Origin of the sequence: Faecalispora jeddahensis, assembly GCF_000577335.1 — a bacterium.
GTDB classification, from domain to species: domain Bacteria; phylum Bacillota; class Clostridia; order Oscillospirales; family Acutalibacteraceae; genus Faecalispora; species Faecalispora jeddahensis.
Genome location: NZ_CBYL010000008.1, coordinates 1 through 55,478 on the forward strand (window position 1 = coordinate 1; position 55,478 = coordinate 55,478).

The 55,478-nt window shown below is 54.9% G+C and carries 69 protein-coding genes (1 of these 69 running past the window's edge); 12 read left to right on the top strand and 57 right to left on the bottom strand.

Annotated elements, in window-relative coordinates; translation table 11 throughout:
* Positions 1-629: 629 nt before the first annotated feature.
* On the top strand, positions 630-929 hold the full coding sequence (locus TY09_RS04675; protein WP_009065554.1) for a DUF6809 family protein: 300 nt from the start codon (positions 630-632) through the stop codon (positions 927-929).
* A gap of 69 nt (positions 930-998) precedes the next feature.
* Here the strand turns inward: TY09_RS04675 and TY09_RS04680 are convergent, their stop codons facing one another.
* The 13 genes from TY09_RS04680 to TY09_RS04745 form a co-directional block, all read right to left on the bottom strand.
* Positions 999-1,253 carry a pro-sigmaK processing inhibitor BofA family protein gene (locus TY09_RS04680; RefSeq protein WP_035317188.1) on the bottom strand — a complete coding sequence of 85 codons (255 nt, stop codon included), beginning with the start codon at positions 1,251-1,253 and terminating at the stop codon, positions 999-1,001.
* 99 nt (positions 1,254-1,352) lie between these two features.
* Positions 1,353-1,613: a hypothetical protein gene (locus TY09_RS04685; RefSeq protein ID WP_009065585.1), complete on the bottom strand. Its 261-nt coding sequence runs from the start codon at positions 1,611-1,613 to the stop codon at positions 1,353-1,355.
* 56 nt (positions 1,614-1,669) lie between these two features.
* Positions 1,670-3,808: a ribonuclease R gene (gene rnr, locus TY09_RS04690; RefSeq protein WP_042431600.1), complete on the bottom strand. Its 2,139-nt coding sequence runs from the start codon at positions 3,806-3,808 to the stop codon at positions 1,670-1,672.
* Between the two features lie 63 nt (positions 3,809-3,871).
* Positions 3,872-4,123 (bottom strand): preprotein translocase subunit SecG, encoded by a 252-nt coding sequence (gene secG / locus TY09_RS04695; protein WP_009065576.1) that lies wholly within the window; start codon positions 4,121-4,123, stop codon positions 3,872-3,874.
* A gap of 403 nt (positions 4,124-4,526) precedes the next feature.
* Complete coding sequence (locus tag TY09_RS04705; RefSeq protein WP_042431604.1) at positions 4,527-6,764, bottom strand: DNA gyrase/topoisomerase IV subunit A; 2,238 nt, start codon at positions 6,762-6,764, stop codon at positions 4,527-4,529.
* A 13-nt stretch (positions 6,765-6,777) separates the two neighbouring features.
* Positions 6,778-8,757 (bottom strand): DNA gyrase/topoisomerase IV subunit B, encoded by a 1,980-nt coding sequence (locus TY09_RS04710; protein ID WP_009065673.1) that lies wholly within the window; start codon positions 8,755-8,757, stop codon positions 6,778-6,780.
* 710 nt (positions 8,758-9,467) lie between these two features.
* Positions 9,468-11,405, bottom strand: coding sequence for an ATP-dependent zinc metalloprotease FtsH (ftsH, locus tag TY09_RS04715; RefSeq protein ID WP_042431606.1), 1,938 nt, complete (start codon positions 11,403-11,405; stop codon positions 9,468-9,470).
* A gap of 42 nt (positions 11,406-11,447) precedes the next feature.
* Positions 11,448-11,987, bottom strand: a complete 540-nt coding sequence (gene hpt / locus TY09_RS04720) for a hypoxanthine phosphoribosyltransferase (protein WP_009065644.1) — start codon at positions 11,985-11,987, stop codon at positions 11,448-11,450.
* Positions 11,984-13,354, bottom strand: a complete 1,371-nt coding sequence (tilS, locus tag TY09_RS04725; protein WP_242841437.1) for a tRNA lysidine(34) synthetase TilS — start codon at positions 13,352-13,354, stop codon at positions 11,984-11,986. The genes hpt and tilS overlap by 4 nt, the downstream gene beginning before the upstream one ends.
* Positions 13,347-14,714: a replicative DNA helicase gene (gene dnaB / locus TY09_RS04730; RefSeq protein ID WP_020073823.1), complete on the bottom strand. Its 1,368-nt coding sequence runs from the start codon at positions 14,712-14,714 to the stop codon at positions 13,347-13,349. Before dnaB ends, tilS begins: the two co-directional genes overlap by 8 nt.
* 36 nt (positions 14,715-14,750) lie before the next feature.
* Positions 14,751-15,203: a 50S ribosomal protein L9 gene (rplI, locus tag TY09_RS04735; protein ID WP_042431608.1), complete on the bottom strand. Its 453-nt coding sequence runs from the start codon at positions 15,201-15,203 to the stop codon at positions 14,751-14,753.
* A 97-nt stretch (positions 15,204-15,300) separates the two neighbouring features.
* Complete coding sequence (locus tag TY09_RS04740) at positions 15,301-17,292, bottom strand: DHH family phosphoesterase (RefSeq protein WP_020073825.1); 1,992 nt, start codon at positions 17,290-17,292, stop codon at positions 15,301-15,303.
* A gap of 105 nt (positions 17,293-17,397) precedes the next feature.
* Positions 17,398-19,440, bottom strand: coding sequence for a ribonuclease J (locus TY09_RS04745; RefSeq protein ID WP_020073826.1), 2,043 nt, complete (start codon positions 19,438-19,440; stop codon positions 17,398-17,400).
* Between the two features lie 556 nt (positions 19,441-19,996).
* Between TY09_RS04745 and rnhA the strand changes: the two genes are divergently transcribed.
* From rnhA to abc-f, 3 genes are all read left to right on the top strand, one after another.
* Entirely contained in the window at positions 19,997-20,443 is a 447-nt protein-coding gene (gene rnhA / locus TY09_RS04750; protein WP_020073827.1) for a ribonuclease HI, read from the top strand.
* 69 nt (positions 20,444-20,512) lie between these two features.
* Positions 20,513-21,658 (top strand): cysteine desulfurase NifS, encoded by a 1,146-nt coding sequence (gene nifS, locus TY09_RS04755; protein ID WP_042431610.1) that lies wholly within the window; start codon positions 20,513-20,515, stop codon positions 21,656-21,658.
* Positions 21,659-22,123: 465 nt separating this feature from the next.
* Entirely contained in the window at positions 22,124-23,740 is a 1,617-nt protein-coding gene (gene abc-f, locus TY09_RS04760; protein ID WP_042431613.1) for a ribosomal protection-like ABC-F family protein, read from the top strand.
* A gap of 182 nt (positions 23,741-23,922) precedes the next feature.
* Here the strand turns inward: abc-f and TY09_RS04765 are convergent, their stop codons facing one another.
* From TY09_RS04765 to acpP, 40 genes are all read right to left on the bottom strand, one after another.
* Complete coding sequence (locus TY09_RS04765) at positions 23,923-24,216, bottom strand: hypothetical protein (RefSeq protein ID WP_042431615.1); 294 nt, start codon at positions 24,214-24,216, stop codon at positions 23,923-23,925.
* A gap of 62 nt (positions 24,217-24,278) precedes the next feature.
* Positions 24,279-24,620: a 50S ribosomal protein L17 gene (gene rplQ, locus TY09_RS04770; protein WP_027103984.1), complete on the bottom strand. Its 342-nt coding sequence runs from the start codon at positions 24,618-24,620 to the stop codon at positions 24,279-24,281.
* A gap of 48 nt (positions 24,621-24,668) precedes the next feature.
* Positions 24,669-25,634, bottom strand: a complete 966-nt coding sequence (locus tag TY09_RS04775) for a DNA-directed RNA polymerase subunit alpha (RefSeq protein ID WP_009065658.1) — start codon at positions 25,632-25,634, stop codon at positions 24,669-24,671.
* A gap of 67 nt (positions 25,635-25,701) precedes the next feature.
* Entirely contained in the window at positions 25,702-26,328 is a 627-nt protein-coding gene (gene rpsD, locus TY09_RS04780; RefSeq protein ID WP_009065549.1) for a 30S ribosomal protein S4, read from the bottom strand.
* A gap of 36 nt (positions 26,329-26,364) precedes the next feature.
* Positions 26,365-26,772: a 30S ribosomal protein S11 gene (gene rpsK, locus TY09_RS04785; protein WP_009065718.1), complete on the bottom strand. Its 408-nt coding sequence runs from the start codon at positions 26,770-26,772 to the stop codon at positions 26,365-26,367.
* A gap of 24 nt (positions 26,773-26,796) precedes the next feature.
* Positions 26,797-27,165: a 30S ribosomal protein S13 gene (rpsM, locus tag TY09_RS04790; protein WP_009065609.1), complete on the bottom strand. Its 369-nt coding sequence runs from the start codon at positions 27,163-27,165 to the stop codon at positions 26,797-26,799.
* A gap of 34 nt (positions 27,166-27,199) precedes the next feature.
* On the bottom strand, positions 27,200-27,313 hold the full coding sequence (gene rpmJ, locus TY09_RS04795; protein ID WP_009065749.1) for a 50S ribosomal protein L36: 114 nt from the start codon (positions 27,311-27,313) through the stop codon (positions 27,200-27,202).
* 50 nt (positions 27,314-27,363) lie between these two features.
* A complete protein-coding gene (gene infA, locus TY09_RS04800; RefSeq protein ID WP_009065662.1) occupies positions 27,364-27,582 on the bottom strand; it encodes a translation initiation factor IF-1 in 219 nt (72 codons plus the stop codon).
* 28 nt (positions 27,583-27,610) lie between these two features.
* Entirely contained in the window at positions 27,611-27,850 is a 240-nt protein-coding gene (locus TY09_RS18255; RefSeq protein ID WP_147584612.1) for a KOW domain-containing RNA-binding protein, read from the bottom strand.
* 11 nt (positions 27,851-27,861) lie between these two features.
* Positions 27,862-28,614: a type I methionyl aminopeptidase gene (gene map, locus TY09_RS04805; RefSeq protein WP_009065594.1), complete on the bottom strand. Its 753-nt coding sequence runs from the start codon at positions 28,612-28,614 to the stop codon at positions 27,862-27,864.
* Positions 28,611-29,252 (bottom strand): adenylate kinase, encoded by a 642-nt coding sequence (locus TY09_RS04810; protein ID WP_009065695.1) that lies wholly within the window; start codon positions 29,250-29,252, stop codon positions 28,611-28,613. Before TY09_RS04810 ends, map begins: the two co-directional genes overlap by 4 nt.
* A 45-nt stretch (positions 29,253-29,297) precedes the next feature.
* On the bottom strand, positions 29,298-30,626 hold the full coding sequence (secY, locus tag TY09_RS04815) for a preprotein translocase subunit SecY (RefSeq protein WP_009065626.1): 1,329 nt from the start codon (positions 30,624-30,626) through the stop codon (positions 29,298-29,300).
* 1 nt (position 30,627) lies between these two features.
* Positions 30,628-31,068 (bottom strand): 50S ribosomal protein L15, encoded by a 441-nt coding sequence (gene rplO, locus TY09_RS04820; protein WP_009065690.1) that lies wholly within the window; start codon positions 31,066-31,068, stop codon positions 30,628-30,630.
* Positions 31,069-31,086: 18 nt separating this feature from the next.
* Positions 31,087-31,266 carry a 50S ribosomal protein L30 gene (gene rpmD, locus TY09_RS04825; RefSeq protein ID WP_009065558.1) on the bottom strand — a complete coding sequence of 60 codons (180 nt, stop codon included), beginning with the start codon at positions 31,264-31,266 and terminating at the stop codon, positions 31,087-31,089.
* Between the two features lie 16 nt (positions 31,267-31,282).
* Positions 31,283-31,780, bottom strand: coding sequence for a 30S ribosomal protein S5 (gene rpsE, locus TY09_RS04830; RefSeq protein WP_009065707.1), 498 nt, complete (start codon positions 31,778-31,780; stop codon positions 31,283-31,285).
* A 17-nt stretch (positions 31,781-31,797) separates the two neighbouring features.
* Positions 31,798-32,157 (bottom strand): 50S ribosomal protein L18, encoded by a 360-nt coding sequence (rplR, locus tag TY09_RS04835; RefSeq protein WP_009065573.1) that lies wholly within the window; start codon positions 32,155-32,157, stop codon positions 31,798-31,800.
* Between the two features lie 20 nt (positions 32,158-32,177).
* Positions 32,178-32,726 (bottom strand): 50S ribosomal protein L6, encoded by a 549-nt coding sequence (gene rplF, locus TY09_RS04840; RefSeq protein ID WP_009065734.1) that lies wholly within the window; start codon positions 32,724-32,726, stop codon positions 32,178-32,180.
* Positions 32,727-32,742: 16 nt separating this feature from the next.
* Positions 32,743-33,141, bottom strand: a complete 399-nt coding sequence (gene rpsH / locus TY09_RS04845) for a 30S ribosomal protein S8 (RefSeq protein ID WP_009065517.1) — start codon at positions 33,139-33,141, stop codon at positions 32,743-32,745.
* Between the two features lie 18 nt (positions 33,142-33,159).
* A complete protein-coding gene (locus tag TY09_RS04850) occupies positions 33,160-33,345 on the bottom strand; it encodes a type Z 30S ribosomal protein S14 (RefSeq protein WP_009065714.1) in 186 nt (61 codons plus the stop codon).
* A gap of 12 nt (positions 33,346-33,357) precedes the next feature.
* Positions 33,358-33,897, bottom strand: a complete 540-nt coding sequence (rplE, locus tag TY09_RS04855) for a 50S ribosomal protein L5 (protein ID WP_009065758.1) — start codon at positions 33,895-33,897, stop codon at positions 33,358-33,360.
* 17 nt (positions 33,898-33,914) lie between these two features.
* On the bottom strand, positions 33,915-34,235 hold the full coding sequence (gene rplX / locus TY09_RS04860) for a 50S ribosomal protein L24 (protein ID WP_009065525.1): 321 nt from the start codon (positions 34,233-34,235) through the stop codon (positions 33,915-33,917).
* A gap of 15 nt (positions 34,236-34,250) precedes the next feature.
* On the bottom strand, positions 34,251-34,619 hold the full coding sequence (rplN, locus tag TY09_RS04865) for a 50S ribosomal protein L14 (RefSeq protein WP_009065641.1): 369 nt from the start codon (positions 34,617-34,619) through the stop codon (positions 34,251-34,253).
* 28 nt (positions 34,620-34,647) lie between these two features.
* Entirely contained in the window at positions 34,648-34,905 is a 258-nt protein-coding gene (gene rpsQ / locus TY09_RS04870; protein ID WP_009065601.1) for a 30S ribosomal protein S17, read from the bottom strand.
* Between the two features lie 20 nt (positions 34,906-34,925).
* Positions 34,926-35,132: a 50S ribosomal protein L29 gene (rpmC, locus tag TY09_RS04875; RefSeq protein WP_009065675.1), complete on the bottom strand. Its 207-nt coding sequence runs from the start codon at positions 35,130-35,132 to the stop codon at positions 34,926-34,928.
* Complete coding sequence (gene rplP / locus TY09_RS04880) at positions 35,129-35,557, bottom strand: 50S ribosomal protein L16 (protein ID WP_009065611.1); 429 nt, start codon at positions 35,555-35,557, stop codon at positions 35,129-35,131. The genes rpmC and rplP overlap by 4 nt, the downstream gene beginning before the upstream one ends.
* On the bottom strand, positions 35,557-36,222 hold the full coding sequence (rpsC, locus tag TY09_RS04885) for a 30S ribosomal protein S3 (protein ID WP_009065761.1): 666 nt from the start codon (positions 36,220-36,222) through the stop codon (positions 35,557-35,559). The genes rplP and rpsC overlap by 1 nt, the downstream gene beginning before the upstream one ends.
* Positions 36,223-36,237: 15 nt before the next feature.
* A complete protein-coding gene (rplV, locus tag TY09_RS04890; protein WP_009065523.1) occupies positions 36,238-36,573 on the bottom strand; it encodes a 50S ribosomal protein L22 in 336 nt (111 codons plus the stop codon).
* 21 nt (positions 36,574-36,594) lie between these two features.
* On the bottom strand, positions 36,595-36,867 hold the full coding sequence (gene rpsS / locus TY09_RS04895) for a 30S ribosomal protein S19 (protein WP_009065752.1): 273 nt from the start codon (positions 36,865-36,867) through the stop codon (positions 36,595-36,597).
* Between the two features lie 24 nt (positions 36,868-36,891).
* Positions 36,892-37,725 carry a 50S ribosomal protein L2 gene (gene rplB, locus TY09_RS04900; protein WP_009065625.1) on the bottom strand — a complete coding sequence of 278 codons (834 nt, stop codon included), beginning with the start codon at positions 37,723-37,725 and terminating at the stop codon, positions 36,892-36,894.
* A 114-nt stretch (positions 37,726-37,839) separates the two neighbouring features.
* The gene (gene rplW / locus TY09_RS04905; RefSeq protein WP_009065538.1) at positions 37,840-38,130 is read right to left on the bottom strand and encodes a 50S ribosomal protein L23; all 291 of its coding nucleotides are present in this window, start codon (positions 38,128-38,130) and stop codon (positions 37,840-37,842) included.
* Positions 38,130-38,753 carry a 50S ribosomal protein L4 gene (gene rplD, locus TY09_RS04910; RefSeq protein ID WP_009065618.1) on the bottom strand — a complete coding sequence of 208 codons (624 nt, stop codon included), beginning with the start codon at positions 38,751-38,753 and terminating at the stop codon, positions 38,130-38,132. Before rplD ends, rplW begins: the two co-directional genes overlap by 1 nt.
* 17 nt (positions 38,754-38,770) lie before the next feature.
* Complete coding sequence (rplC, locus tag TY09_RS04915) at positions 38,771-39,403, bottom strand: 50S ribosomal protein L3 (protein ID WP_009065765.1); 633 nt, start codon at positions 39,401-39,403, stop codon at positions 38,771-38,773.
* Positions 39,404-39,473: 70 nt separating this feature from the next.
* Positions 39,474-39,785, bottom strand: coding sequence for a 30S ribosomal protein S10 (gene rpsJ, locus TY09_RS04920; protein ID WP_009065628.1), 312 nt, complete (start codon positions 39,783-39,785; stop codon positions 39,474-39,476).
* Between the two features lie 372 nt (positions 39,786-40,157).
* The gene (locus TY09_RS04925; protein ID WP_042431621.1) at positions 40,158-41,006 is read right to left on the bottom strand and encodes a DUF3298 and DUF4163 domain-containing protein; all 849 of its coding nucleotides are present in this window, start codon (positions 41,004-41,006) and stop codon (positions 40,158-40,160) included.
* A gap of 1 nt (position 41,007) precedes the next feature.
* A complete protein-coding gene (locus TY09_RS04930) occupies positions 41,008-41,304 on the bottom strand; it encodes a hypothetical protein (RefSeq protein WP_042431622.1) in 297 nt (98 codons plus the stop codon).
* Positions 41,301-41,597 (bottom strand): hypothetical protein, encoded by a 297-nt coding sequence (locus TY09_RS04935; protein WP_042431624.1) that lies wholly within the window; start codon positions 41,595-41,597, stop codon positions 41,301-41,303. Before TY09_RS04935 ends, TY09_RS04930 begins: the two co-directional genes overlap by 4 nt.
* Positions 41,598-41,722: 125 nt before the next feature.
* Positions 41,723-43,159, bottom strand: a complete 1,437-nt coding sequence (proS, locus tag TY09_RS04940; RefSeq protein ID WP_042431626.1) for a proline--tRNA ligase — start codon at positions 43,157-43,159, stop codon at positions 41,723-41,725.
* A gap of 19 nt (positions 43,160-43,178) precedes the next feature.
* The gene (locus TY09_RS04945) at positions 43,179-43,364 is read right to left on the bottom strand and encodes an OadG-related small transporter subunit (protein WP_042431628.1); all 186 of its coding nucleotides are present in this window, start codon (positions 43,362-43,364) and stop codon (positions 43,179-43,181) included.
* A gap of 15 nt (positions 43,365-43,379) precedes the next feature.
* Positions 43,380-44,501, bottom strand: coding sequence for a sodium ion-translocating decarboxylase subunit beta (locus TY09_RS04950; RefSeq protein WP_081759605.1), 1,122 nt, complete (start codon positions 44,499-44,501; stop codon positions 43,380-43,382).
* A 245-nt stretch (positions 44,502-44,746) separates the two neighbouring features.
* Positions 44,747-44,974 carry an acyl carrier protein gene (gene acpP / locus TY09_RS04955; RefSeq protein WP_009065587.1) on the bottom strand — a complete coding sequence of 76 codons (228 nt, stop codon included), beginning with the start codon at positions 44,972-44,974 and terminating at the stop codon, positions 44,747-44,749.
* A 163-nt stretch (positions 44,975-45,137) separates the two neighbouring features.
* Between acpP and TY09_RS04960 the strand changes: the two genes are divergently transcribed.
* From TY09_RS04960 to TY09_RS04995, 8 genes are all read left to right on the top strand, one after another.
* Positions 45,138-46,028, top strand: coding sequence for a shikimate dehydrogenase family protein (locus tag TY09_RS04960; RefSeq protein ID WP_042431630.1), 891 nt, complete (start codon positions 45,138-45,140; stop codon positions 46,026-46,028).
* A gap of 5 nt (positions 46,029-46,033) precedes the next feature.
* Entirely contained in the window at positions 46,034-46,558 is a 525-nt protein-coding gene (locus tag TY09_RS04965; protein WP_042431633.1) for a shikimate kinase, read from the top strand.
* A gap of 306 nt (positions 46,559-46,864) precedes the next feature.
* Positions 46,865-47,881: a 3-deoxy-7-phosphoheptulonate synthase gene (gene aroF / locus TY09_RS04970; protein ID WP_009065505.1), complete on the top strand. Its 1,017-nt coding sequence runs from the start codon at positions 46,865-46,867 to the stop codon at positions 47,879-47,881.
* A gap of 51 nt (positions 47,882-47,932) precedes the next feature.
* The gene (locus TY09_RS04975; protein ID WP_052335556.1) at positions 47,933-48,814 is read left to right on the top strand and encodes a prephenate dehydrogenase; all 882 of its coding nucleotides are present in this window, start codon (positions 47,933-47,935) and stop codon (positions 48,812-48,814) included.
* Entirely contained in the window at positions 48,815-49,891 is a 1,077-nt protein-coding gene (aroB, locus tag TY09_RS04980; RefSeq protein WP_042431635.1) for a 3-dehydroquinate synthase, read from the top strand. It begins immediately after the preceding gene.
* Entirely contained in the window at positions 49,888-51,147 is a 1,260-nt protein-coding gene (aroA, locus tag TY09_RS04985; RefSeq protein ID WP_042431637.1) for a 3-phosphoshikimate 1-carboxyvinyltransferase, read from the top strand. The genes aroB and aroA overlap by 4 nt, the downstream gene beginning before the upstream one ends.
* On the top strand, positions 51,137-52,225 hold the full coding sequence (gene aroC, locus TY09_RS04990; RefSeq protein ID WP_042431639.1) for a chorismate synthase: 1,089 nt from the start codon (positions 51,137-51,139) through the stop codon (positions 52,223-52,225). Before aroA ends, aroC begins: the two co-directional genes overlap by 11 nt.
* Positions 52,225-53,355, top strand: a complete 1,131-nt coding sequence (locus tag TY09_RS04995; protein ID WP_042431641.1) for a bifunctional chorismate mutase/prephenate dehydratase — start codon at positions 52,225-52,227, stop codon at positions 53,353-53,355. Before aroC ends, TY09_RS04995 begins: the two co-directional genes overlap by 1 nt.
* A gap of 160 nt (positions 53,356-53,515) precedes the next feature.
* Here TY09_RS04995 and TY09_RS05000 read toward each other — a convergent pair whose 3' ends face one another.
* The 4 genes from TY09_RS05000 to TY09_RS05015 all read right to left on the bottom strand — a co-directional run.
* A complete protein-coding gene (locus TY09_RS05000) occupies positions 53,516-54,028 on the bottom strand; it encodes a hypothetical protein (RefSeq protein ID WP_042431643.1) in 513 nt (170 codons plus the stop codon).
* Entirely contained in the window at positions 54,015-54,539 is a 525-nt protein-coding gene (locus TY09_RS05005; protein ID WP_042431645.1) for a hypothetical protein, read from the bottom strand. The genes TY09_RS05000 and TY09_RS05005 overlap by 14 nt, the downstream gene beginning before the upstream one ends.
* Before the next feature lie 254 nt (positions 54,540-54,793).
* On the bottom strand, positions 54,794-55,276 hold the full coding sequence (locus TY09_RS05010) for a RidA family protein (RefSeq protein ID WP_042431647.1): 483 nt from the start codon (positions 55,274-55,276) through the stop codon (positions 54,794-54,796).
* Positions 55,277-55,433: 157 nt separating this feature from the next.
* Positions 55,434-55,478, bottom strand: partial view of a threonine ammonia-lyase gene (locus TY09_RS05015; RefSeq protein ID WP_042431649.1) — the 3' end only. 897 nt of this gene lie beyond the right edge of the window; the window shows 45 of its 942 coding nt (coding positions 898-942); its start codon lies off the right edge, out of view — the gene reads right to left on this strand; it ends in the stop codon at positions 55,434-55,436.

A 55,478-nucleotide genomic window follows, 5' to 3' on the forward strand; every position in this document is an offset into this window, starting at 1 on the left:
TCGTAAAGAAAGTAAATGCCCGCCCCGGCACGAGGGGCATGCCCGCGCAAGCGGAATCCCACGCGGGGGTACCCGCAGGCAAACTGCGCTTTCACGCACATTACAAAGAACCCCACAGAAAAAGAAGCCTCGTCTGCCCACCTTACTAAAGAACAAGCAACTCCCCTCCTCGGCATAAGGGCTTCCCTGCGCCAGCAGACAGACTGCGTTTGCATGCACATCATGAAAACAAAAAATTATCATTGACTTTTGTTCCCCATTAGTCTATATTATATTTGGGGCACATAAGTAAGGAGGTGTTTTCGCTGCCACCAAAGAAAAAGATGGGACGGCCGACCGACAACCCGAAACGCCATGAAATCAAAGCCCGCATCGATGACGAGACCTATAGAATCCTCAACGATTATTGTGAAGAAAAAGGCACGTCAAAGGCGGAAGGAATTCGTGACGGTATCCGGAGGTTGGAGCCCGACATCACAAAAAAATGACAGGGACGGTGTCACCACAGCAAGCAGCACACCGTCCCCACAAAACCAACAGATGCCCGAAAGCACATGCGGCGTAAATATTATAGCATGCGCTCTCAGTCCTTTCAAGGCATCGTTGGAAACAAAGAAAGGATGAATTGTATGACCAGCATTTTAGAAGAATTCGCCTACGGCAACCTATCGCCACAGGTATGCACTTTCCGGCACAATTCCGAATACGGAGAAGTTCTGCGGATACTATCCCAAAATGAAGAGTGCCTTCTTGCAAGACTGAACGAAGAGGATAAAAACATATTTGAAAACTACGTGGGGGCCCAAGGGGAGCTGAACAGACTCACCGCAGTCGGCAACCTGATTTACGGCTACCGGCTGGGGCTTACCATGACAGCCGAAGCCTTTGTCGGCATAGACGATTTGATTTTCGGCGAATCAAACGGCTAAAAATAAAATCATTTTCAGCAAAGAACAGAAAAAACCGGCGGTCAAAGGAAACTCTTTGACCGCCGATCCTCATTGAAAAATCAGATTCAGCAAAAGCAGCAGCGTTACCCCCGGTACCCCGCCTGCGGCGGAAACGCCGAGGCTGAGCAGACTGACCGGGATACTGACCCCGGTAAAAAATCCAGTCAGGTTGACTGCGGCCAGCGCGCCGACCCCGATAATAATACCGCCCGCCGCGCGCTGCATCGGGCGCTTTGAGCCCAGCAGCGCATGCAGCGCCGCGAGAAGCAAAAAGATCCCTATCGCAACCAGAATCGTCGTCATGCTTGGCACCGGACCGCCTCCTTTTTCTTTGCATTCCTGCTCCCCGCCGGGCCAATGCCCCGCGAGAACAGCAAAACCGGGCGGCGGATTGCCGCCGGATTACACCAGGTTTGAAAAAGGAGAAGCTGAAATTCCCTGCCGCTTTGCTTCCTGCAACAGATGGCGGTACCGTGCCATAAGCTCGATTCGCTGATGGACGCAGGCGTCGATCAGATCTTCGTTGCACTCCATCTGAAACCATCTTTCATTGCAGGCCATCAGCCTTGAAACTTCCCTCAACTCTTGCAAAATTCCAGAATCCTGCTTTACCTCCTCCGCAGGCCTTACCGTCTGCTGGATCATCTTGAGTACAGTTTCCATATTAGCTCCGCCTTTCGGTTTATCATATGCTAATATGTTGGACTTTTATACCCAATTTATACCGTTTCTCTGGAATTTATTTCTTGTCCCGCGGGCAGAAAATCGATGCGCCCGGTTGGGATGTCTGCCGCAGCCACAAGAATTCTCATCGGAGTACCGATGGTGATGCGGCTGCCGGTGCGTTCATCCACCTGCGTGACGACGCCGTCAAACCGGTAATCGGCGTTCGGGAATGCGCCGATCGGCACAAAGCCCTCCACGCTGTTTTGAAGCTGAACGAAAACGCCGCGCTGTGTCACGCCGCTGACAACGCCGTCGAATTCTTCGCCAACATGCGATTTCATAAATTCCGCCTTGTAGCAATCCTCCGCGCTGCGCTCGGCCGTCATGGCGCGCACCTCGGACTTGGAGGATTCCGATGCAGCCGCTGCGGCGAACGACGCAAAGCGCAGCGCCAGCTCGATTTGCCCCAGGCTCTGCGACTGCGACAGTATGCGGTGGATCGCAAGGTCGGGATATCGCCGAATCGGCGAGGTAAAGTGGCAATAATCCGCGAGGGCCAGGCCGAAATGACCGACCGGCTCGGTGGAATACTTCGCCTTTTCCATCGTGCGCAGCACCTGATGCGAGATCACCTGCTCAGCCGGCGTTCCTCTCACCTGCCCCAGCAGCTCTGAAAAATCGGCCGGAGACGGCTTTTCGGAACGAAGACGCTGAGTGGAAAAGCCCAGGGCCGCCGCCAAACTGACGAGCGCCTTGATGCGTTCGGGGTCCGGATTTTCGTGAATGCGGTACACAAACGGCAGCTGTTCCTCTTTCGCGAGCTTGGCTGCCGCCTGATTCGCGGTGATCATCAGCTGCTCGATCATTTTCTCGGCTTCTCCCTGCACACGGGGCCGCACATCAATACATACGCCGTTTTCATCGAGCGTAAACATGGATTCTCCGCTTTCAAAATCCACAGCTCCTTTGTCACGGGAGCGCTGCTCAAGAATCTTTGCCAGCTCGCGGCCGGTTTTTAAAGATTCGAGCACAGGGGCATATTTCTCCAGCAAAGCCTCATCCGCTTCGCCGCTGAAAATGCGGTTGACCTCGGAATACACGCCGCGCACCTTGGAATGGATCACCGTTTTTTGAAAACGATAGCTGACAATTTCGCCCTTATCGTCCAGACGGATCAGAGCGGAAAAGGTGAGCTTATCCTCCCCTGCGTTCAGTGAACAGGCTCCGTTCGAAAGCTCCTTCGGCAGCATGGGGATGACCCTGTCCGCAAAATAGACCGAGGTACCGCGCAGAAACGCTTCTTCATCAACGGCGCTGTCCTCACGCACATAGTGCGATACATCCGCGATATGCACGCCCAGATCAAAGCCGCGCTCTGTGCGCCGCACGCTGATCGCGTCGTCCAAATCCTTCGCGTCGGCACCGTCGATCGTGCAGATCATTTCCTCGCGCAGATCAAGCCGTGTGCCGAGCTCCTCCTGCGTGATCGGCTCCTGTGCCGCGCGGGCCGCTTCGGCCATCACCGCTTCAGAAAATACCGTGGGAATGCCGTTCTGGTCGATGATCGCATCGGCACAGATTTTGGCGCTTTCGGCGGTGCCATAAATCTTTACCACACGGGCAGAAAGCTTTTCGCGGCGCGGCACCCGCACCAGCTCTGCCTGTACCTTGTCGCCCGGGCGGGCGCCCATCAGGTCGCTTTTGGGAATCGGCAGATTGTAGCGAATGGCGATATCCGGCACGATCTCAAAACCGCTGTACGATTTGCGCACGGTACCGGTGGTCACCCACTGCCGGCGCTTCGTGATCGAGGCAACCTCCGCCTTCTTTCCGCGGGGTGTTTCCGTAATATTTTTCAGCAGAACCGTGTCGCCCACAATCGCACCCTTCAGGCGGTCGCTCGAAACATACAGGTCGTCGCCGCCGTTTTCAGGGCGCACAAACGCAAACCCCTCCGACAGCGAATAAACCGTCGCAGTCACACGGGTCTGGCCGGCCTTGCCGAACACCTGGTGGCGTTTATTCACATACACGTCGCCGCGTACCTGCATCTGGTGCAGCGTATCATAAAAGACGGATTTGTCTTTGATTCCTGATTTTTTGAGCAGCTCTTTCGAAGAAATTGCGTGGCGCAGCTTGGAAAGCGCCTTTAAAATGGCTTCTGCCGGTGTTTTTTCTATCTTTTTAATCATTAATTCACCCTTTTCCTTTCGAAAAAAAGCTCCGCTTTTCAGCGGAGCTTTTCGGCTGCATTCTTATTTCCCGGTGAAAAACATAACGGCGTTAATGGCAATCACCATTACGAAAAAGCCTACCGCTATCACTTTTGTCCAACGCGACAGAAACGCGTCGATGGAACGTGCTTTGTTCTTAGACAAAAATGTATCTGCGCCGCCGGTAATTGCGCCTAAATTCTGCTGCTGGCCTTCCTGAAGAAGAATAATCACCACAATCGCGATGGAGAATAGCAGCAAAACTACTCCAAAGAAAATCTCAAGTCCACTCATAATGTACCTCCGAACGTACAATAAACACTTGTGATTATGATACCACAAAGCCTGTATTTTAGCAATCTTTTTTCAAAAAATTATTGGACAGCCCTCTTCCAAAAAAATCCGCACATATCCGGCAGCAAAACCGGACATAGTAAGATCAGCAATTGAAAGTTTCGCGTGCGTTTGCATTTTCAATTGCCGGAACCGCCGCCGGATTGCTATTGGCTTTCCGTGCGGCGGTTTGTTTTTGATGAAAAGAACAAGGCTATCTTTTTCAAGTAGTGGGGTGCACATAACAAAATCGAAAGAGGATTTCATCCCCCTTCGATTTTGATCAAAACAATGGAAAATACATCGTTTTCTTTTACTTGAAAAATTGGCGATGTACAAAAACAATTTTGCCGGCTCAATGGATTCAAGTGAGCGATAGCTGGCCGCGCATGGCATCGGCCTGGCTGGGCACTGCGCCGGGTGAGGGCACGTTCTTGCGGTAACGGTCCGGCGTTTCGAGCATCCCCTCTTCGTACGGCTCGGCGTTTTGCAGGTGGTGCTTTGCCGCGGTGAATGTCATGACGAAAACGCCCTGCGTGGTACGGGTGGCTTTATCGGGAATCGCACCTGTGTTGACCAGCAGCAAACGCCCATTGGTTCCCGTCAGCAGAAGATCGCGGTCCTCTTTGAGGTACATCACCGCCACAAGCGGGGATTTATCGCTGTATGCCCCAACCAGCTTGCGCCGGTTCGTCTTGGTGGCATAGGCCGAAAGCTCCACCTTGGCCGCCTTTCCGTTTTCAAACAGGAACAGCATGTAGCCCTGGTAATCTGTAGTAGGCACCATGTAAATGGCGTTCTCTCCCTCGTCCATGCCCGCCTTGGCGGGAATATACTCGCCCAGCACGCTGGCCTTGCCGTCGCTTAAGTCGGATGCCCGCATCTTATACACCTGACAGCGGTCGGTAAAGAACAACAGGTCGCAGGCGTTCGTCGCTTCTTCCGTCTGCGTGACAGCGTCGCCTTCTTTGAGCTTTTGTTCGCCGCTCATGCGCAGCGACTGCGGGGTGATCTTCTTGAAATACCCCTCGCGGGTAAAGAAGAGATGTACCGGGTAATCGTCGATTTCCTGCTCCGGCTCAGCCACCTCAAGATCAGACGCATATACCAGCTGCGTGCGGCGCGGCTGACCGTACTTTTTTTCCACCTCTTTCAGCTCGGCGATAATCACCGACTGAATCTTCGCGCGGCTTTCCATCAGCTCCTGCAAACGGGCAATCTCCTGCTCCAGCTCGCTGGTTTCCTGCGTGCGCTTTAAAATATATTCTCGGTTGAGATGGCGCAGCTTGATTTCTGCTACATATTCCGCCTGAATCTCGTCGATGCCGAAGCCGATCATCAGGTTCGGCACAACCTCGGCTTCCTCCTCGGTTTCGCGCACGATCTTGATGGCTTTATCAATATCGAGAAGAATCGCCTGCAGACCGCGCAGCAGGTGCAGCTTTTCTTTCTTTTTGCGCAGATCAAAATGCGTGCGGCGGCGCACACATTCCACACGGAACGCCACCCACTCGAGCAGCAGGTCGCGCACACCCAACACCTGAGGCACACCGGAAATCAGCACGTTGAAGTTACAGGAGAAGCTGTCTTCCAACGGCGTCATTTTGAACAGGCGTTGCATCAGCCTCTCGGGGTCAACGCCGCGCTTTAAATCGATGGTGATTTTCAGGCCGCCCAGGCCGGTTTCGTCACGGATGTCCGAAATCTCTTTCAGCTTGCCCTGACGCACCAGGTCGACCACCTTTTCCACAATCGCTTCGATCGTAGTGGTGGGCGGAATCTGCGTGACGTCGATGCAGTTGGCCGTTTTGTCATACGAATAGCGGCAGCGGATCTTCACGCCGCCCCGGCCGGTGCGGTAGATCTCCTCCATCGCGGCGCGGTCGTACACCGCCTGTCCTCCGCCGGGGAAATCCGGCGCCTGCAGGGTGGAGGCCACATCGAACTCCGGATCGCGGATGAGGGCGATCGTCGTCTGGCAGACCTCCGCCAGATTGAACGGGCAGATGTTGCTCGCCATGCCGACCGCGATGCCCGTGTTGGCGTTGACGAGAATCGACGGAAACGCCGCCGGCAGCAGAGTCGGCTCTTTCATGCTATTGTCATAGTTGTCGACAAAATCGACCGTATCCCGGTCAATATCGCGAAAAAGCTCCTGGCAGATATCGTCGAGCTTGGCCTCGGTATAACGGGAGGCCGCCCATGCCATATCGCGCGAATAAAATTTGCCGAAGTTTCCCTTGGAATCGACATAAGGGTGCAAAAGCGCCTCATATCCGCGGCTGAGGCGCACCATGGTTTCGTAAATCGCGGCGTCGCCGTGGGGATTCAGCTTCATCGTCTGCCCCACAATATTGGCGCTTTTTGTCCTTGAGCCAGTGAGCAGGCCCATTTTATACATTGTGTATAATATCTTGCGGTGCGACGGCTTAAAGCCGTCGATCTCCGGAATCGCACGCGACATGATGACGCTCATGGCATAGGGCATGTAGTTCTGCTCTAGCGTCGCGGTGATGGGCTGTGTTACCACCAGCCCCGCGCCTTCGATCACGCCCTTTCCTTTGGGGGGCGCGGTATTCGGTTCTTTTTTTCTGTGTGCCAATCGTGTTTCCCCCTCAGCTTACGTCAGCGGCGGCGATATATTCATGGCCGCTGCGGGCGATAAAATCCTTTCGCCCGGAAAGGTTGTCGCCCAGAAGCAGATCAAACATGTCCGCCGTTTTGGCCGCGTCCTCGGGCAGAACCTGAATCAGCCGCCGAGTGGCGGGGTTCATGGTGGTCAGATTCATCATATCGGGTTCGTTTTCGCCAAGACCTTTCGAGCGCTGGATGGTGTATCTGGTTCCCTCCAGACGCTGTAGGATTTTCGCCTTTTCCTGCTCGGTGTAGGCGAAATACGTCTGATCCTTTGCCGTAATTTCAAACAGCGGCGATTCCGCAATGAACACCTTGCCCTGCTCGATCAGCGTAGGGGTCAGGCGGTACAGCATCGTCAGCAGCAGCGTGCGGATCTGGAAGCCGTCCACATCGGCATCGGTGCACAGGATGACCTTGTTCCAGCGCAGCAGCGACAGATCAAACGACGACAAATCCTTGTTTGCCTTCGATTTCACTTCTACGCCGCAGCCGAGCACCTTAATCAGGTCGGTAATGATATCGCTTTTGAAAATGCGGTCATAGTCCGCTTTCAGGCAGTTCAGGATTTTGCCGCGGATGGGCATGATCGCCTGAAAATCCGGGTCGCGGGCCTGCTTGCACGCGCCCAAAGCCGAGTCGCCCTCTACGATGAAGATTTCTCGCTCCTCTGCCTTGCGGCTGCGGCAGTCCACGAATTTCGCAACGCGGTTCGTCACGTCCATATTGGTGGTGAGCTTCTTTTTCAGGTTCAGACGCGTTTTTTCCGCGTCCTCGCGGCTGCGCTTGTTGATAAGCACCTGCGCGGCCACTTTTTCAGCCTCTACGGGATTTTCGAGGAAGAACACCTCCAGGTGATGCCGCAAAAGCTCGGTCATGGCCTCCTGAATTCCCTTGTTCGTGATCGCCTTTTTCGTCTGGTTCTCGTAGGATGTGCGGTTTGAGAACGACGAAATGACAAGAATCAGGCAATCCTCCACGTCGGTGTAGGTGATCTTGCTCTCATTCTTGTTGTATTTCCCCGTCTGCTTTAAATATGCGTCGATCTGCGAAACGAACGCGCTGCGCACAGCCTTGTCCGGCGCGCCGCCATGCTCGAGCCAGCTGGAGTTATGATAATATTCCGTCACGTGCACTCGATTCGAAAACGCGAGCGCCGCATTGATTTTCGTTTTATATTCGGGCTTGTCCGCACGATCGCGCACACGGCGCTCCGCCTGCCAGCTCTGCACCGAGGTAAGGGCATCTTCCCCCGCGAGCTCCCGCACGTGGTCGAGGATTCCCTCCTGATAGCAGAACTCCGTCGTTTCAAAACCGGCTTCCGTCTCAAAGCGAAGCAGAAAACGGATACCCTCATTGACGATCGCCTGCCGGCGGATCATGTCAAGATAATACTCCTGCGGCACGGCAATATCCGTAAACACCTGCAGGTCGGGCCGCCAGCGGATTTTGGTGCCCGTATCCTTCTTGGTATAAGGCTCCTGCTGCAAACCGCCCACGTTTTCCCCGTGCTCAAAATGCAGCGTATAGCGCGTGCCGTCGCGGCGGATATCAACATCCATATATTCCGAGGCGTACTGGGTCGAGCAAAGGCCAAGGCCGTTCAGTCCCAGCGAATACTCGTAGCTTTCATCGGAATCGTTGTTGTATTTGCCGCCCGCGTACAGCTCGCAGAATACCAGCTCCCAGTTGAAGCGTTCTTCCGTCGGGTTATAGTCCACGGGAATGCCGCGCCCGTGATCCTCCACCTCTACCGAATGGTCACGGAAGCAGGTGATCGTGATTTCCCGTCCGAAGCCTTCTCTGGCCTCATCGATGGAGTTGGATAATATTTCAAAAATGGAATGCTCGCAGCCCTCGATGCCGTCCGAGCCGAAAATAACCGCCGGGCGTCGGCGCACACGGTCTGCGCCCTTGAGCGACGAGATACTGTCGTTTCCATATGCCGTCTTTTTTGCCATAGCTTCCCTCCTGCCACTCGCCCCATCACCGGGGCTTTGGCATTTCGAATTCTGCCCGGGCCATTCCCGGGGTGATACCATTCCTGTTTTGTTTGGTCAAACCACCAAACGCGCCGAACTCCTATCAGGTGCGAAACGTATTTCAATCCACGCCTCCCGCGCGGGGAGCAGCCTCCAGATCGATCGGCTCGTTCTGAATTTCCGAGTTATTTCAATCCACACTTGCCGTACGGAAAGCGACTCGAAATGACTCTGCACAACGATCGACTTGCCTTAGCAATTCCAATCCACGCTCTCCGTGCAGAGAGCGACATTGCCCGAGGGCTCAAGCCAAGCCTTCCAACAGTGATTTCAATCCACGCTCCCTGTTTCTGGGAGCACCCCTGCTCAGAACCAAGACGATAACGCTGATTTCAGCGCACGCTTCACACAGGAAACAAATTGCTTCCCGCTTTTGATGATAAGCAAACACGCCGCTGTTTTCTGTCGAAACAGGGCGTACCCCCGAAGAAACCGTATCGAAAACAGATTGCCGCCGAAAATCGCGCCAAGGCGGCAACCACCGCAGTACAAGCGCATCCCTAAGCCTTGCGGGCCGCCCCCCTGCTGGTATACAGCAACACAGTAAGAGTAAAACCGCGTGCCATTTTTCGATGGTCCGCCGAGACAAGGAAAGGGGGAAATGCAACATTTCCCCTTTTCCAAACTCATCATTCAGCTGTTTCGTCCGCCGATGGAAGCTCCACTTGCGGAAGCTCCGTATCCAGCTTCGGCAGAGGCGGTATCTGCCCTGCAGCTGCCGGCAAAGCGGCGCCGCTCATCAGTTTCTGAAAATCCTCACCGCTCATCTTTTCGTTCTGATACAGATACTTTGCAACCTCGTGCAGCTTATCCATATGATCGGAAAGAATCTTGGCCGCGCCGTCATACGCGTTTGTCAGGATATCTTTGATCTCTTGATCGATCGCGGCCGCTGTGCTTTCAGAATAGTTGCGCACATGGCCCATATCGCGGCCCAGGAACGGCTCGCTGTTGTCTGAACCATAGGTGACGGTGCCGAGCATTTCGCTCATACCGTACTTGGTTACCATCGCGCGGGCTGTCTTGGTGGCGCGCTCAATATCGTTCGAAGCGCCGGTGGAAATGTCGTCCAGCACCAGGGCCTCCGCCACACGACCACCCATAAGCACGATCAGATCCTCGAGCATTTCTTTCTTGCATTTATACGAACGGTCCTCCGCAGGCAGCTGCATCGTATAGCCGCCGGCCATACCTCGGGGAATGATCGAAATCTGGTGTACCGGATCCTGCGTGGGGCAGAAGTAGGTGACGACCGCATGGCCGCCCTCGTGGTAGGCGGTGAGGGTCTTTTCCTTTTCCGTCATCACACGGCTCTTTTTCTCGGTGCCGACCACAACCTTGATCGTGGCCTCTTCGATCTCTTCCATCGTGATCGCCCGCAGGTTCTTGCGGGCTGAAAGCAGCGCCGCTTCATTGAGCAGGTTCTCGAGATCCGCGCCGGTAAAGCCGGCGGTGGATTTCGCAATGGTCTTCAGGCTCACGTCCGGCGCAATCGGCTTGCCGCGGGCGTGTACCTTCAGAATCTCTTCGCGGCCCTTGATGTCCGGGTAGCCGACCATGACCTGGCGGTCAAAACGGCCGGGACGCATCAGCGCCGGATCGAGGATGTCGGGGCGGTTCGTCGCGGCGATCATGATGACGCCTTCGTTCGCGCCGAAACCGTCCATCTCAACCAGCAGCTGGTTCAAAGTTTGTTCGCGCTCGTCGTGGCCGCCGCCAAGACCGGCGCCGCGCTGACGGCCCACCGCATCGATTTCATCGATGAAGATGATGCAGGGGGAATTTTTCTTCGCCTGGTCGAACAGGTCGCGCACGCGCGACGCGCCGACGCCGACAAACATTTCCACAAAATCGGAACCGGAGATGGAGAAGAACGGAACCCCCGCTTCACCCGCAACCGCGCGGGCCAAAAGCGTTTTACCGGTACCGGGAGGGCCGACGAGCAGTACGCCCTTCGGAATGCGCGCCCCCAGCTCGTTATACTTTTTCGGATTTTTGAGGAACTCGACAATCTCGCGCAGTTCTTCCTTTTCCTCATCGGCTCCCGCCACGTCGGCAAAGGTGGTTTTGCGCTTTTCGTCGGCCATCTGCTTAACCTTCGCCTTGCCGAAGTTCATCTGCTTGCCCGCGTCGCCCATGCTGGTGTTCAGGCGCTTCATCATGAACCACCAGAAAACGAGCATGCCTGCCAGGAGCAGAATCGTCGGGATCAGACTCGCGAGCCAAGAGGTCTCTGCCGGACGTTTGAGATCGTACTCCATGTTCTTGTCCGGATGATCCTCGTTGTACTGTTCAATATAGGGGTGGATCTCGTCGTACATAATCGCCACATTCGGCGCGGTATACGTTACGTTCGTACCGTCCTTGAGGGAAATCTGCATTTCACCGCTGCCAAGATCCATGGTATAATCGATGACCTGCTGTGATTTAAAGTAGCCGACTATTTCGGAATATTTATGAGCCTTCTGCGGCTTCACGTTGCCATAGATGCTGGCCATGATAATAATAATCAGGATCGGGGCGCCTAAATAAATGAGCAGATTCCGCAGATTTTTTTTATTATCCAAAATGAGTTCACTCCTCTCCTTTAATTGCGATGACCGGAAAACTTACCCGCCATACACGTGGGGCTTCAGGATGCCCACATACGGGAGATTCCGGTAGGTTTCATTATAATCAAGGCCGTAGCCGACAATAAATTCATCCGGAACACGCGTGCCGACATAGTCCGCCGTAATCTGTGCGGTGCGGCGCTCGGGCTTGTCAAACAGAGTGCAAATTTTAATGCTCTTCGGGCCGCGCGGCTGCAGAAGCTCCAGTATGTAGCTGAGCGTCACGCCGCTGTCGAGAATATCCTCCACTACCAGCAGGTCGTAACCCGCGAGCGGCAGGTCCAGGTCTTTTGTGATCTTTACCACGCCGGAGGATCTTGTCCCGGCGCCGTAGCTCGAAACTGACATAAAGTCGATGCGGCAGGGGATGTCGATGGCGCGGGTCAAATCCGCCATAAAGATAAAGGAACCCTTCAGCACGCTGACCATCAGCAAATTTTTCCCCTTGTAATCCTCGCTGATGCGCTTGCCCAGATTGCGGACGATTTCCGCCAGGTGTTCCTCGCTAAATAGAACCTCTTTGATATCGTTGGTCATGAACTGCACTCCTTAACGCTAATGTATGCGATTTGCCCGGTATCCGGGCGGATGCGGGCCTGCTCGGCCACGCCGATGGATTCGATCCACAAAATCTGTCCGCTGTTTTCCAGCAGCAAAAGCCCGCCTCGGCCCGAAACAGGGATTTTCTCCTCGTTCATCAGCTTTTTCAGACTTTTGGTAACGCCCCGGCCCGCCGGTGAAAAGGAATCACCCGGCCGTCGGCCTCTTATAATGGAATTATTCTTTATTGTATCATAATCCAGCGCGTTATGAAATAACAAATTGCGAATTTTTGCGGGTAACTTTTCATATTCCGCGCGGGTCAGTGTTCTTATTATGACCTCTCTGCCCTCCGGTGTCAAGGTTTTCGGCACCCGTAATGGCACACTCCAGTCATTTTTGCGTTTTGGAGGCAAAACGACCCGCAAAACACCGCTTTCCGCTGCCAAAAATCGCCCCCCGCCGGCGTCGATTTTACCGGAGCCTGCCCCCAGCAGCCGCATGGCCGCCTCGGTGCGTTCGCGGGTGAGAGCGGGCAGGCCGGCTTCCTCTGCGATCTGCCGCAGCGCACGCGACAAAATGGGGCGCGGCAAACCCGAAAGCGGGGCAATCCGCCAGCCGTCCGGCGTGCGGGCTTCCCGCGCCGCCTGCGCGGCCAAAGAAAAAAGGCAATCTTCATCCTCCACGAGCAGATGCGTCATGCGCCCCACCGCCTGCTCAAAGGAGGGGTTCAGCTCTTTGAGCGCGGGGACGACGTCGAGCCGCACACGGTTGCGCGCGTATTCCCGGCTGAAATTGCTCGCATCGGTCACAAAGGGCAGCTCATAGTGAGCGCAGTATTCCTCTACCTGCTCCCGCGTCATGCCGAGCAGCGGCCGGATCACGCGCCCGCGCACCGGCGGGATGCCGCACAGGCCCTTCGTGCCGGAGCCCCGCACCAGGTGCAGCAGCACCGTTTCCGCCTGATCGGAGAGCGTGTGCGCCGTCGCGATTTTATCGCCCGGCCCGCACAGCGACTCAAAAAAGCCGTACCGGATGCGCCGCCCGGCCGCTTCGACCCCTTCGCGGCGTTCGGCGGCCGCCCTGGCCGCGTCTGCGCGCAGCACCCGCAGGGGAATCTGCCGCTCGGCGCAGAACCGGCGCACACATTCCTCGTCCGCGTCGGACGCTTTGCCCCGCAGGCCGTGGTTCACATGGGCCGCGAGCAGCGGAATCCCTGCCCGCCATAAAAAATGAACCAGCGCCATGGAATCCGCGCCGCCGGAAAATCCGGCCACCACGCGCTCCGCGCCGGTCAGCATCGAATAGCGCCTGACCGTTTGCCAGATCAGTTCCTCTGCCGGTGCGCTATTCTCTCTATTCACTGCGGACAACCTCCTGAGAAGTAAATCTCATAAACTCACCCTGCCAGTGCAGGGGAACGGTCTTGAGCTCGCCGTGACGGTTTTTCGCGACGATGCACTCGCCGCTGTTGCGGTCCGCGTCCTCGTCCGGCGCGCCGGGGCCCTGATAGTAATCCTCGCGGTACAAAAACAGAACGACGTCGGCGTCCTGCTCAATTGAACCGGAGTCGCGCAGGTCACTGAGCACCGGGCGGTGCTCGGTGCGCTTTTCACTGGCACGCGCCAGCTGCGACAGCGTTAAAACCGGCACATTCAGCTCTTTTGCCATGATTTTCAGATTTCGCGTGATTTCCGAAATCTCCTGCACGCGGTTGTCGATGCGGCGGGAGCTGGACATGAGCTGCAAATAGTCGATTACGATCAGGTCCACGTCCTTCAGGCGGCGCACCTTGGCCTTCATTTCCGGCACGGTGATGCCGGAGCTGTCGTCAAAATACAGCTGCGCGCGGGAGAGAATGTCCCCCGCTTCGATCAGGCGCATCCATTCGCCCTCGCTGAGCTGGCCGGTGCGCAGCTTGGTGCCGCCGACAAGCGCTTCTGTGGAAAGCAGACGCGACGCAAGCTGCTCCTTGCTCATTTCGAGCGAGAAGAACGCAACGCGTTTATTGGCCACCACCGCCGCATGGCGCGCGATGTTCAGCGCGAAGCTCGTTTTGCCCATACCGGGGCGGGCTGCCAGAATCAGCAGGTCGGAGCGATTGAGGCCCGTGATCGTATCGTCCAGCGCCTTGATGCCGGTCGGGATGCCCTGATACAGATCCCTTTCCGGGCCGTTGAGCAAATCGAGCCGGTCGAACGTTTCGAGAATGATCTCGTTGACCCGCTGGAGTCCCTGCATATTTTTACCGCGACGAATGTCAAATATGCGCTGCTCCGCCGAATCCAGCAGGGTGGATGCGTCCGCGCCGTTTTCGCGCGCGTCGTCCAGAATCCCGCGCGCCGTCTGAATCAGCGAGCGCACATCGTATTTGTCGCGCACGATCTTCGCGTAGGTTTCCACGTTAGAAATCGAGGGCACGATCTGTGCCAGCTGCATCAGGTACGTTTTGCCTGCGGATTCGTCAAAGCGCGGCGTTTCCTTGAGTCGCTCCAGAACCGTCACAAAGTCGACGGGCTGGCCGAGCGTGAACATTTCGAGCATCGCGCCATAAATCAGCACGTGATTGACCTGATGAAAATAATCGGGACGCGGAAGAATTTCCGCGACCCGGTCCAGACAGGTGGAATCCAGCAGAACCGCGCCCAAAACGGACTGCTCCGCCTCGGGGCTGAACGGTAGGTCCATCCCGTCGTATCCAATTGTCAGATTTTCGTGATCCATCCCGAATCCTCCCGACAGGCTGTGGGCAAACGCAATTTATTCGGCCTTTTCGCCCACAACGGCGTATACCTTGGCGGTAACGCTCTGGTGCAGCCGCACCTCGCACTCGTAGGTGCCGAACGCCTTGATGTCGCCAGGCAGCTCGATCTTGCGCTTGTCCACATCCACGCCGAACTGCTTTTTAATCGCTTCGGCGATTTCTTTTGCGGTAACGGAGCCGAACAGCTTGCCGCCCTGGCCCGCCGTTGCGGTGAGCTTCACACTCTTGCCCTCGATGATCTGCGCGGTTTTCCGCGCGGTTTCCAGCTCGGCTTTCCGGCGGAATTCCTTGGCCTCTTCGGCGTTCTTCAGCTCATTCATCGCCTGTGCGTTCGCCTCTTTGGCCAGCTTTCTGGGCAAAAGGAAGTTTCTGGCGTAGCCGTCGGAAACATCCACAAGCTCGCCCTTTTTTCCGCTTCCCTTTACGTCCTGCAGCAAAATTACTTTCATGAAACATTCCTCCGTTTGATCAATAGTAATGCAACCTTCAAAAGCACCGTTGAATTCTTCCCCCACATACAGCGGAGAAAGACTTGCTGATTTTCTCTTATTTGGCACCGCCCTGCGCGGGCAGACTGGGCTTGCTCGCCTTTGCAAGGTTGTTGTTGATGACCGAAATCAGGGTGTCGCGAGCCTGCTGAAGCGTGGTGTTTTTCAGCTGCACGGCCGCCATCGTCAGGTGGCCGCCGCCGCCCATCACCTCCATAATCACCTGCACGTTCACATCGCCCAGGGAGCGGGCGGAAATCTGCACCCCGCCGGGTGTGGGGTAGATGACGAACGACGCGTTGACCCCCTGAATCGAGAGCAGCTCGTCGGCAGCCTGCGCCGCGGCGACCCGGATATCCGGCGTCTCCTCGTCCGCGCTGACAATCGCGCAGTTGTTGTAAATCTCGGCGGAGGAAACCATCTGGTATTTCGCCTTGTACGTGTCGATGGTGTTGGAGAACAGGCGCTTGACCTCTACGGTATCGGCCCCCCTGCGCCGCAGGTAAGCCGCGGCCTCAAAGGTGCGCACACCGGTTTTCAGCACAAAATTCTTGGTGTCGAGCATTATCCCGGCCAGAAGAGCCTCCGCCTCCACGCGGGAAAGAGCCTTTTCGCTGATATACTGCACCAGCTCGGTCACCAGCTCCGCCGCGGAGCTGGCGTACGGCTCGTGATAAAATACAATCGCGTTGCTGATGTGCTTTACCATCATGCGGTGATGGTCGATGACGACGACCTTCGGCGCCTGCCGCAGCAGCTCCTCGCTCTCCACAAAATCCTGCGAATGGGTGTCCACTACAATCAGCAGGCTCTTCTGCGTGACAAGATCGAGCGCCTCGTCGGGCGTGATGAATATTTTTTCGTCCGGCAGGGACTGCTCCATGCTTTCTATAATGGGAACCGCCATGCTCTGCGCGCGGTTGACGACGATATACGCCTCTTTGCCAAGGCCCTTGTGCACCGCGCTCCACATGCCCACCGCCGCGCCGATCGCGTCGAGGTCGGAATACTTGTGACCCATGATGAACACTATGTCGCATACCTTGACATGGTCGCTCAAGGTCGCCGCAATCACGCGGGTGCGCACCTTGTCGCGCTTTTCCACGCCCTTCGACAGACCGCCGAAAAACTCGTAGGTGCCGTCCTCCTGCTTGACGGCAACCTGATCGCCGCCGCGCCCGAGCGCCATATCCAGCGCCTGGCGTGCCCACAGCTCGCCCTCCGCAAAGGTGGGGGCGCCGCGCCCCACGCCGATGGAGATGGTGGCGCTGCGGTTGTCCGCGCTCTTTACGGTGCGCACCGCGTCGATCACCTCAAAGCGCTTTTTCACATCCTCGCGGATGTGCGCCTCGTCCGTCATAATCAGGTACCGCCCGCCGCCCAGGCGCTCCAGAAAGCTGCCGGTACCCTTCGTCCAGTTCCGCAGCACCTCTTCCACCGCGGCGGAAATGCGGGCGTCTTCGCTGCTGGCGCTGTCGCGGATCAGCTCCTCGCGGTTGTCGAACAGCACGAGGGCCACCACCGGGCGCTGGTCGCTGTAGCGGCGGCTGATCTCTTTGTAATATGTATTGTCCACAAAGTACAGCACATAGCCGTTCCTTGTAGACATGGAATATACCGTATACTGCCGCTGGCCCACCTGGGTATCGATTCCGTCGCCGCCCACTGCCTGCTCCAGAGTATGGGGGGTCAAAAACCGCGCGACATTCTCGCCCCGGCAGTCAAACCCGGGGCTTACCTCACTGGAAAAACGGCTGTTATACCAGATGACATCACCCATTTTTCCCACCAGCACAGCCGGTATGGAAAACTCGTGCAGGGCGCGGTAGTCCGACGCGGAAAGAATTTTTTCCGCACTCTTGACCGCCGTACCTACATACAGCTTAAAATGATGGTTTGCCATGGCCACTGCGGCAAAGGCCAGCACAGCCAGAACCACTTCCGCATAGAAGATTCTGGCATCCCAGAATCTGCTGAGCAGCGCCATGAGCAGCATCACCGCCGCGATGCCATAAAACACGGGTGAGGTAGCCCATATTTTCCGCTTCAAATAAATTTCTCCTTTATCGCAGTTTCACTTTTGAAAAACCGCTGCATTCTCCCCCGCCAGAGGCGCAGGGAGAATGCCTGCTTTCAAGTAAATCGACTCTACAAATCAAACTTCCATGATGATCGGTAAAATCATCGGGCTGCGTCTGGTTTTATCATACAGCATGCGCGACAAATCGTCTTTGATTCGGGTCTTTAGCATGCCCCAGTCGGGCACCTTCCCCTGCGCGTTGCTTTCCAGAACATTATATACCAATTTTCTGGCATCGTCCATCAAACTTTCCGATTCCCGCACATAAACAAACCCGCGGGAGACAACGTCCGGACCGGAAACAACGTGGCCGTCCGCCGCGTCAATGGTGCAGACGACAACGATCAGGCCGTCCTCGCCCAAATGCTTTCTGTCGCGCAGCACAATGCTGCCGACGTCACCCACGCCGAGGCCGTCCACCAGAATGCGGCCGGCGGGCACGCTGGGCAGCTGGCGCATGTAATTCTCGTTGATTTCGAGCACGTCGCCGATGCTGCCGATATAGATGTTCGAGCGGCTCATGCCCATGGCCTGCGCCAGCTGGGCGTGCTTTTGCAGATGCTTCTGCTCGCCGTGAACGGGAATAAAATATTTGGGGCGCGTGATGCCCTGCATAATCTTCAGCTCTTCCTGGCAGGCGTGGCCGGACACATGCACCTCGTACATGGATTCGTACACGACCTCGCAGCCGCGCTTCATCAGCTCGTCGATCACGGTGCCGACCGTCTTTTCGTTGCCGGGGATCGGGCGGGCGGAAATGATGATGAAGTCGCCGGGGCCCACCTCCACCTTGCGGTGGTCGGCAAAAGCCATGCGCGTCAGAGCGGACATCGGCTCGCCCTGGCTGCCGGTGGTGATCAGCACGATCTGCTCTTTGGGGTAGCGGCGGATCATATCGATGTCGATGAGAACGCCGTCGGGAATATCGAGGTAGCCGAGCTCCTGCGCAATGCCCATCACATTGAGCATGCTGCGGCCGGACAAAGCCACCTTGCGCCCGTATTTTACGGCGCAGTTGATGATCTGCTGCACGCGGCTGATATTCGACGCGAACGTCGCGATGATAATGCGGCTTTTTTCCGCGCGCAGGAACAGGTTTTCAAAGGACCGGCTGACCGTGCGCTCCGTCATGGTAAAGCCGGGGCGCTCCGCGTTGGTGGAGTCGGCCAACAGGGCCAGAACGCCCTCCTTGCCCAACTGGGCAAACCGACCGAGGTCGATCATTTCGCCCTGTGTGGGAGTGCAGTCGATTTTAAAGTCGCCGGTGTGCACCAAAGTGCCCGCGGGCGAATGGATCGCGATGCTGACGGCATCGGAAATCGAGTGGTTCACGTGGATGAACTCGCAGGTCATGCAGCCCAGCTTGACCGTATCGCCGGGGCGAATCACGTTCATCTTTACTTTGCCGGCCAGGCCGTGCTCCTTGAGCTTGCCGCCCACCAGCCCCAGAGTAAGGGCCGTTCCGTACAGCGGCAGATTGACCCGTTTGAGCAGGAACGGCAGAGAACCGATGTGATCCTCATGCCCGTGGGTGAGCACGATGCCGCGAATTTTATCAATGTTGCGCTCGACAAAGGTAAAATCGGGAATAACCAGGTCTACGCCGAGCATGTCCCCATCCGGGAATGCCATGCCGCAGTCGATGATCATCATATCGCCCTCGCACTCAAACAGGGTGAAGTTCTTGCCGATTTCATTCAGGCCGCCGAGGAAATAGACCTTAATGGAGGGCTTTTCCTTCTGCGGTTCCTTTCTCGGCTTTTTGCGCGCCTGTTTTTTTGCCTGCTTTTGTACCTGGGCAAGCACCTCCGGCAAGAGGGCGCTCTTTTCCGGCTTGCGGGGAGCGCTCTTTGGCGCGTTCTTCGGTGCTTCCTTCGCGCGCGGCTGCCTGCCGCCGCCTTGGCCGCCCTTCTTTTGCGATCTGGGCGCGCTTTTGGGCGCAGCCTTAACGGCGGCTGCTTTTTCCGTTTTCTCCGCCGTCTTCTCCGCTTTCGCCAGCCTGCTCTCTTCCGCTTCCGCGGCCTTCTCCGGCTGCTTGCGGGCCACCACTTTTCCGTACAAGGTGCCCGGCTTCTTTTCAGCGCCGGCAGGCGAATGATTATTCATTTTTTCTGTCACAAAATAACCTCCATTTTAATTTGGGGACACAACCACCACAGCCTGCGCACAAACGGTGCCGCAGACCTACTATGCAGACGCATACAGGGGAATATCCGATTGTCTATATCCATCGCGGGGCTGCCGCGAAAATGAACGATTCACTGCGGATTTTATGAATTCTTCGTGGGGAGAATATCCTCTTATCCGCTTTATATGATTGGTTTTATTGTAACCTGATTGCCGCATGATGTCAAGCACGGCACAAAGCGAAGCCAACCGACGCCCGGCGGTTGCGGTGCGCGGAAAAGGTTGGTATAATAAGACCATACGCCGCACCATACAGGCGGAATCCCCGCTTTGGGCGCGCGGCAAATTCCACCCTGCCGCCGGATGCAAGGCGTCATTTCATCATTTTTATATTGAATTTAATATGATTTGTGTTTGCGGCTTGTGCTGTGATAACTGCGGAATTCCGCTCCTGGGCCGCGGCGGCAGAATACAACATTTCTTGCTTTTATTAAAATATAGTATGCCAACATCTCACAGAAAAAAACAAAGAACGGAGACAGCGGACGTGAAACAAGTAGAAATTTTTACAGACGGAGCCTGTCAGGGGAATCCCGGCCCGGGCGGATGGGGCGCGGTGCTGCGGTACCAGGGCCGCGAAAAAGAGATCAGCGGCGGCGAGGCGCACACCACCAACAACCGTATGGAGCTGAGCGCCGTGATCGAGGCGCTTTCTCTGTTGAAGGAGCCCTGCGACATCACGCTCTGGAGCGACTCCAAATACGTCTGCGACGCAATTGAAAAAGGATGGGCCAAGGCCTGGCGAAAAAACGGCTGGAAAAAGGCTGATAAAAAACCGGCTCTCAACAGCGATTTATGGGAGCGCCTGCTGAATCTGCTGGAGCAGCACCGCGTGACGATCCGCTGGGTAAAGGGCCACGCGGGGCACCCGGAAAACGAGCGCTGCGACCGGCTGGCGGTGGCGGCGGCAGAACAATTCAAAAAGAAACCATAATGTGCCCGATATAAGAACCAACTTGCAGCACACGGAACCGCGCCGGGCACGGCGCACGGAGGAATTCTCATGAACCGATTTGTATATGCAGATAATGCGGCCACCACGCCGATATCCGAGCCCGTACTGCGGGCTATGATGCCGTATCTCACCGAGAGCTACGGAAACCCCTCGAGTCTCTATTCCAAGGGGCGCGAGGCCAAACGCGCGCTCGAGCTGGCGCGCGAGGACATCGCGGAGTGCATCGGCGCGAGGCCCTGCGAACTTTATTTTACGGCTGGCGGCAGCGAATCGGACAACTGGGCAGTTAAGGGGATTGCCCGTGAGCTCGCGCCGCAGGGCAAGCGCCACCTGATCACCACCCGCTTTGAGCACCACGCCGTGCTGCATACCGCTGGAGCTCTGGAACGCGAGGGCTTTTCTGTCACGTACCTCGACGTCCATGAAAACGGTCTGGTGCGCCCCGAAGAGGTAGCGGCAGCCATCCGGCCCGACACCGCGCTCGTATCCGTGATGTACGCCAACAATGAGATCGGCACGATTCAGCCAATTGCACAGATCGGGGCAATCTGCCGGGAACACGGCGTACTGTTCCACACGGACGCGGTACAGGCGGTGGGAATCCTGCCGATCAATGTAGCCGAGCAGAACATTGGCCTGCTTTCGCTTTCCGGCCACAAGCTGCATGCGCCCAAGGGCATTGGGGCATTGTATGTGCGCCGGGGAATCCTGATTCAGAACCTGATCGACGGTGGCGCGCAGGAGCGCGGGCGGCGGGCGGGAACGGAAAACCTCGCATCGATTGTGGGGCTGGCCGCGGCGCTGCGCGAGGCCTGCATCTCAATGGAGGAACGTGCCGAACGCCTGCGTACTCTGCGTGACTGCCTGATCGACGGCGCGCTGAAAATTCCCGGCAGCTCATTGAATGGCGACCGCGAACATCGTTTGCCCGGCAACGTAAGTCTTTGCTTTGAGGGAGTTGACGGTGAAGCGATGCTTCTGCTTCTCGACCGCCAGGGCATCTGCGCTTCTTCCGGTTCGGCCTGCACCGCCGGCTCCTTAGATGCCAGCCACGTGCTGCTGGCGCTTGGGATTCCTGCGCAGCTCGCCAAGGGCTCCCTGCGTCTGACGCTGGGCGAGCAGAACACCGAGGAAGATATCGAGTATATTCTGAGCGTACTCCCGGCGGTGGTGGAGCGCCTGAGGGCAAGTTAAACCTGCCTATCCGTTACGGGACAGCCTGGAAAGGGCTTTTACTCCGCCCGCTGCTCCCTCACGCGTACTCTGGCTGTTTTCTCATGAAAACAGCCTTTTTGGGAATTGATACGATTAACAAACAGTAAAATCGATTGTGTTTTCAACATACAGTTAACTAATTGTCGAAAACACAATCAGTTTTAACAGGAGCAAAACAAATTTCACCATTGACAAAGCCGGTGAAATCCGTTATTCTGAAAGCATTCCGAAGAAAGGTACGGTATTTAAAAGCCATGCGCAATTGCTGATCTGACTAAAACCATCATAAAAGAATGGTAAAACGGGTGAAGTGCGCCCGTTGGTGTCGGATTGGCGTATCAAAAAGAATCAGCGCAGGGGCTTGTTCCGCTCGGGGCAGGCTGTTACTGTGTATTTTTGTTATGATCTTTCCGACACATCCAGAGGATGCAAGGAGAGATTTTTTTGATATTACTGGAAGTTTTTGATTTAAAAAAATATTACGGCGATCGGCTGATTCTCGATCTCCCTCGCCTGACGGTTTATACCGGTGACAAAATCGGTATTGTCGGCGAAAACGGCGCCGGAAAAACAACGTTAATGGAGCTGCTGGCCGGGGAGACCGAACCGGAAGAAGGTTCCGTGCGGCGCATGTGCCCTGTTTCATATCTACGCCAGTTCTCACAGGAGAAGCCCGACCCCGAGGCAATCCGTCGGTTCCTGCCGGGCGATCGCCTTTCGCATGAGCGCCTGAGTGGAGGTGAGCAGACGCGCCTGAAAATCGACAATGCACTGTCGCGCTCCGGCTGCCTGCTGATGGCTGACGAGCCGACCAGCAACCTGGATTATGCGGGAATTCAGATGCTGACAAAACGGCTGAAATCTGCCGAAACGCTGATCCTGATCAGCCATGACCGCGCTTTGCTGGACGCTGTCTGCAATCGGATTCTCGAAATCCGCGACGGCAGCGTGACCGAATACACGGGCAATTACAGCGCGTATGCCCGGCAAAATCAGGAAGCCCTTGAGCGCGCAGAATTTGAATACCAGCAGTATGCAGACGAGCGGGCGCGGCTTCAAAAAGCGATCGTCGGTACCCGGGAGCGCGCGAAAGGCATCCGCAAGGCACCAAAGCGCATGGGCAATTCCGAAGCTCGTTTGCACAGGCGGGAGTCCACAGAAATCGCCAAAAAGCTGCATAAAAGCACCCAGGCGATGGAATCGCGGCTGGAACGGCTGGAAGAGCGGAAAAAACCGCGCGAGCTGACGCGCATTCAGCTCGATTTTTCGCTGACAGACCCGCCGCAGAACAAAATTGTTTTTTCCTGCCGGGGCCTGACTTTCGGCTACGGAGAAAATCTTCTGTTTCAGAATGCCGGCTTTGAGATAAAAAACCACACGCGTACAGCCGTAATTGGAGAAAACGGCGCGGGAAAGACAACATTGTTTCGCCTGATTACAGAGGAAAACAGCGCTATTTCGTGCGTACCCAAGGCCCGTATTGGTTATTTTCGCCAGGAATTTGAGAATCTGGATGAAAATCAGACTGTACTGGAAAATGCGCTGGCACACAGCGTGCAGCCCGAAAATACGGTGCGCACCATACTGGCTCGTCTGCTTTTCCGCGGGGACACGGTGCAGAAAAAAGCCGCCGTTCTCAGCGGCGGAGAAAAAATCAAACTGTCGCTGGCACAACTGCTGGTATCGGATACGAATGTTCTGCTGCTGGATGAGCCAACAAACTACTTGGATCTGCCATCGATTGAAGCGGTCCAGCAAATCCTTTCGGATTACCCCGGCGTTCTGCTGTTCATTTCTCATGACCAGTCGTTTGTGGATGCGGTGGCAAATCGCCTGCTGCTGATCGAAAACAAGCACATCCGCGCGTTCGACGGCAACCTCTCCGATTACCAGCGCCAGATGCAAACCCCACGGCAAAAACCGGACGCTGCACAGCGGATGGTGCTGGAAACACGTCTGGCCCGCATTGTATCGGAGCTGTCGATGCCCGGCGCGAAGCGCGAAACGCTGGACGAAGAGTACCGCTCTGTTCTGGAAGAGCTGAAAAGCCTCGCGGACTAAGGCAGCCTGAGCCTGAAAAGGCGATTTTTTGAAAAAACTTTGCTGTACGGGCTTCGCTCCCTCCTCAAGCTGGGGCGAACCCGCCTTTTGGTGCTTTACACTTCAGTTATAAAAATGAGTTTTTTGTTCGCGAATCGCCGCAGAGTTTCCGCTTATTCCCAGGCCAAGTTGACTTTTTGTCTTTATTTTATAAGAGTATCCACGAAAGATTTTGTCTTTCTTTTGATGGTTTCTTTGCAGCCTATCTGCCGGCGCAGAACTTGCCCCTCATGCCCTGCACCAGCAGAAATGAAATGCGGGAACACCCGCTTAAAATGACCCATTAAAAATTTGATTAATAGACAAAAGTAAGCGTCCACTCCAACACAAAGGGCAAGCTTGTGTAGCAGAAACCTCGCGCGGGAAAAACTGCTAAAACTTCTTCCGTTGTCGCAAACAATCAATCCTTCTGACTTGAAGGGTTTTGAAAAAAGCAAAAGAAAGCCCTCCCAAATCGGGAGGGCTTTCTCTATTCATAAAACCGATCGAAACAGTTCGATCAGATCAGCTCAATGATCGCCATTTCGGCTGCGTCGCCGCGGCGCGGCCCGATCTTTGTGATGCGGGTATATCCGCCCTTACGGTCGGCATATTTGGGGGCAATCTCAGAAAACAGCTTGTGGGTCACATCTTCCTTTGTAATAAAGGAAAGTGCCATGCGCTGGTTATGCAGATTGTTCTCCTGCGCCAGGGTAATCAGCTTCTCCGTCAGGGAGCGAACCTCTTTGGCGCGGGTTACTGTGGTCTCGATTTTGCCGTTTTCAAGCAAAAAGGTAACCATGCCTCTCAGCATCGCAGTTCTATGAGCAGTATCTCTTCCGAGCTTTCTGGTTCCAGGCATCGAAATATCACTCCTTTTACCTTAGGTTGCAAGTTATTTGCTAATCCATTATTCGTCGTCCTTGCGCAGGCTAAAGCCGAGGGAAGCCATCTTCCACACAACTTCCTCCAAAGACTTGCGGCCCAGGTTGCGAACCTTCATCATGTCTTCCTCAGACTTGTTGATCAGGTCCTCTACCGTATTGATGCCGGCGCGCTTGAGGCAGTTAAAGGAGCGTACGGAAAGATCCAGCTCTTCGATGGTCATCTCCAGTACCTTTTCCTTGCCCTTCTCGTCCTTTTCCACCATGATCTCGGTGCTGCTGCCCTTATCAGACAGATCCACAAACAGATTCAGGTGTTCGGTCAGCACCTTGGCGGCCAAAGAAACGGCCTCCTGTGCGCTGATCACGCCGTTCGTCCACACATCCATGGTCAGCTTGTCGTAATCGATGCTCTGACCTACGCGGGTATTCTCGACATTGTAATTCACTTTTAAAACCGGGGTATAAATAGAATCGACCGGAAGTTCACCAATCACGCTGCTGTTGCTGCCGCCGCGCATGTTCGCCTTGTTTTTATCGGCAGGAACATAGCCGCGGCCCTTATCCAGAGTCAGCTCCATATACAGCTTGGCGCCATCGGACAGAGTGGCGATATGCATATCGGGATTCAGGATCTCCACTTCACTGTCGCATTTGATGGAATTCGCTGTCACTTCGCCGGGGCCCTCCGCGCTGATCTCAACGGTTTTGGGGCCGTCGCAGTGCAGCTTGGCAGTCAATCCCTTGATATTCAGTACGATCTCGGTGACATCCTCTTTCACGCCGGGAATTGTGGAAAACTCGTGCAGAACACCGTCTATCTTAATCGAGGTAACAGCTACGCCCGGCAGGCTGGAAAGCAGCACGCGCCGCAGGCTGTTGCCCAGGGTGGTGCCAAAGCCCCTTTCGAGCGGTTCCACAACAAATATGCCGTGGGTTCCGTCACTGGATAACTCTTCTGTTTCGATTTTTGGCTTTTCGATCTCAATCATCAGCGAACCTCCTTCACACATAAGCAAATTGCTTTGCCGTCATGTACACTGGCCTTGCGCAAAGGCATTACTTGGAGTACAACTCAACGATGAGAGTTTCGTCAACTGCCAGCTCAATGTCTTCACGCTCGGGGAATGCCAGAACCTTGGCTTCGAGAGTGTTACGGTTGAGTTCCACCCATTTCGGTACAGGGCGGGAAGCGTTCGCCTCCAGCACAGCCTTGATCTTGTCGCTGCTGCGGCTAGATTCCTTGATTGAAATAACCTCACCCGGTTTTGTCAGGTAAGAGGGGATATCTACACGCTTGCCATTGATGGTGAAGTGACCGTGAACGACCAGCTGGCGAGCTTCCGCACGGGAACTGCCCCAGCCCAAACGGTACACAACGTTGTCCAGGCGGCTCTCGAGAATTCCGAGCAGCAAATCGCCGGTCTTGCCTTCCATGCGGGTAGCCATGTCATAGTAGCCTCTGAACTGGCTCTCCAGAACGCCGTAAAAGCGCTTGGTCATCTGCTTTGCACGCAGCTGCAGACCGTATTCAGAAGTCTTCTTGCGTCCCTGGCCGTGCTGGCCCGGGGCATATGCTCTGCGGCCAACTCCGCACTTGTCTGTGTAGCAGCGCTCGCCCTTTAAAAAGAGCTTCTGGCCTTCGCGGCGGCACAGCTTGCACACAGCCTCTGTATATCTTGCCATAATAAGGTTGCACCTCCTAAAAAATCGGTTTTGGTACTAAACGCGTCTTCTCTTGGGCGGGCGGCATCCGTTGTGGGGGATGGGGGTCACATCTTTAATCATGCTGACCTCAAGCCCGGCGCCCTGCAGCGCGCGAATCGCGGCTTCACGGCCGGCGCCCGGTCCCTTAACGAAAACCTCTACCGATTTCATACCATGCTCCATCGCGATCTTGGCGGCTGTTTCCGCTGCAGACTGCGCGGCAAAGGGAGTGGACTTTCTGGAGCCTCTGAAGCCCAGCTCACCGGAGCTGGCCCAGGAAATTGCATTGCCCTGCACATCGGTAATGGTAACAATTGTATTGTTGAAAGTAGACTGAATGTGAGCAGCACCGCGTTCGATGTTCTTGCGTTCGCGGCGTCTGCGGACTGCGGTAGTTTTCTTACCGCCTTTTTGTGCTGCCATCTGAGTAATCCCTCCTGACTTCGCTTATTTCTTCTTGTTTGCCATGGTTTTTCTGGGGCCCTTGCGAGTGCGGGCATTCGTCTTGGAACGCTGGCCGCGAACGGGCAGACCCTTGCGATGACGGATTCCGCGGTAGCAGCCGATTTCGATCAATCGTTTGATGTCGAACGCCACGTCGCGACGCAGATCGCCTTCCACGCGGCAGTTGTGGTCGATATACTCTCTCAGCTTTGCAGTGTCGTCTTCAGACAGATCGCGAACGCGGGTGTCCGGACTGACACCGGTTGCCTTCAGAATATCATTGGCAGTCTTGCGGCCAATTCCAAAAATATAGGTAAGCCCAATTTCAATGCGTTTGTCTCTGGGCAAATCGATACCTGATATACGCGCCATACTGGTTGCACCTCCATAAGATCAAATTACGCCATCAGCCCTGGCGCTGTTTATGCTTGGGATTCTCACAAATAACCATGATCTTTCCCTTGCGCTTAATGATTTTGCACTTCTCGCAAATTTTCTTTACAGAAGGTCTGACTTTCATTCTGTGCGCCCTCCTTGATGAAGTCGTTAAACAAATCGGATTTCACGGTTTTATTTCGAACGCCAGGTGATACGTCCGCGTGTAAGGTCATAGGGCGAAAGCTCTACGGTAACCTTATCGCCAGGCAGAATGCGGATGAAATTCATACGCAGCTTGCCGGAGATATGCGCCAGTATCGTGTGGCCGTTCGGCAGCTCTACGTTAAACATCGCGTTCGGCAGAGCTTCTGTTACGGTACCTTCTATTTCGATCACATCTTGTTTTGACATAAATCAGCATAACCTCCTCTTGCAGAAATCAGCTGTCCTGCGAAAAGCGCCGCAGGGCACAGCGGATTTCACGGTTGGTGTTCATCGAGCTAAGCAAGGTGTTTGTCGCGGCAAGGTGAACCGGGTTCTTGCGTTTGGGTCTTTCGAGCGGGCGGTGTTTTCCGTCGCAGACAACAACCTCGCGGCCGGAAGCCTCCAGCACCACTAAAAATTCACCTTTGTCGCGCCCTCTTAGTGACCGGACAACAAGCCCTCTAACAAAATCCATCCTGATTCCCCTTAATCCGGTAAGGTCAAAATGACAGGACCATCCGCGGTGATGGCAATCGAATGCTCGTAATGAGCGGCCAGCTTGCCGTCTGTTGTAACGGTGGTCCAGCCGTCAGATAATGTTTTGACGGTATGCACTCCGGCATTCACCATTGGCTCAATGGCTATCGTCATGCCAGGTAACAATCGCACGCCCCGGCCGGGCGCGCCAAAATTCGGTACACTAGGATCTTCGTGCAGCTTCGCGCCTACTCCGTGGCCGACAAAATCGCGTACCACCGAGTAACCGCGTGCTTCGACATACGTTTGCACCGCATGGCCGATATCGCCAACCCTATTGCCGGCCTTTGCGGCGCGGATGCCCTCGTAAAGGCTCTCTCGGGTCGTATCCATCAGGCGCTGTGCTTCGGGGGAAACATCGCCGCACGCGAACGTGTAGGCGTTGTCGCCTGTAAAGCCCTCATAAAACGCGCCGATGTCGATGCTGACAATATCACCGTGCCCCAGGATCAAATCCTTGCTGGGTATGCCGTGGATAACCACATTATTCACCGAAATGCAGGCGCTGGCCGGAAACCCGCCGTATCCCAGAAAGGAAGGCTTTGCACCCTCGCTTTCGATATAGCGGCGGGCAATGCGGTCGATCTCCCAGGTAGAAACACCGGGTTCGACCGCCTGGCCTGCCAGTTTTAATGCATTGGCTGAAATTCTTCCCGCTACCCGCATCGCTGCAAGCTCGCGGCTTGTTTTAAGCACAATCATGACTGCGCCTCTTCCAATATAGCAAGAGTCTTGCGGGTCGTATCCGCAATATGCTCTTCCCCTTCCACAATGAACAGTTTGCCCTGCTTCTGGTAATATTCCTTCAGCGGCTCAGTCTGCTCATGGTAAACTTTCAGCCGTTCCTTCACTGTTTCGGGCTGGTCATCCTTACGCTGAGAAAGGGTGCCGCCGCACTTGTCGCAAACGCCCTCCACCTTGCTGGGTTTATACCGCACATGGTAGATTGCGCCGCAGTTGTCGCAGACACGGCGTCCGGATATTCTGGCGACGATGTCCTCGTCGGTCACCTCGATATCGATGACCTTATCGATCGGAAATCCCATTTTATCCAGAGCCTCGGCCTGAACAATGGTTCTCGGGAAACCGTCCAGGATAAATCCATTTTCACAGTCGCCCTTTGCCAGTCTTTCCTCGATGATACCGATCACGATCTCATCGGGGACCAGCTGGCCGGCTTCCATATAGGACTTTGCTTTCCGGCCCATTTCAGTACCGCTTTTCAGCGCTTCTCGAATTATCGTTCCCGTAGAAATGGCGGGAATAGACAAACGCTCGCAGATTACTTCAGCCTGCGTGCCTTTGCCGGCGCCCGGAGCGCCAAGAAGTATGATTTTCATAATCCTTTTCCCTCTCTCCCCATGTTGTTTTCAAAAGCCTACCTGTCAATCAAGAAAGCCCTTGTAATGGCGCATCATCATCTGAGACTCCATCTGTTTGACTGTATCCAGAGCGACGCCTACCAAAATGATAAGAGAGGTACCGCCCAGAGACATGTTGTGCATTCCTGTTGCCGCACCGAAAATAATGGGCAGCAGGGCAACTACAGCCAGGAACAAAGCGCCAATCAGGGTAAGCTTGGAAAGGATTCTAGAAATAAAATCGGAGGTCGGCTTGCCGGGGCGAACACCCGGAATCGTACCGTTGCTTTGACGAAGATTATTGGCCATTTCAATCGGATTATACTGAATGGTAACATAGAAATACGCAAACATAACAATCAGAAGGAAATACACCAGCGAGTACATCCAGCCGGTAGAGGAGAAGGCATCCAGGAAACCTTTCCAGAAACCGCTCTTCGGGTTGGTGAACAGCTGAATGGTGCTGGGAATGGCCAGGATCGAGCTTGCGAAGATGATCGGCATAACGCCGGACATCGCAATCTTGATCGGAATATGGCTGGCCTGACCGCCATACATTTTGCGTCCCACCATGCGCTTGGCATACTGGATCGGAATCCGGCGCTCGGAGTTGTTCATCAGAACGATGAACCAGATGACCGCCAGGAACAAAACGACGAAGATCGGAACAAACGCATAATACTTGCCATAGGTGGAAGGATCCTGATTGGCAATCTGCAGGTATTTGCCCAGCGTGTTCATGATATGCGGCATACGCGCCACAATACCAGAGAACAGCAGGATCGAAATACCGTTGCCGATACCGTACTTGTTGACCTGCTCGCCCATCCACATCATCAGCGCCGTACCGGCGGTGAAGGTGAAGATGATAACCACAGCCGAGAAGGCCTGCTCCCAACCACTGTTGAACATGGTGATGGGGGTTCCCTCATAAGAGCTGTTGTGCAGATAGAAGTAGTAAGCGGTACCCTGAATCAGGCCCAGCACAACGGTGACGTAACGGGTAATGGCGGCAATCTTCTTGCGGCCCTCTTCGCCCTCTTTGGCCAAGCGCTCCAGAGGAGGCAGGGCCACAGTCAGCAGCTGCAGAATAATGGAGCTGTTGATGTAGGGTGTAACGCTCATGGCAAACAGGGTAGCGTTTGCGAACGCACCGCCGGAGAGCATATCTAAATACCCCAGCGCGTTGCCCGACTCGCCAACCTGGCCCATTAAACCCTGCAGGGCTTCCACGTTCAGGAAGGGCACCGTAATCACGGCGCCAAACCGGAACACAACGATTATGAACAGTGTAAACAGAATTTTTTTACGCAGATCGGGAATTGCCCAGGCATTCTTCATTGTAGAAAACAACTCAGATCACCTCTGCCTTCCCACCGGCAGCCTCAATCTTCTGCTTTGCCGCTTCAGAGAAGGACGTTGCCTTTACTGTCAAGCTTTTGGTCAGCTTGCCGTTTGAAAGAATCTTCACTCCGTCAAAGGAATTTCTCACGATGCCGGCATCCAGCAGAGCCTGAATATCGACCACCGCGCCGTTCTCAAAGGATTCCAGTGTACCAACGTTGATCGCAACGATGTCCTTCGCAAAAATATTGACAAAGCCCCTTTTGGGAAGTCTTCTCTGCAGAGGCATCTGGCCGCCTTCGAAACCTGCACGGAACCCACGGCCAGCTCTGGCCTTCTGGCCCTTATGACCCTTGCCGGAGGTTTTGCCCCAGCCGGAGCCGTGTCCTCTGCCGATTCTACGGGCCGTTTGGGTGGACCCGGGTACTGCAGATAAGTCATGCAACTTCATTTACTCGCACCTCCTTGCTTACGCTTTGCTTACCTCGATGAGGTGGATAATCTTTGCCACCTTGCCTTTGGTCTGAGGATTATCGGGCTGCGTAGTGCAGTCGCCGATCTTATGCAAACCAAGGGACTGAGCGGTCGCAATCTGGTCCTTGTGGCTGCCGATCAGGCTTTTTACCAACTTGATGTGAATCTGTGCCATATTGCTGCCCCCCTTGTTACAGAATCTCTTTTGCCGATTTACCGCGGATCGCAGCAACCTCTTCGGCAGTGCGCAGCTGAGCGAGACCTTCAATGGTCGCGCGAACCACGTTGCACGGGTTGTTGGAGCGCAGTGCCTTGGTACGGATGTCTTTAATACCAGCAGATTCTACTACCGCACGAACCGCACCGCCGGCGATAACACCGGTACCGGGAGCGGCGGGCTTCATCAGCACGCGGCCTGCGCCGTATGCGCCGATGACTTCGTGAGGAATTGTGCTGCCGCGCAGAGAAACCTTGATCAGGTTCTTCTTGGCGTCCTCAATTCCCTTGCGGATGGAATCCGGAACTTCTCCTGCCTTACCAATACCGAAACCGACTGTTCCGTTGCCGTCACCGACAACTACCAGAGCGGCAAACTTGAAGATACGTCCGCCCTTTACGGTTTTGGATACGCGGTTGATGGCAACCACGCGCTCTTTCAGATCCAAAGTAGATGCGTCAATTCTAGCCAAAAGTATTCCTCCTTCTCTCAGAACTTGAGGCCGCCCTCGCGGGCGCCTTCGGCCAGCTCTTTGACGCGGCCGTGGAAAATATAACCGCCGCGGTCGAACACGACCTCGGTGATCCCCTTCTCAGCCGCGCGCTTAGCGATCAGTTCGCCAACCTGCTTTGCGGCTTCCTTGTTTCCGCCATTGCCAGTAAACTCTTTGTCCAGCGTGGAAGCTGCCGCGAGAGTAACTCCCGCAACATCGTCGATAATCTGGGCGTAGATGTTCTTGGCGGAGCGGAATACATTCAGGCGCGGGCGCTCTGCAGTGCCCGTAACCTTGCCGCGCACACGACGGTGGCGGTTCAGTCTGGCTTTATTTGTATCAGCCTTGTTCACCATATTGATTCACTCTCCTTCAGTTACTTCTTCGAGCCCTTACCGGCCTTGCCTTCCTTACGGCGGACAAATTCACCAGCATAACGAATTCCCTTGCCCTTATACGGCTCCGGCGGACGTTTCTCGCGGACTTCCGCGGCAAACTGGCCAACCTTCTGCTTGTCGATCCCATGAATGATGATCTTGTTGGGCGTGGGAGCTTCGATCTGGATCTCGTCTGTCTCAGACACGATCACCTGATGGGAATAACCCAGGTTCATGACCAGGTCCTTGCCCTGCTTCTGCACACGGTAACCAACACCCAGAACGTCGAGCTCCTTCTTGAAGCCCTCTGTCACACCGACCACCATGTTGTGCACCAGCGTGCGGGTCAGGCCGTGCAGCGCACGGTTTTCCTTCTCGTCGTTCGGGCGGGTCACGATAAGCTCGCTGCCCTCCTGAGAGATCGTCATGTTCGGGTGGAACTGCTGTGTCAGAGTTCCCTTTGCTCCCTTAACAGTAACAACGTTGCCGTCGATTTTCACTTCGACGCCAGCGGGAATATTTATGGGTTTTCTTCCAATTCGCGACATAATAGCACCCCCTTGTTTACCAAATAAACGCCAGAACTTCGCCGCCTACATTCTCTTTGCGCGCCTGACGGTCCGTCATGACGCCCTTGGAGGTAGAAATGACCGCGATGCCGAGGCCCTTGAGAACCTTGGGCAGATCTTCTGCGTTGGAATAAATGCGCAGGCCGGGTTTCGACACTCTGCGCAGGCCTTTGATGACGGGGGTCTTGCCCTCGCCGTACTTCAGATTCACTTTCAGAATCCCCTGTTTGCCGTCCTCGATCACCGTGTAGTTCTTTACATATCCCTCTTCAACCAGAATCTTGATGATAGACTCTTTCATGTTGCTCTTGGGGATCTCAACGGAATCGTGCTTGGCAGCATTCGCGTTGCGAATACGGGTGAGCAAATCAGCGATTGTATCTGTAATCTGCATACCGTTCCCTCCTTTGCTTTACCAGCTGGCTTTTTTCACGCCCGGGATCTCACCCTTATGGGCAAGCTCGCGGAAGCATATGCGGCAAATCCCGAACTTGCGGAGATAAGCATGCGGCCGGCCGCAGATTTTGCAGCGGTTATGCTCTCTGGAGGAAAATTTCGCCGTCCTCAGCTGTTTGATTTTCATTGATGTTTTGGCCACAATAATCCCTCCTTATCTCGCAAACGGAGCGCCCATCAGCGTCAGCAGCTCGCGGGCCTCTTCGTCGGTTTTTGCGGTGGTTACGAAGCAGATATCCATTCCGCGCACCTTGTCGATCTTATCGTACTCGATCTCGGGGAAAATCAGCTGCTCCTTGATGCCCATGTTGTAGTTGCCGCGTCCGTCAAAGGAATTCGGATTGATCCCTCTAAAGTCTCTGACGCGGGGCAGCGCGACGTTGAAGAAACGGTCGATAAACTCATACATGTTCTCGCCTCTGAGCGTAACCTTCACGCCGATGTTCATGCCTTCACGCAGCTTAAAGTTCGCAACGGATTTCTTCGCCTTGCAAACCTGGGGCTTCTGGCCGGTAATCGCTGCAATGTCAGTCATGATGGCGTCGATTACCTTAGAATTGTCACGGGCTTCGCCGGCGCCTACATTGATGACGATTTTTTCGAGCTTGGGGATCTCCATCACGCTCTTGTAGCTGAATTTCTTCATGAGCGCGGGCGAGACCTCCTGCTTGTAAAACTCCTTCAGTCTGGCCATGTCGTATTCTTCCTCCCTTACAGCGACTCGCCGCATTTTACGCAAACGCGGTCTTTGGTGCCGTCCTCATAGAGCTTATGCGCAACACGAGTGGGCTTTCCGCAGCGAGGGCAAACGATCTGAACCTTGCAGGCGTACAGAGCGCCCTCGGCCTTTACGAGTCCGCCCGGGGCACCCATTTTACGGGGCTTTACATGCTTTGTTACCATGTTGCGGCCCTCGACGATCACTTTGCCCTCTTTGGGGCTGACCGCCAGAACCTTCCCCTGCTTGCCGCGCTCTTTGCCGCTCAAAATGATGACGGTGTCACCAGTTTTTACATGAACTTTGTTATTCATTAGTGAACACCTCCATTACAGTACTTCCGGGGCAAGGCTTAAGATTTTCAGGTAATCCTTATCGCGCAGTTCTCTGGCAACGGGCCCAAAGATACGCGTGCCCCTGGGGTTTTTGTCGTCCTTAATAATAACAGCCGCGTTCTCGTCGAAGCGGATATACGTTCCGTCGTGGCGGCGAACGCCAAAAGCGGTACGAACAATAACCGCTTTAACAACGTCGCCTTTTTTAACAACGCCGCCGGGTGCTGCTTTTTTGACCGAAGCTACCACAACGTCGCCAATATTGGCATACCTTCTGCCGGTGCCGCCCAGCACGCGAATGCACATAAGCTCTTTCGCGCCGGTGTTGTCGGCAACCTTGAGGTAAGTCTGCTGTTGTATCACAGTGCGTTCCTCCTTCGCTGAAAGCTACTTATTTTGCTTTCTCAATAATCTCGACAAGACGCCATCTTTTTTCTTTGGAAAGGGGACGGGTCTCCATCACACGCACGCGGTCACCGATGTTGCACTCGTTGTTTTCGTCATGAACCTTCAGTTTCACAGTACGCTTGATAATCTTGTTGTAAAGCGGATGCTTCACGCTGTCCTGGATAGCGACAACGGCGGTTTTGTCCATCTTATTGCTGACGACCTTGCCGACGTTGGTTTTTCTCATATTTCTGTCACTCACAGCTTAATCCTCCCTTCCCATTACGCTTTCGCGCTGTCCTTCAGCTCATTGTCACGCAGCACGGTCTTAATGCGGGCAATGTCTTTCTTGACAGCGGAAATTCGCATCGGGTTGTCAAGCTGATTAATGGCAAGCTGAAAACGCAGGTTGAAAAGCTCTTCTTTCAGATCCTTCAGCTTGCTCTGCAGCTCTTCGGTTGTCAACTCTCTAATCTCTGCGGCCTTCATGATTGCTCACCACCCGTTTCTTCCTTCTTGACAAACTTGCATTTGATCGGCAGCTTGTTTGCAGCAAGGCGCATTGCCTCTCTGGCGGTTGCCTCGGCAACGCCGCCGATTTCGAACATCACTCTGCCGGGCTTTACAACGGCCACCCAGTACTCGGGCGCGCCCTTACCGGAACCCATGCGGGTTTCTGCCGGCTTCTTAGTGACAGGCTTATCGGGGAAAATCTTAATCCAGACTTTACCGAATCTCTTTGTGTAACGAGTCATGGCAATACGGGCGGCCTCAATCTGGTTCGAGGTGATCCAGGCGGGCTCAAGGGCCTGAAGGCCGAAATCGCCGTATGCGACCTGACTGCCGCGATATGCCTTACCGGTCATACGACCGCGGTGCACTCTGCGGTATTTCACGCGTTTAGGCAGCAACATTATTTATTGCCTCCTTCCCTCTTGGGCTTGCGGTTATCGTGGAGAACCTCGCCTCTATAGATCCACACCTTCACGCCAATGCGGCCGTAGGTGGTAGCAGCCTCGGCAAAACCGTAGTCGATGTCTGCACGGATGGTCTGCAGCGGGATAGTACCCTCATGGTAGTGCTCGGTACGGGCAATTTCAGCACCGCCCAAACGGCCGGAAACCTGAGTCTTGATGCCCTTCGCGCCGAGCTTCATGGCGCGGCCCATGCACTGTTTCATTGCACGGCGGAACGAAATTCTCTTTTCGAGCTGCTGGGCAATGTTCTCCGCAACGAGCTGTGCGTTCAAATCGGGGGATTTCACCTCGACGATATTGATGGATACCGGCTTGCCCAGCATCGCTTCGCACTGCACGCGGAGCTTCTCGATCTCTGCGCCGCCCTTGCCGATGACCATGCCGGGCTTTGCGCAGTGAATGTGAACGCGAACCTTGGAAGCGTCGCGCTCGATCTCAATTTTCGGAACACCCGCGGAAGCGAGCTGCTTCTTGAGTGTTTTACGCAGCTTGTAATCCTCGACCAGGGTGTCGCCAAAGACATTGTCCTTCGCGAACCAGCGGGAATCCCAATCTTTAATTACGCCCACACGAAAGCCGTGGGGATTGATTTTCTGGCCCATAGTTTACCTCCTCCGCTATTCTTTTTCCTTGAGCACGAGGGTAACGTGCGAAGTTCTTTTCAAAATTCTGAACGCGCGACCCTGCGCTCTGGGGCGAATGCGCTTGAGGATCGGGCCAGGGCTGACGAAGCACTCGGCGACGTACAGTCTGGTAACGTCCATGTTATGGTTATTCTCAGCATTTGCAATGGCCGACTTCAGCAGTTTCTGAAGGTCTTCACATGCGGCCTTTGGGGTATGCTTCAGGATAGCCATAGCAAGGTCTGTCTCCTTGCCCCGGATCAAATCCAGCACAATCGATACCTTGCGGGGAGAAATACGGGCGTATTTCAAATAAGCCCTTGCTTCCATTGTATACACTCCTTTCGGCCTTTATCGGGTAGTTTTGGATCCGGCGTGACCTTTAAAGGTTCTGGTGGGGGCAAACTCACCGAGCTTGTGCCCAACCATATCTTCGGTAACATAAACCGGAACATGCTTGCGGCCGTCATGGACGGCAATCGTATGACCGACGAAATCCGGGAAAATAATCGAAGCTCTGCTCCAGGTCTTGACGATTTTCTTTTCGCCGGCGGCGTTCATCTCTTGAATCCTTTTCAGCAGAACGGGCTGAACATAAGGACCCTTTTTCACACTTCTGCTCATCAGTTAAGCTCCTTTCTGTCCGCCTTACTTACTGTTTCTGCGCTTCACGATAAATTTATCGGAGCGGTTCTTCTTAGAACGGGTCTTGTAGCCCAGTGCGGGTTTACCCCAGGGGGTTACAGGGCCGGGACGGCCGACGGGAGACTTACCTTCACCACCGCCGTGGGGGTGATCGTTCGGGTTCATAACAGATCCGCGAACGGTAGGACGCCAGCCCATGTGGCGCTTGCGACCGGCTTTACCGATCTTTACGTTCTCGTGGTCGAGGTTGCTGACCTGGCCAATAGTAGCCATGCACAGCTGAGAAACGTTGCGCAGTTCACCGGAGGGCAAACGCAGCAGCGCCATGCCGTTTTCCTTCGCCATCAGCTGAGCCTGGTTGCCGGCCGAACGAGCCAGCTGGCCGCCCTTGCCGGGGTACAGCTCAACGTTGTGGATGAAGGTACCGGTCGGGATCGCAGAAAGAGGCAGCGCATTGCCGGGCTTAATGTCGGCGCCTGTGCCGGAAACAACTGTGTCGCCGACCTTCAGGCCGTGAGGAGCGATAATGTAGCTCTTCTGGCCATCCTCATACTGAATGAGCGCGATGAAAGCGGAGCGGTTCGGATCATACTCCAGGGTAAGAACCTTCGCCGGAACATCTGCTCTCTGACGCTTGAAATCGATCACGCGGTACTTTTTGCGGTTTCCGCCTCCGCGATGGCGAACCGTAATTCTGCCATAGCTGTTACGGCCGGACTTTTTATTCAGCGGCTCCAGCAGGCTCTTCTCAGGGCCCTTCTTGGAAAGCTGAGAATAATCTGTTACCGACATGTTGCGGCGGCCCGCGGTAGTCGGTTTATAATTAATAATAGGCATTCGGTTTCACACTCCTTGTTATGGCTTTGCGGGGATCAGCCAAATCCCCATACTTTGCCCCTGCCTCAGGATCGGCAGGATTCTGTATACACATTGTAATATCGACACGCGATATTACATCATACCCTCGAAGAATTCGATCGGCTTGCTGTCCTCGGTGAGGGAAACAACCGCTTTTTTCCACGCGGCGGTATAGCCCTGGGTTCTGCCCTGGCGGCGCAGATGTCCGCGAACATGCAGGGTATTCACCTTTGCGACCTTGACCTTAAAAAGCTCCTCGACAGCGCGCGCAATATCAATCTTTGTGGCATTGCGGGCAACCTCGAAGGTGTACTTTTTGAAGCCAATGGCGCTCATGCTCTTTTCCGTAATGATCGGGCGGATGACAATCTCATGTGCAGTCATTATGCATACACCTCCTCGATCTTGGCTACGGCATCCTTGAGCACGATGAACTTATCGGCATTGAGGATGTCATAGACATTCAGAGTGTTTACGGTGGCGGTTTTCACGCCCTGCAGGTTCGCAGCGGAAGCGATGACCTTCTTATTCTCCTCGGGGAGAACAATCAGGGCCTTCTTCTCAGCGCCGAGCGCCTGAAGCATGGAAACGATCACCTTTGTTTTGTATTCGTCCATTGCAATCTGGTCCAGAACAACGATCTCGTTGTCGATGACCTTGCTGGAGAAAGCAGATTTCATGGCAAGACGGCGAACCTTCTTGTTCACGGTATATCTGTAGTCGCGGGGCTTCGGCGCAAATACGACACCGCCGTGTCTCCACTGGGGAGCGCGGATGGAGCCCTGTCTTGCGTGGCCGGTACCCTTCTGGCGCCAGGGTTTTCTGCCGCCGCCGGCAACCTCCGAGCGGGTCAGCGCGGACTGTGTGCCCTGCCGCTGATTTGCCAGATAGTTTTTCACCAGCTCATGCATTACTGCGACATTGGGTTCAATTCCAAATACGGCTTCAGAAAGCTCGATTTGTCCAACTTCCTTACCAGCCATATCAAGTACTGCTACTTTCGGCATTCTAATTCCTCCTTCCCTTACGCCTTCACGCTGTCGCGGATGACAACAACGCCGCCGTTAGGACCAGGGATAGCCCCTTTGATAGCGATCAAATTGTTTTCAGTGTCCACCTTGACAACGGTCAAATTCTGAACGGTAACCTTTTCAGCACCCATGTGTCCGGCGGCCTTCAGGCCCTTGAACACTCTGGAAGGACTGGAGTTGGCGCCCAGAGAACCGCGGTGTCTGGCAACAGGGCCGGTACCGTGGGTTTCCTTCAGTCTCTGGAAGTTCCAGCGCTTGATCGCGCCGGCGTAGCCCTTACCTTTGCTGGTGCCGGAAACATCGACCTTGTCCCCTTTTTCGAAGACGTCGGCCTTGATCAGGTCGCCTACGTTATAGGCGTCTGTGTTGGAGAGTCTGAACTCTCTCAGAGTTCTTTTGGGAGCTACATCCGCTTTCGCGAAATGGCCCTTCAGGGGCTTATTCAAACGGTTCAGCTTTCTGTCGCCGAAACCGACCTGAATTGCCGCATAACCGTCGTTTTCAACCGTCTTCTTCTGCGAAACGACGCAGGGACCGGCTTCTACAACAGTGACAGGGACAACGTTCCCCTTTTCATCGAAGATCTGCGTCATGCCGATCTTCTTGCCAATGATTGCCTTTTGCATGTTTTTTACCTCCTATGCAGGTTATTGGTTGGTGTTTCACCAACGTGACCCCAGCCGCTCGGTTGGTCGATCAGAGCTTGATCTCAATCTCGACGCCCGCGGGAAGTTCCAGGCCCATCATCGCCTCTACTGTTTTGTTAGAGGGTCTGAGGATGTCGATCAGTCTTTTGTGGGTTCTCATCTCGAACTGCTCACGGCTGTCCTTGTACTTGTGAACAGCGCGCAGGATGGTGACAACCTGCTTCTCTGTCGGCAGCGGAACCGGGCCGGAAACTCTGGCGCCTGTACGCTTTGCCGTTGCCACGATCTTCTCTGCGGACTGATCCACCAGCTGATGATCGTACCCCTTGATTCTGATCCTGATTTTTTCTTTGACTGCCACGTTGAATCGCCTCCTTGTAAATAGTTGGCGGGCGGCGTTTTTAAAACCTAACACTGTTCCGGGTGTTTCTCCCTAGAACACTAAAAACCGGATTGACTTCGGAAACGAAGTTAATCCGGGAAAGGCACAAAAAAACGTCTGGGCAAAACGGCGCACTCATGGCCTGTTCTGTCCCAAAATATCTGTCGCCCGGTTTAAAATCGGACATACTCCACGGAAAAACCGGCAAATCTGCCGCAACCTCCCGCTTCATCGCATATCTGTCGCAGTCACGCTTCATTATAATACCATATTCCTCATGGGAACGCAAGAATTATTTTCTCTTTTCTGCAAGAAATTTTTATGTGATTATTATTGAAATCAAACAAAAATTTAGTGAGATACTACGGCGTTCTCCAATTCCTCTTCCGGCAGCTCATACGGCGTGTATCCCTCAGGGTTGGCTTCCACCTTTAAATAGGGCTTCATCTCAAAATACGGCACCACGATCTGATACACATCGCCCAGCGCGTAGGGCACCGGCAGGGAAAAGCCGATTCCGTCCGGCGTCATATACACGGAGGTTTCCGCCTTGTTCTGCGCAATGATCTCGGATGGGAGTGCGTCTACGATCTCTGCCGGAGCGTTGTCGCGCACGGCTTCCCAGATCACCTCATACAGATCCTCGTCATCCTCGAGCAGATCGGACGCAGCCAGCACTTTGCCGGATTGCAGATCGAAATTGACAGCCCTGGTATATTTGCTCGGGTGGGCAGCATCGGAGCGCCCGAATGAAACGGTAAACAGCACACTGACGAAGTCGCCGCTCTGACGCGTCAGCTCGTAATCGGTGCGGATCGTGACCTGTATTACCTGCTTGCTCGAAGCATCCCGCTCCTCCGCATAGCCATTCTGCTCCACGTCGCGCAGCGCCGCTTCCTTTACGGCGGCATTCAGCGCCTCCGAATGCTTCATTCCCAGAAACACCGGATACGCTACCGTATAGTTTTTCCCATTATTTTGAAATTGAAACAGCTCGCGGCGCACTGCCGCGGTTGAAACCTGATCCGAGCTTTCCGGCTCGGAGGATTCGGGAGCCGAGAACTCCGGCTGAGAGGACTCCGATGCGGAGACCTCTTCGGAAGAAGAAGGCGCCGAGCTTTGCCCGCCGCGCCCCGCGCAGCCGGTCAGCAGAGAGAACAGCAGCGCAGCAGCGGCCCCTGCCGCAATCAGTCGTTTCATTTCAGCTCCTCCTTTTTTCAGAAGTAATTTGTTTATGCCGGATCACAGTTCCCCGGGCAGAAATCATTCGATTGGCAAAAAACAGGGACGCCCTATAAAATAGACCCCAGGGGCCCTGCAGCGAACGCTCACTGACCAGAATGGAAGTCGGGCCATCCAGAAGCTCAAGATCCTCCTGCGAATCAATTCCTTTGGCAAACAGCACCGGGCGCGGAAAGCATTGCCGATATTGACCCCACCCGCGCACCGCAGCAGCCGCAGAAAACACCAAGGCTACCAATGCAATCAGTCTTTTCATGGCCGCCCTGCCTTTCCATCAAATCGCTTTTTTCTGCTACGCTCGCGCCGCCAATCACTCAAAGAAGAGAAGGTGTCCGCAAAGAAAAAGACGAAACGAAAAAAGACACTTACCGCACTCCAGCTGCTTTTTTGCGTCACAAGGATCGAGGTAGGGCCGTCCGCTGCACCAATCACGCCCACCGCGCAGGCATCACGGTCGGTCCACCGACGACTGAGCCGCCAGCCGGACAGCGCCGCAGCAGCCGTCAATGCAACTGTCAGCACCGCCGAAATTTTCCAAAGCTTTTTCATAGGATTCTCCTTTCTTCTCTCCTTATTCTGCGGGGAATGGAAAAAAGGGAAAGGGATGGCTGGCATCCTCTTTCCCCTTTTCGCGTCGTTTTCCATCGGTTTCGTCCGTTTCGGCGGCAAATGGCTTAATAGGCCTTTCCCCAGTAAACCATCGCTTTGGCTTTCTGCCCACAGCAGACACAGGTCTCCGTAATCTGTTCCTGCTCGAAAGGCATACAGCGGGAGGAAACTCCAGCCAAATCTTTCAGTTTTTCCTCACACTCGGGACTTCCGCACCACATTGCTTTGATAAAGCCGGGCTTCTGGTCCGCCATCTCGCGGAATTCATCCAATGTTTTGACGGTGTAGGTCATGTTTTCGCGGCGACTCAGCGCCGTGTCGTACATGCCCCTGCGAACCGCTTCCAGCTGGTCCAACACAGCCTGTTCGAGGTCGGCCAGAGAAACAAAACTCTTTTCTCTGTCGGTTCTGCGAACCAGCACGCATTGATCCTTCTCGATATCCTTGGGGCCGATCTCCAAACGGATCGGAACCCCTTTCATTTCATACTGAGCAAACTTCCAGCCAGGCGACTGATCACTGTCGTCAACCAGAACGCGACAAACCTTTTTGAGCCTTTGCTCCAGTTCTCTCGCCTTTTCCAGAACGCCTTCCTTGTGCTGAGCCACCGGCACGATCACAACCTGAATCGGTGCGACCGCAGGGGGCAGAACCAGGCCGTCGTTATCTCCGTGGGTCATAATGATTCCGCCGATAATGCGGGTGCTCAAACCCCAGGAGGTCTGGTGAGGGTAGCAGACAGAATTATCCCTGCCCTGGAACGTGATGTCAAACGCTCTTGCAAATCCGTCGCCGAAATAATGGCTGGTACCGGACTGCAACGCCTTGCCGTCGTGCATCATGGCCTCAATGGTATAAGTCATTTCCGCGCCGGCAAACTTTTCCTTGTCGGTCTTTCTTCCCTTGATCACCGGGATCGAAAGCTCGTTCTCGCAAAGCTCCGCGTACACCCGCAGCATCTGCTCGGTTTCGGCCTTGGCCTCTTCCGCCGTTTCGTGCATGGTGTGTCCCTCCTGCCAGTGGAATTCCACCGAGCGAAGGAACGGGCGTGTGGTTTTCTCCCACCGCACCACAGAACACCACTGGTTATAGAGCTTTGGAAGATCGCGCCAGGATTGAATTTTACGCGCGTAATAATCACAGAACAGGGTTTCGGAAGTAGGCCGCACGCAAAGGCGCTCGGGAAGCTCCTCACTGCCGCCGTGGGTTACCCACGCGACCTCGGGCGCAAAGCCCTCTACGTGATCCTTTTCCTTCTGGAGCAGACTTTCCGGAATAAACAGCGGCATTGCAACGTTCTGATGCCCCAGCTCCTTAAAGCGCTTATCCAGAAGATCGCGGATGTTCTCCCAGATGGCCCAGCCGTATGGTTCAATCACCATACAGCCGCGCACGCTGGAATAATCCATCAGCTCCGCTTTTTTCACAATATCTGTGTACCATCTGGCAAAGTCTTCCTCCATGGGAGTAATGGCCTCTACCAGTTTCTTTTGTCCGGCCATGATTCGCTTGCTCCTTAAATTACTGCTTTTCTTTTTTGCCGCCGGTCAGCTTATCAAGGCCAACGATCAGCGCATAGATCAGCACCATTACGATAAAAATACCCAGCATACCCTTGCCCATCAGCTCAAGGGAATGGTCAATGTTCTCAGTGGTCACTTCGCCGATTAGGCTCTGAAACGCAACTGCCAATGTAGTTAAATTCATAATAAAGACCCTCCTTTAAGCCAAAAATACTTTAGCCAGGGACAGAATGATACCGCCGGCTACAACGGAACCGATCTGGCCTGCAACGTTCGCGCCAACAGCGTGCATCAGCAGGTGGTTCTGGTTGTCCTCTTTCAGAGCCATCTTCTGGATGACACGAGCGGACATCGGGAACGCGGAAATACCGGCGCCGCCGACCATCGGGTTGATCTTTTTGCCCTGGGGCAGGAAGATGTTCAGAATCTTCGCGAACACAACGCCGCCGATGGTGTCAAAGACAAACGCAAACAGACCCAGAGCCATAACGATCAGCGTACCCACGTTCAGGAAGCGGTCTGCCTGCATGGTGAATGCGATGGTGATGCCCAGGAAGATTGTGATCAGGTTTGCCAGCGGGCCCTGCGCTGTCTGAGACAGGCTCTCGAGGCGACCGCTCTCACGGATCAGGTTACCGAACATCAAAAAGCCTACCAGCGCTACGGAATCGGGAGCGATCATGCCCGCGATCAAAGTAACGATGATGGGGAACAGAATCTTGGTGGTCTTGGTAACGGACTTCGGGTTGTAGGGCATGCGGATCATGCGCTCTTTCTTGCTTGTTACCAGCTTGATCGCCATAGGCTGAATGACCGGCACCAAAGCCATGTACGAATACGCCGCGACGGCAATCGCGCCCATATAAGCGCTGCCCAGCGTCTGAGAAACAAGAATGGAGGTCGGGCCGTCAGCAGCGCCGATGACACCGATGCTCATGGCGTCCTTCAGCGGGAAGCCGAGCAGAACCGCCAGCACAACAGTCAGGAAGATACCAAACTGGGCCGCGCCGCCGAACAGAAGCATCCGGGGGTTGGAAAGCAGGGGTCCGAAATCGATCATCGCACCGATACCAACGAACAGCAGAAGCGGAAACGCCTCAGAAGTTTCGATACCGGCCTGGAACAACCAGGTAACAATACCCGGCGCTCCCACAACAGTAGTATGACCAGCAGCATCAACAACAATGTTGCCGAGCACGCCCGGAAGGGGCAGGTTTACGAGGATTGCACCAAAGCCCATGGGGAGCAACAGTGCAGGTTCAAAATCCTTTTCAATTGCAAGCCAAATGAGCAGCGCTCCAACTACCCACATGACCAGCATTTTCGGGTTGGCGGCCATAGTCTGCACGCCGTCAACTAAAAAGCTGAATTCATTCAACGATTTTTACTCTCCTTTTGAAAATATTTTATTTTCCATGCTAACTCCATACATTATATCGGCTTCCTTTGTGATTTTCAAGTCAAAAGACTAAAAAATCATAAAAAAACCGCTGTGCAGGGCACAACGGCTTTCATTTTTTGTAGATTATACAGTTTTAACCATTTTTTTGCTGATTTTATACAGTCTTAAACATGCTCTTCAATGTATTTCACAAGTTCCCCGACTGTTTTAATGTTATCGATCTCCGTATCGGGAATCTCGATTTCAAATTCATCTTCGATCGACATCAGCAGGTCGACCACATCCAGGGAATCCGCGCCCAGGTCATCCACCACGGATGTGTCTAAAGTAATGGAGTCCTCCTCAACATCAAACTGCTCGCTGAGGATCGCCTTTACCTTCTCAAAAACCATCCTTTTTCCTCCTTACCGAATAAAGTAAAAAATGATTGCGCTCGGTTTGCAATCAAGAATATTGTATGCTACAATTTCCCTACCCACATATTATTAGCAATCTTTCTCTTTGTCAATAGGAATTATAACATTCCTAATTATTTCTTTTCAGAGGGGTTTCCAAATGAAAAAACGTCATTTCGGCCTGATCGGGTTTCCGGTGGGCCACACCATGTCGCCGTTCATCCACGGCGAGCTGTTCCGCCTTGCGGGGATCGACGCGGACTACACGGTGTTCTCTGTTTCTCCGGAGGGGCTTGCGCAGCCCGAAGAGAAGGAGCGCCTTCTCGGGCTGGACGGCTTTAATGTGACGATTCCTCATAAGCAGGCGGTCATGACTTTGCTGGGAAAAATCGACGAAAAAGCGGCGGCGTTTTCCTCGGTGAATACTGTCAAGAACGAGAACGGATGCCTTTGCGGCTTCACCACCGACGGGGAGGGCTTTCAAAAGTCTCTTCGCGCCGCGGGAATCCCCATGGGAGGGAAAAACCTGATTTTGGGCAGCGGCGGCGTTTCGCGTGTGATGGCTTTCGAGCTGGCCGACGCCGCCTATTTCCCCGATCTGACGATCTGCGTGCGGGAAAGCGGCCTTTCTTCCGCCCGCGAGCTGGCAGACACCCTGACCGAGCGCCTGCGCCGGGAGCAGAAGGATTTTTTGGTGCGTGTCTGCCGCTACGACGAGCTTGACCCGGCCGAATCGTATGATCTGGCCGTGAACGGCACGCCGGCGGGTATGCACCCGAACACCCATACTATTCCCCCGCTTCCGGCGGAATTATACCAAAATATTTCCGCCGTTTTCGATGCGGTGTACAATCCGGAAGATACCTTGTTCCTGCAGACAGCCCGGCGCGCCGGAGCTGTGGCCGTGGGCGGCATGGATATGCTCGTGTGGCAGGCGGCCGCGGCGCAGCGCATCTGGTACGGTGCGGAGTTCGATCCGCAGCGCGTGGCCGAAATAAGCCGCAGCGCTATTTTGGAAATGAACCGCATGTTCGGCGCGGCAAAGGAGTGACGCGGATGAGCGGCAACATTGTTCTGTGCGGCTTCATGGGCAGCGGGAAAACAACGGTCGGACAGGTTCTGGCACAGAAAAGCGGGCGGCGCTTTTTCGATCTGGACCAATATATTGAGCAGCGGCAGGGAAAAACCATTTCTCGGATTTTTGCCGACGAGGGCGAGCAGACCTTCCGTCGGCTGGAAACGGAAGCCGCGCGGGAGCTTTCCTCACAGAAAGATCTGGTCATCGCCACCGGCGGCGGCGCGGTTTTAAGAGAAGAAAATGTGGACATCCTGCGCCAAAACGGCGTCATCGTGCTGCTGGACGCTTCCCTCGATACGCTGGAGCGCCGCCTTGACGGCGTGAGCGACCGGCCGCTTTTGCAGCGGGATGACCGGCAGGAATTTTTGCGCGCGCTGTATGCCAAAAGAATGCCCTTATACCGCACCGTAGCGCAGCTTTGCGTGGATGCCGACCATGACCCCGATACGGTCTCAGAACAAATTTTACAAAAAGCTGAACTTTTTTTCGGTGAAAACACTTGACAAATTTTTTGAGATTGTTTATCATGAACGCAAGTTGAAAACGAAAATCGGAGGAATCTCTTTCATGGACGTTATTCGTAACAGTGTGCGATTTACAAGCTTTGGCTATCCCCGCTATTATTTTGCGTGGGATTTTTTCGCATGCTCCGAATACTGCCGTGACTGTTTCCGTCGGTCTGAATTTACTTCTTGCACAGGGCGTACCAAACGCCGCTAATTTTTGCAGGGTAATATTAGAAGGGACGAAGCTGCCTGGCAGCTTCGTCCCTATTTTTTTACCCAAATTCAATACAGGAGGGTACTATTATGATCATCGTATTAAAACCGGAATGCACAAACGATCAGCTGGAGCAATTCATTGAAAGGCTGACCAGCCATTACGACCTTCAGGTGAACACCTGGGTAGGCACCCAGAGAACCGTTCTTGGCCTGATCGGCGATACCTCCATCGTAGACATGGACTATATCGCTGCGCAGGACCTGGTGGAAAGCGTAAAGAGGGTGCAGGAGCCGTACAAGAAGGCAAACCGCAAGTTTCATCCGGACAATACGGTGATCACCCTCCCCGGCGGACAGAAAATCGGCGACGGCTCGCTCACCCTGATTGCCGGCCCCTGCTCCGTAGAGGGCGAGGAACAAATTTGCGGCATCGCGGAACGCGTAAAGACTGCGGGCGCCAAGTTCCTGCGCGGCGGCGCGTTCAAGCCCCGCACCTCCCCATACTCCTTCCAGGGCATGAAGGCCGAGGGTCTCGAGCTTTTGAGTGAGGCAAAGAAGAAAACCGGCCTGCCGATCGTCACCGAGATCATGCGCGTTTCACACCTTGAGCTGTTCGAGGATGTCGACATCATTCAGGTGGGCGCACGCAACATGCAGAACTTCGAGCTGCTCAAGGAGCTCGGCAAGATCAACAAGCCCATCCTGTTAAAGCGCGGCCTTTCCAGCACGATTGAAGAGCTGCTGATGAGCGCAGAATACATCATGGCGGGCGGCAATGAGCAGGTCATCCTCTGCGAGCGGGGAATCCGCACCTTTGAACCCTACACCCGCAACACGCTGGATATTTCCGCCGTGCCGGTGCTCAAGAAGCTTTCTCACCTGCCGGTCGTCGTAGACCCCAGCCACGCAGGCGGCATCGCCTGGCTGGTAGAGCCGCTGGCCATGGCCGCGGTGGCCGCCGGAGCCGATGGTCTGATCATCGAAGTGCACAACGACCCGCCGCACGCGCTCTCCGACGGCGCGCAGTCTTTGACGCCCGACCAGTTCGACAGGGTTTCCTCCCGCCTGTTCGAGGTGGGCAAGGTATTCGGCAAAACACGATAATGCGGCAAACGGCCGCACCGGCCGAACGATTTGGCAAGGAGAGTGTGAACTTTGCAACCAACACCACACACCGGCCGACGCGCGCCGGAAGAACGAAATCCTGACGAGCTCGATATCGTCATTGTCGGGCTGGGGCTGATCGGCGGCTCTTTGGCCAAAGCTCTTTCTCAGAACCGCCACCGGGTCACCGGGATCGACCAGAACCCGGAGGTGATCCAGCAGGCGCTTCTTTGCAGCGCGATTTCCGCCGAGGCGGACGACGGCACGCTTTCTCGTGCCGACCTGATCCTTTTATGCTGCTACCCGCAGGCCTGCATCGACTTTGTGCAGAAGAAAGGCGCGCTGCTCGGGGGCGCGCTCGTGAGCGACACCTGCGGGGTAAAAGGATATATCTGCCCCGAGCTGACGAAGCTTGCCCGCGAATTCAGCTTTACCTTCGTCGGCGGCCACCCGATGGCGGGAAAGGAGCAGAACGGCTTTGCGGCAAGCGAAGCTAATCTGTTCGAGGGAGCCAGCTACCTGTTGATCCCCTGCGGAGCGCCGGATGGTGCCGTGGCACTGATGGAACACCTGGCCCGCTCGGTCGGCGCAGCCCGCACCATCGCCACCACGCCGGAGCACCACGACGAAATGATCGCGTTTACCTCTCAGGTGCCCCACGCGCTGGCCTGCGCGTATGTGATGAGCCCGCTGTGCCCAGAGCACCCCGGCTACTCCGCAGGCAGCTACCGCGACGTTTCCCGCGTGGCGCGGATCAACGAAACCCTTTGGAGTGAACTGTTCCTGGAAAACCGCGAGCCTTTGACCCGCGAAATCGATACCCTACTTGGGCATCTGACAGAAATCCGGAACGCTGTGGCGGAAAATGACCGCGAAGTGCTTCGCGGCCTGCTGCGGCGGGGCCGGGAGATTAAGGAAAGGCTGGGAGAATAAATGGAACTGACGATTCAAACCTCAAACCCTTATCAGATTCTGATTCGGCGCGGCTGCCTGGATCAGCTGGGAGAACAGGCAACCGCACTGTTCCGCGAGGGCGGCCGGGCCATGATTATTACCGACAGCAACGTCGGCCCGCTGTACGCCCGGCGTGCGGCGGATTCCCTGGCAAAAGCGGGCTTTGTCCCCGATGTTTTCACCTTCCCCGCCGGAGAAGAGAGCAAGCGTCTTTCCACCATTGAACAGATTTATGCGGCCATGGCCGAGCAGAAGATGACTCGCACCGATTTCATCGTCGCGCTCGGCGGCGGCGTGACGGGAGACATGGCCGGCTTTGCCGCCGCCACGTTCCTGCGCGGCATCGGCTTTATTCAGATTCCCACCTCGCTGCTCGCGCAGATCGATTCCTCCGTCGGCGGCAAAACCGGCGTAGACCTGCCGCAGGGCAAAAATCTGGTGGGCGCATTCCACCAGCCGCGCCTGGTACTGATCGACCCCGACACGCTCGCCACTCTGCCGCCCCGCTTTTTCTCGGACGGTATGGCCGAGACCATTAAATACGGCTGTATCAAAAGCCGCCCCTTGTTTGAGCTGATCCGCGACAACGATTTGTCAAAAGACCCGAAGGTGCTCGAGCAGATGATCACCGAGTGTGTGGACTGTAAACGCCGTGTGGTGGAGGACGACGAATTCGACACCGGCGAGCGCATGCTGCTGAATTTTGGCCACACACTGGGGCATGCCCTGGAAAAGCACTATGCGTTCGGAAAGCTGACCCACGGCGAAGCGGTGGGCATCGGTATGGTGAAAATTTCCTGTGCGGGTGAGGCACTTGGCCTGACAAAATCCGGCACTGCAGAAGAAATCTCTGCCTTGCTGCGGCAGTACCATCTGCCCACAGAGGACGACGCGCCGGCGGAAAATCTGGCAAAAGCCGCCGCAATGGATAAAAAGGGAATGGGCGGCACGCTCAACCTGATCCTGCTGCGTGAAATCGGTCATTCGTTTGTACATCCCATTCCGAAGCAGGAGCTTCTTCCTATTATAATAAAGGAAAAGGAGGGGCACGCATGAACCGAGCAATCATATCCCCTGCCCGGCTATGCGGCTCCGTGACAGTTCCCCCCTCAAAAAGCGCCGCACACCGCGCGATTTTCTGCGCCGCACTGGCCCGAGGTGAAAGCCGGCTGTATCATGTGGCGGATTCGGAGGATATGCGCGCCACGCTGGGCGCGATTCAGGCGATGGGCGTAGAGGTTCGCCGAGAGGGCGATGCCCTCATCGTCAACAGCAGCGGAAAATGGGAGGATGAGGCCGAGATCGACTGCGGGGAATCCGGCTCGACCCTGCGCTTTCTCATCCCCATACTGGCGGCGCTCGGCATCCGCGCCGAGCTGACCGGCCGGGGTCGACTGCCGTATCGCCCGCTGAATACCTATCTCGAGTGCCTGCCGCCCCACGGCGCCGTGCTCCAAAGCGAGGGCGGACTTCCGCTTTCGGTTGACGGCGGGCTGATTCCCGGTGAGTACACGCTGCCGGGGAACATCAGCTCCCAGTTTATCACGGGGCTGCTGCTGGCGCTCCCGCTTCTGCCGGGCGACAGCCGCATCCGTCTGACGACTCCGCTTGAATCCGCCGGGTACATCGATTTAACGCTGGCGGTGCTGCGCGATTTCGGCGTGGAAATCCGAACTGTCCAGAACGGCTGGGATATTCCCGGCTGGCAGCAGTTTCAGCCGCGCGATTACACCGTGGAGGGCGATTGGTCTCAGGCGGCGTTCTTTCTTGCGGCAGGTGCGCTTGGCGGCGAGCTTATGATTCACGGTCTGCGCCGCGACTCCGCGCAGGGCGACCGGGAATCTGCCGAGCTGTTCCAGCGCTTCGGCGCGCAGATCGGCTGGCAGGGCGATGTACTGACCGTATCGTGTGCGCCGCTGCGCGGCATTGAAATCGACGCCGCGCAGATTCCCGACCTGGTACCGGTGCTGGCGGCCACCGCCGCGCTGGCCGAGGGGCGCACCGTAATTACCGGCGCCGCCCGCCTGCGATTAAAGGAAAGCGACCGCCTGGATGCGATGACGAATGCTCTTTTGATACTCGGCGCAAAAATCACCCAGCAGCCTGACGGGCTTGTGATCGATGGGGTATCACAGCTTTCACCCGGCAGCGTTGATGGCTGCAATGACCACCGGGTCGTAATGGCAGTGGCCATCGCCGCACTGCGGGGAACCTCACCCACCATCATCACCGACGCGCAGAGCGTCGCAAAATCATATCCTAATTTCTTTGAGGAATACAACCGGTTAGGGGGAAAAGCCAATGTCATCTAGCTTCGGGGACTCCGTACGAATCAGCATCTTCGGTGAAAGCCACGGCGAGGCCATCGGCGTGGTGCTCGACAATCTGCCCGCAGGCTGTTCCATTGATGAGGAGCAGCTCGCTCTGCAGATGGCGCGCCGCGCGCCGGGGCGCGATCTGGCCTCCACCCCCCGCAGTGAGGGTGACCGTGTCCGCATTGTCAGCGGGCTGCTGAATGGCAAAACCACTGGCGCGCCGCTGTGCGGAATGATTGAGAACACCAACACCCGCTCCTCCGATTACGAGAGTCTGCGGGTTTTGCCGCGCCCCGGCCACGCGGATTACACCGGGGCCGTACGCTACAACGGAGCGAACGATGTGCGCGGCGGCGGACATTTTTCAGGTCGGCTGACCGCTCCGCTCACCTTTGCGGGCGCGGTGTGCCGCCAGATTCTTTCCGTACACGGAATCCGCATCGGCGCGCACGCTCTGCGCATTGCGTCTGTAACGGACACAGCCTTTGACCCAGTGGAGATTCCGGACGCTCTGCTGGAGCGCCTTTCCACAGAATACTTTTCCCTGATCGACCGCTCTGTCGAAGCCGCAATGCGGGAAGAGATTGAAGAGGCCCGCAAATGTGCCGACAGTGTGGGCGGCGTGGTGGAATGCGCTGTCACCGGCGTTCCCGCGGGCATCGGCTCACCGATGTTCTACGGCGTGGAGAACGTGCTTTCCTCCATTCTGTTTGGCGTTCCCGCCGTAAAAGGCGTGGAATTCGGCGACGGCTTTGCAGCCGCTTCTCTGCACGGCAGCGAAAATAACGACGCCTTCACCGCCGAAAACGGTCAGGTGAAAACCCGTACCAACCATTGCGGCGGGATTCTTGGCGGCATCACCACCGGCATGCCTCTGATCCTGCGCGCGGCGTTCAAGCCCACTCCCTCCATTGGCCGGGAGCAGAACACGGTGAATCTAAACACTCTGCAAAATGAGCCGTTGGTTGTTCATGGGCGGCATGACCCGTGCATCGTTCCCCGCGCGATTCCGGTAGTGGAAGCCGCAGTAGCGGTGGGACTTGTCAATTTGATGGCGGAAAGAGGGCGACTGTGATGACACTCGAGGAAATCCGAACAAAAATCAACGAGATCGACGATCAACTGCTGCCTCTGCTCACGGCTCGCCTCGACTGCGGACGTGAGGTAGCGGCGGTCAAACAGAAATCCGGCGGCCCGGTACTCAATCCTGATCGCGAGCGCGAAATTCTCGACCGCATGGAGAGCCGCGCCGGAGAATACGGCAGAGAGGTTCGGGTCATCTATGCCGCGTGCATGGAAGCCAGCCGCTCGTTACAGCACCGACTGCTCGGCAGCGGAGAGGATCTGCGCGCCCTGATTCAGAGCGCAAGAGACCGACTCCCGTCCGGTGGGCGAATTGCCTGCCAGGGTGCCGAGGGAGCCTATTCGCATCAGGCGGCACTGCGGCTGTTCCCAGAGGGGGAGCTCAGCTTCTCCCACGCATTCGGCGATGTATTCGAGGCGCTCCGGCAGGGCACGGCGGATTTTGGAATCCTTCCCGTTGAAAATTCCTCCGCAGGCTCTGTCACCGAGGTGTACGATCTGATTTTAAAGTACCGCTTTTTCATCGCGGCAGCGACCACGGTAAAAATTGATCACTGTCTGGCTGTTCCAAAAGGTACACAGCGTGAGGAGCTGAAAACGGTGTATTCCCACCCGCAGGCACTGGCCCAATGCTCGGAATATCTGAATAACAACGGCCTTTCGGCCGAGCCGTTCAGCAACACGGCAGCCGCGGCGAAAATGGCTGCACAGCAGGGCGGCAGCATCGGGGTGATCTGTTCGCAGCAGGCGGCGGAGACCTATGGCCTGACTATTCTCGACCATGACATCCAGAACTCCCACAGCAACTGCACCCGCTTTGTGGCGGTGTGCCGCGGCCCGATCATCCCGCCGGATGCGCAGAAGATCAGCCTGTGCTTTTCCCTGCCGCACACCACCGGCTCGCTCTCCGGGGTTTTATCGCGTTTTGCAATCCACGGCCTGAATCTGACGAAAATCGAATCCCGGCCGCTCGCAGACAAAAACTTTGAGTATGATTTCTATCTGGATTTTTCCGGCAATGTGCATGAGGCCGACACGCTGGACTTGATTGCCGCCTTGTATGAGGAGCTTCCCCGCTTTTCTTTCCTGGGAAATTACCGGGAGCTGGAAGCCGCTCCCTGAGCTCTCTATATATAATGAAAAGAGCATTCTTCCTACCGGGGTTTCTTCCGCAGAGAGAATGCTCTTTTCAATTCATGCTATCCACAGTATCCTGATCTGCGGTCTGCTCCATAAAACACAAACCGGAATCTCCGGCAAAAAAATTTCTACATAAAAAAATTTAATAATATACCAAATAGACATTGGGGTAAGGCTCCTTGATGTTCGATATGTCTATTTGTTCGAAACCTGCCAATATCTCTTTCAGATCATCCTCCGTGTAGGAACCCTGCCAGACACAAAACCGTTTGATTTCCCCGTCAGTTTCATGCGTTGAATGCACCGCATACTCCATTTTGGACTGCTCGCCGCCAGTTTCAACATTTCCAATCATAGACCAAGGTGTTCTTTCTACCACATAATATTGACTCTCGGATTTTTTTCCGATAATGACCTTTGCAATACTTTTTTCACCGGGATGATATACAACAGAAAGGATGCTTCCGGTATGAAACGTCACGCTGTCCAGAACCACGATTAGATCCCGATCATCTTCTGTAAAAGAGGACCGTATCGCTAAGTCGGGACGATCAAAATAGTCTGTAGTATCCTCCGGTGTACAAGCAGACAGTACTCCTAAAAGAAGAAACACGCCTGCAATTAGAATAGAATGAACCTTTTTAAGGAGCGACATAGTATACCCCTTCTGCAAATTCACCTACTTTTAATATCACTTTTCCACTTGCATCTTTAGTAGAAAGCAACTTAGAATGTAATCCCGTATCATCCGTTTTCCACTTTTCTATTTTTCCAGCCGTATTTCTTATTTTAGGCTTAAAGTAGACTCTTCTCACTTGATTTTTCGCTACTGCAAAAGTCGTGCCAAAGTTTTCGTTAGTAGATACACTCTTGGCGTAACTGGTTCCTAATTTTGCTATGATTGAGTTAATATCAGATGAGGTTAGAGAAGCCGAAAATGTACTCGTTACACCCCTGCTTTGTCCGTAGTTTATCGTAGCAGGTCCTCTCACTTGCGGGGTTACTGCAATGGGCGTACCGTAACCGAAGGAATAAGAACTTTCAACATACTTTTGATACGTGTATACCCCCGCTCTTGGCTGAACCGCAGCATCAGCAGATACAGCCCCTGCTAATAAGCATGCAATCACTGAGCACAAACAAAAAGACATCAATCGTTTTTTCATCTTTAGCAACTCCTTATCTAATTATTAAATATATTATATCTATAACAAATAGAAGCTCAACCCATAAATGGGAAAATGTGCTATTTATATTTTAAATATCCTTTATCATAATCAACGATAGCCTTAAGTTTTTTAGCAAAAGAAAATCCGGCTACAAATCCGCCTGTACGTTAGGAATCAAAAAGCAAGCATCCCCGCCCCAGGCGCCTGCCCGGAACGGAGATGCTTTGTTTTTATTGTGTGAAAACGCCCACTCAGCCCTTCGGCGGAACAGATGTATCCTTCAGTCGGACAACCAGCTCGATCTCGCAGGGAGCGTTGCCGGGAAGAGAAGCAACCCCTACCGCACTGCGGGCCGCACAGCCATGCGCGCCGAAAACGGATACAAAAAGGTCGGAAGCGCCGTTGCCGATCTTGGCGTGGTCTGCAAAGTCGGGCTCCGTGTTAAGAAACACCGTCAGCTTGACGATATCCGCCACATTGTCGAGTCCGCCGGCGTAATAGTCGACAATCGTCAGGCAATTCAGTGCACAGGTCTTCACGGCCTCATATGCCTGCTCCTCGCTTACCTCTACGCCGACCTTGCCGGTCATAATCAATTTGCCGCCCTGCTTCGGGGTCTGGCCGGCGGTGAAAATAAAATCTCCCGTGCGGATGGCGGGGGAATAGTTGGCGGCGGGCGGGTTAAAACCCGGCAGCTCAATCCCCAGTTCTTTCAGCTTTTGCGTAATGCTCATCGTCATTCTCCTGTTCTAAAAATAGAAGTATCATAAAGCAATTGATTTCAAATGGAATCAAAACCCCTGTGGGTTTTCTGAAAAACGCTCAATTCACCCCAAACAAGGGCAGAAAATTGTATGTCATTGATTCAATGATTCAGCCACTGTGCGGATGTTACAGTGACGCCAAAAACGACAGCTCGGTGTTGCCGCCGGACAG

Excerpts from the sequence above, each read along its gene's own strand:
- proS (WP_042431626.1), bottom strand. The coding sequence starts at position 43,159 with ATGGCCGGACAAAAGAAACTGGTAGAGGCCATTACTCCCATGGAGGAA.
- TY09_RS04775 (WP_009065658.1), bottom strand. The coding sequence starts at position 25,634 with ATGATTGAGATCGAAAAGCCAAAAATCGAAACAGAAGAGTTATCCAGT.
- rplO (WP_009065690.1), bottom strand. The coding sequence starts at position 31,068 with ATGAAGTTGCATGACTTATCTGCAGTACCCGGGTCCACCCAAACGGCC.
- rpsH (WP_009065517.1), bottom strand. The coding sequence starts at position 33,141 with ATGCAGATTACAGATACAATCGCTGATTTGCTCACCCGTATTCGCAAC.
- aroA (WP_042431637.1), top strand. The coding sequence starts at position 49,888 with ATGAACCGAGCAATCATATCCCCTGCCCGGCTATGCGGCTCCGTGACA.
- rplD (WP_009065618.1), bottom strand. The coding sequence starts at position 38,753 with ATGCCGAAAGTAGCAGTACTTGATATGGCTGGTAAGGAAGTTGGACAA.
- rpmJ (WP_009065749.1), bottom strand. The coding sequence starts at position 27,313 with ATGAAAGTCAGACCTTCTGTAAAGAAAATTTGCGAGAAGTGCAAAATC.
- rplQ (WP_027103984.1), bottom strand. The coding sequence starts at position 24,620 with ATGCCTGGAACCAGAAAGCTCGGAAGAGATACTGCTCATAGAACTGCG.
- dnaB (WP_020073823.1), bottom strand. The coding sequence starts at position 14,714 with ATGGATCACGAAAATCTGACAATTGGATACGACGGGATGGACCTACCG.
- nifS (WP_042431610.1), top strand. The coding sequence starts at position 20,513 with ATGAACCGATTTGTATATGCAGATAATGCGGCCACCACGCCGATATCC.
- aroB (WP_042431635.1), top strand. The coding sequence starts at position 48,815 with ATGGAACTGACGATTCAAACCTCAAACCCTTATCAGATTCTGATTCGG.
- rpmC (WP_009065675.1), bottom strand. The coding sequence starts at position 35,132 with ATGAAGGCCGCAGAGATTAGAGAGTTGACAACCGAAGAGCTGCAGAGC.
- TY09_RS05000 (WP_042431643.1), bottom strand. The coding sequence starts at position 54,028 with ATGTCGCTCCTTAAAAAGGTTCATTCTATTCTAATTGCAGGCGTGTTT.
- TY09_RS05010 (WP_042431647.1), bottom strand. The coding sequence starts at position 55,276 with ATGAGCATTACGCAAAAGCTGAAAGAACTGGGGATTGAGCTGCCGGGT.
- rplB (WP_009065625.1), bottom strand. The coding sequence starts at position 37,725 with ATGCCTATTATTAATTATAAACCGACTACCGCGGGCCGCCGCAACATG.
- TY09_RS04710 (WP_009065673.1), bottom strand. The coding sequence starts at position 8,757 with ATGGCAAAAAAGACGGCATATGGAAACGACAGTATCTCGTCGCTCAAG.
- aroF (WP_009065505.1), top strand. The coding sequence starts at position 46,865 with ATGATCATCGTATTAAAACCGGAATGCACAAACGATCAGCTGGAGCAA.
- TY09_RS04935 (WP_042431624.1), bottom strand. The coding sequence starts at position 41,597 with ATGAAAAAGCTTTGGAAAATTTCGGCGGTGCTGACAGTTGCATTGACG.
- rpsC (WP_009065761.1), bottom strand. The coding sequence starts at position 36,222 with ATGGGCCAGAAAATCAATCCCCACGGCTTTCGTGTGGGCGTAATTAAA.
- TY09_RS05005 (WP_042431645.1), bottom strand. The coding sequence starts at position 54,539 with ATGAAAAAACGATTGATGTCTTTTTGTTTGTGCTCAGTGATTGCATGC.
- acpP (WP_009065587.1), bottom strand. The coding sequence starts at position 44,974 with ATGGTTTTTGAGAAGGTAAAGGCGATCCTCAGCGAGCAGTTTGATGTT.
- TY09_RS04685 (WP_009065585.1), bottom strand. The coding sequence starts at position 1,613 with ATGGAAACTGTACTCAAGATGATCCAGCAGACGGTAAGGCCTGCGGAG.
- TY09_RS04680 (WP_035317188.1), bottom strand. The coding sequence starts at position 1,253 with ATGACGACGATTCTGGTTGCGATAGGGATCTTTTTGCTTCTCGCGGCG.
- rplE (WP_009065758.1), bottom strand. The coding sequence starts at position 33,897 with ATGGCCAGACTGAAGGAGTTTTACAAGCAGGAGGTCTCGCCCGCGCTC.
- rplI (WP_042431608.1), bottom strand. The coding sequence starts at position 15,203 with ATGAAAGTAATTTTGCTGCAGGACGTAAAGGGAAGCGGAAAAAAGGGC.
- map (WP_009065594.1), bottom strand. The coding sequence starts at position 28,614 with ATGATTGTGCTTAAAACAAGCCGCGAGCTTGCAGCGATGCGGGTAGCG.
- rplV (WP_009065523.1), bottom strand. The coding sequence starts at position 36,573 with ATGGAAGCAAGGGCTTATTTGAAATACGCCCGTATTTCTCCCCGCAAG.
- rpmD (WP_009065558.1), bottom strand. The coding sequence starts at position 31,266 with ATGGCACAGATTCACATCAAGTTGGTAAAAAGCCTGATCGGCAGCCAC.
- aroC (WP_042431639.1), top strand. The coding sequence starts at position 51,137 with ATGTCATCTAGCTTCGGGGACTCCGTACGAATCAGCATCTTCGGTGAA.
- TY09_RS04675 (WP_009065554.1), top strand. The coding sequence starts at position 630 with ATGACCAGCATTTTAGAAGAATTCGCCTACGGCAACCTATCGCCACAG.
- TY09_RS04925 (WP_042431621.1), bottom strand. The coding sequence starts at position 41,006 with ATGAAACGACTGATTGCGGCAGGGGCCGCTGCTGCGCTGCTGTTCTCT.
- rpsK (WP_009065718.1), bottom strand. The coding sequence starts at position 26,772 with ATGGCAGCACAAAAAGGCGGTAAGAAAACTACCGCAGTCCGCAGACGC.
- secG (WP_009065576.1), bottom strand. The coding sequence starts at position 4,123 with ATGAGTGGACTTGAGATTTTCTTTGGAGTAGTTTTGCTGCTATTCTCC.
- rpsS (WP_009065752.1), bottom strand. The coding sequence starts at position 36,867 with ATGAGCAGAAGTGTGAAAAAGGGTCCTTATGTTCAGCCCGTTCTGCTG.
- TY09_RS04965 (WP_042431633.1), top strand. The coding sequence starts at position 46,034 with ATGAGCGGCAACATTGTTCTGTGCGGCTTCATGGGCAGCGGGAAAACA.
- rplF (WP_009065734.1), bottom strand. The coding sequence starts at position 32,726 with ATGTCGCGAATTGGAAGAAAACCCATAAATATTCCCGCTGGCGTCGAA.
- hpt (WP_009065644.1), bottom strand. The coding sequence starts at position 11,987 with ATGACCAACGATATCAAAGAGGTTCTATTTAGCGAGGAACACCTGGCG.
- TY09_RS04950 (WP_081759605.1), bottom strand. The coding sequence starts at position 44,501 with ATGCTGGTCATGTGGGTAGTTGGAGCGCTGCTCATTTGGCTTGCAATT.
- TY09_RS18255 (WP_147584612.1), bottom strand. The coding sequence starts at position 27,850 with ATGGATTTTGTTAGAGGGCTTGTTGTCCGGTCACTAAGAGGGCGCGAC.
- rnr (WP_042431600.1), bottom strand. The coding sequence starts at position 3,808 with ATGATTAAAAAGATAGAAAAAACACCGGCAGAAGCCATTTTAAAGGCG.
- rplC (WP_009065765.1), bottom strand. The coding sequence starts at position 39,403 with ATGCAAAAGGCAATCATTGGCAAGAAGATCGGCATGACGCAGATCTTC.
- TY09_RS04930 (WP_042431622.1), bottom strand. The coding sequence starts at position 41,304 with ATGAAAAGACTGATTGCATTGGTAGCCTTGGTGTTTTCTGCGGCTGCT.
- rplW (WP_009065538.1), bottom strand. The coding sequence starts at position 38,130 with ATGACTGCACATGAGATTGTCATCCGCCCGATCATTACGGAAAAGAGC.
- rpsM (WP_009065609.1), bottom strand. The coding sequence starts at position 27,165 with ATGGCGCGTATATCAGGTATCGATTTGCCCAGAGACAAACGCATTGAA.
- rplP (WP_009065611.1), bottom strand. The coding sequence starts at position 35,557 with ATGTTGCTGCCTAAACGCGTGAAATACCGCAGAGTGCACCGCGGTCGT.
- rplR (WP_009065573.1), bottom strand. The coding sequence starts at position 32,157 with ATGGTGAACAAGGCTGATACAAATAAAGCCAGACTGAACCGCCACCGT.
- TY09_RS04960 (WP_042431630.1), top strand. The coding sequence starts at position 45,138 with ATGAAAAAACGTCATTTCGGCCTGATCGGGTTTCCGGTGGGCCACACC.
- rpsD (WP_009065549.1), bottom strand. The coding sequence starts at position 26,328 with ATGGCAAGATATACAGAGGCTGTGTGCAAGCTGTGCCGCCGCGAAGGC.
- TY09_RS04810 (WP_009065695.1), bottom strand. The coding sequence starts at position 29,252 with ATGAAAATCATACTTCTTGGCGCTCCGGGCGCCGGCAAAGGCACGCAG.
- TY09_RS04945 (WP_042431628.1), bottom strand. The coding sequence starts at position 43,364 with ATGAATTTAACTACATTGGCAGTTGCGTTTCAGAGCCTAATCGGCGAA.
- infA (WP_009065662.1), bottom strand. The coding sequence starts at position 27,582 with ATGTCAAAACAAGATGTGATCGAAATAGAAGGTACCGTAACAGAAGCT.
- rplX (WP_009065525.1), bottom strand. The coding sequence starts at position 34,235 with ATGAATAACAAAGTTCATGTAAAAACTGGTGACACCGTCATCATTTTG.
- TY09_RS04995 (WP_042431641.1), top strand. The coding sequence starts at position 52,225 with ATGACACTCGAGGAAATCCGAACAAAAATCAACGAGATCGACGATCAA.